This window comes from Vibrio sp. 1F255, assembly GCF_041439145.1.
Classification (GTDB): Bacteria; Pseudomonadota; Gammaproteobacteria; order Enterobacterales; family Vibrionaceae; genus Vibrio; species Vibrio crassostreae_C.
In genome coordinates this window covers 1-57,671 of the sequence record NZ_JBGONQ010000032.1, presented here as the reverse complement: position 1 = coordinate 57,671, position 57,671 = coordinate 1, and the positions used below count along the sequence as shown (strand labels likewise).

Annotated in this window: 45 protein-coding genes (1 of these 45 running past the window's edge); 22 read left to right on the top strand and 23 right to left on the bottom strand. The window is 44.5% G+C overall.

What is annotated here, in order from left to right; genetic code table 11:
- Positions 1-800, top strand: partial view of an LssY C-terminal domain-containing protein gene (locus ACED41_RS17085; RefSeq protein ID WP_371725322.1) — the 3' portion only. Its footprint begins 508 nt before the window's first position; only the last 800 of its 1,308 coding nucleotides appear in the window; its start codon lies off the left edge, out of view; it ends in the stop codon at positions 798-800.
- A 77-nt stretch (positions 801-877) separates the two neighbouring features.
- Here ACED41_RS17085 and ACED41_RS17080 read toward each other — a convergent pair whose 3' ends face one another.
- The 4 genes from ACED41_RS17080 to ACED41_RS17065 form a co-directional block, all read right to left on the bottom strand.
- Complete coding sequence (locus ACED41_RS17080) at positions 878-2,224, bottom strand: ATP-binding protein (RefSeq protein ID WP_017060376.1); 1,347 nt, start codon at positions 2,222-2,224, stop codon at positions 878-880.
- Between the two features lie 104 nt (positions 2,225-2,328).
- Complete coding sequence (locus ACED41_RS17075) at positions 2,329-2,988, bottom strand: response regulator transcription factor (protein ID WP_017060377.1); 660 nt, start codon at positions 2,986-2,988, stop codon at positions 2,329-2,331.
- A 61-nt stretch (positions 2,989-3,049) separates the two neighbouring features.
- Positions 3,050-3,448, bottom strand: a complete 399-nt coding sequence (locus ACED41_RS17070; protein ID WP_017066076.1) for a PepSY domain-containing protein — start codon at positions 3,446-3,448, stop codon at positions 3,050-3,052.
- 180 nt (positions 3,449-3,628) lie between these two features.
- Positions 3,629-5,371, bottom strand: a complete 1,743-nt coding sequence (locus tag ACED41_RS17065; RefSeq protein ID WP_371725321.1) for a DEAD/DEAH box helicase — start codon at positions 5,369-5,371, stop codon at positions 3,629-3,631.
- A 97-nt stretch (positions 5,372-5,468) separates the two neighbouring features.
- On the opposite strand from ACED41_RS17065, the gene rsuA reads away from it, so the two are divergent.
- The 3 genes from rsuA (at position 5,469) to ACED41_RS17050 (ending at position 8,241) form a co-directional block, all read left to right on the top strand.
- Positions 5,469-6,164 carry a 16S rRNA pseudouridine(516) synthase RsuA gene (gene rsuA / locus ACED41_RS17060; RefSeq protein ID WP_017060380.1) on the top strand — a complete coding sequence of 232 codons (696 nt, stop codon included), beginning with the start codon at positions 5,469-5,471 and terminating at the stop codon, positions 6,162-6,164.
- A 200-nt stretch (positions 6,165-6,364) separates the two neighbouring features.
- Entirely contained in the window at positions 6,365-7,582 is a 1,218-nt protein-coding gene (locus ACED41_RS17055; protein ID WP_017060381.1) for a Bcr/CflA family multidrug efflux MFS transporter, read from the top strand.
- Positions 7,582-8,241 (top strand): DUF2913 family protein, encoded by a 660-nt coding sequence (locus ACED41_RS17050; protein WP_017060382.1) that lies wholly within the window; start codon positions 7,582-7,584, stop codon positions 8,239-8,241. Before ACED41_RS17055 ends, ACED41_RS17050 begins: the two co-directional genes overlap by 1 nt.
- A gap of 125 nt (positions 8,242-8,366) precedes the next feature.
- Here the strand turns inward: ACED41_RS17050 and ACED41_RS17045 are convergent, their stop codons facing one another.
- The gene (locus ACED41_RS17045; protein WP_017065397.1) at positions 8,367-9,797 is read right to left on the bottom strand and encodes a DUF2867 domain-containing protein; all 1,431 of its coding nucleotides are present in this window, start codon (positions 9,795-9,797) and stop codon (positions 8,367-8,369) included.
- A 98-nt stretch (positions 9,798-9,895) separates the two neighbouring features.
- Between ACED41_RS17045 and ACED41_RS17040 the strand changes: the two genes are divergently transcribed.
- From ACED41_RS17040 to nhaA, 5 genes are all read left to right on the top strand, one after another.
- Positions 9,896-11,269, top strand: a complete 1,374-nt coding sequence (locus ACED41_RS17040) for an MATE family efflux transporter (protein ID WP_017060384.1) — start codon at positions 9,896-9,898, stop codon at positions 11,267-11,269.
- Positions 11,270-11,391: 122 nt separating this feature from the next.
- The gene (locus ACED41_RS17035) at positions 11,392-12,063 is read left to right on the top strand and encodes an ABC transporter ATP-binding protein (protein WP_076653026.1); all 672 of its coding nucleotides are present in this window, start codon (positions 11,392-11,394) and stop codon (positions 12,061-12,063) included.
- A complete protein-coding gene (locus tag ACED41_RS17030; RefSeq protein ID WP_136982098.1) occupies positions 12,044-14,497 on the top strand; it encodes an ABC transporter permease in 2,454 nt (817 codons plus the stop codon). Before ACED41_RS17035 ends, ACED41_RS17030 begins: the two co-directional genes overlap by 20 nt.
- Complete coding sequence (locus tag ACED41_RS17025; RefSeq protein ID WP_017068753.1) at positions 14,487-15,635, top strand: lipocalin-like domain-containing protein; 1,149 nt, start codon at positions 14,487-14,489, stop codon at positions 15,633-15,635. Before ACED41_RS17030 ends, ACED41_RS17025 begins: the two co-directional genes overlap by 11 nt.
- 275 nt (positions 15,636-15,910) lie before the next feature.
- Entirely contained in the window at positions 15,911-17,077 is a 1,167-nt protein-coding gene (gene nhaA / locus ACED41_RS17020; protein ID WP_010441484.1) for a Na+/H+ antiporter NhaA, read from the top strand.
- Between the two features lie 275 nt (positions 17,078-17,352).
- On the opposite strand, the gene ACED41_RS17015 is transcribed toward nhaA, so the two are convergent.
- Entirely contained in the window at positions 17,353-17,964 is a 612-nt protein-coding gene (locus tag ACED41_RS17015; RefSeq protein WP_102428233.1) for an OmpA family protein, read from the bottom strand.
- Positions 17,964-19,271, bottom strand: a complete 1,308-nt coding sequence (locus tag ACED41_RS17010) for a TolC family outer membrane protein (protein ID WP_102333196.1) — start codon at positions 19,269-19,271, stop codon at positions 17,964-17,966. Before ACED41_RS17010 ends, ACED41_RS17015 begins: the two co-directional genes overlap by 1 nt.
- A gap of 761 nt (positions 19,272-20,032) precedes the next feature.
- On the opposite strand from ACED41_RS17010, the gene ACED41_RS17005 reads away from it, so the two are divergent.
- The 3 genes from ACED41_RS17005 (at position 20,033) to fabV (ending at position 24,413) form a co-directional block, all read left to right on the top strand.
- Complete coding sequence (locus ACED41_RS17005) at positions 20,033-20,662, top strand: TetR/AcrR family transcriptional regulator (protein ID WP_017065403.1); 630 nt, start codon at positions 20,033-20,035, stop codon at positions 20,660-20,662.
- Positions 20,663-20,717: 55 nt separating this feature from the next.
- A complete protein-coding gene (locus tag ACED41_RS17000) occupies positions 20,718-23,000 on the top strand; it encodes an acyl-CoA dehydrogenase (RefSeq protein ID WP_017071963.1) in 2,283 nt (760 codons plus the stop codon).
- Positions 23,001-23,210: 210 nt separating this feature from the next.
- Positions 23,211-24,413, top strand: a complete 1,203-nt coding sequence (gene fabV, locus ACED41_RS16995) for an enoyl-ACP reductase FabV (RefSeq protein ID WP_017060392.1) — start codon at positions 23,211-23,213, stop codon at positions 24,411-24,413.
- A 306-nt stretch (positions 24,414-24,719) separates the two neighbouring features.
- Here the strand turns inward: fabV and ACED41_RS16990 are convergent, their stop codons facing one another.
- The gene (locus tag ACED41_RS16990; RefSeq protein WP_017060395.1) at positions 24,720-26,402 is read right to left on the bottom strand and encodes an aspartate:alanine antiporter; all 1,683 of its coding nucleotides are present in this window, start codon (positions 26,400-26,402) and stop codon (positions 24,720-24,722) included.
- 249 nt (positions 26,403-26,651) lie between these two features.
- The gene (locus ACED41_RS16985) at positions 26,652-26,915 is read right to left on the bottom strand and encodes a GrxA family glutaredoxin (RefSeq protein WP_009847069.1); all 264 of its coding nucleotides are present in this window, start codon (positions 26,913-26,915) and stop codon (positions 26,652-26,654) included.
- 406 nt (positions 26,916-27,321) lie between these two features.
- On the opposite strand from ACED41_RS16985, the gene ACED41_RS16980 reads away from it, so the two are divergent.
- Positions 27,322-28,614 (top strand): iron-containing alcohol dehydrogenase, encoded by a 1,293-nt coding sequence (locus ACED41_RS16980; protein ID WP_371725320.1) that lies wholly within the window; start codon positions 27,322-27,324, stop codon positions 28,612-28,614.
- A 124-nt stretch (positions 28,615-28,738) separates the two neighbouring features.
- On the opposite strand, the gene ACED41_RS16975 is transcribed toward ACED41_RS16980, so the two are convergent.
- The 5 genes from ACED41_RS16975 to ACED41_RS16955 all read right to left on the bottom strand — a co-directional run bounded on the left by ACED41_RS16975 (position 28,739) and on the right by ACED41_RS16955 (position 34,297).
- Positions 28,739-29,593, bottom strand: coding sequence for a MurR/RpiR family transcriptional regulator (locus ACED41_RS16975; protein WP_004734686.1), 855 nt, complete (start codon positions 29,591-29,593; stop codon positions 28,739-28,741).
- A gap of 359 nt (positions 29,594-29,952) precedes the next feature.
- On the bottom strand, positions 29,953-31,596 hold the full coding sequence (gene panP, locus ACED41_RS16970) for a pyridoxal-dependent aspartate 1-decarboxylase PanP (protein WP_017060397.1): 1,644 nt from the start codon (positions 31,594-31,596) through the stop codon (positions 29,953-29,955).
- A 118-nt stretch (positions 31,597-31,714) separates the two neighbouring features.
- Positions 31,715-32,242, bottom strand: coding sequence for a hypothetical protein (locus ACED41_RS16965; protein ID WP_017066066.1), 528 nt, complete (start codon positions 32,240-32,242; stop codon positions 31,715-31,717).
- Positions 32,243-32,416: 174 nt separating this feature from the next.
- The gene (locus ACED41_RS16960) at positions 32,417-33,322 is read right to left on the bottom strand and encodes a lysine exporter LysO family protein (protein WP_017071961.1); all 906 of its coding nucleotides are present in this window, start codon (positions 33,320-33,322) and stop codon (positions 32,417-32,419) included.
- A 54-nt stretch (positions 33,323-33,376) separates the two neighbouring features.
- A complete protein-coding gene (locus ACED41_RS16955) occupies positions 33,377-34,297 on the bottom strand; it encodes an HDOD domain-containing protein (RefSeq protein WP_017066065.1) in 921 nt (306 codons plus the stop codon).
- A gap of 357 nt (positions 34,298-34,654) precedes the next feature.
- On the opposite strand from ACED41_RS16955, the gene ACED41_RS16950 reads away from it, so the two are divergent.
- A complete protein-coding gene (locus tag ACED41_RS16950) occupies positions 34,655-35,236 on the top strand; it encodes a TfoX/Sxy family DNA transformation protein (RefSeq protein WP_017060401.1) in 582 nt (193 codons plus the stop codon).
- Positions 35,237-35,397: 161 nt separating this feature from the next.
- Here ACED41_RS16950 and ACED41_RS16945 read toward each other — a convergent pair whose 3' ends face one another.
- The 3 genes from ACED41_RS16945 to ACED41_RS16935 form a co-directional block, all read right to left on the bottom strand.
- Positions 35,398-35,940, bottom strand: a complete 543-nt coding sequence (locus ACED41_RS16945) for a hypothetical protein (protein WP_017065409.1) — start codon at positions 35,938-35,940, stop codon at positions 35,398-35,400.
- Positions 35,941-36,226: 286 nt separating this feature from the next.
- Positions 36,227-36,724, bottom strand: coding sequence for a response regulator (locus ACED41_RS16940; RefSeq protein WP_017065410.1), 498 nt, complete (start codon positions 36,722-36,724; stop codon positions 36,227-36,229).
- On the bottom strand, positions 36,717-38,660 hold the full coding sequence (locus ACED41_RS16935) for an ATP-binding protein (RefSeq protein ID WP_371725319.1): 1,944 nt from the start codon (positions 38,658-38,660) through the stop codon (positions 36,717-36,719). Before ACED41_RS16935 ends, ACED41_RS16940 begins: the two co-directional genes overlap by 8 nt.
- A gap of 183 nt (positions 38,661-38,843) precedes the next feature.
- Here ACED41_RS16935 and ACED41_RS16930 point away from each other — a divergent pair, with 183 nt between their 5' ends.
- The 4 genes from ACED41_RS16930 to ACED41_RS16915 all read left to right on the top strand — a co-directional run bounded on the left by ACED41_RS16930 (position 38,844) and on the right by ACED41_RS16915 (position 44,773).
- Positions 38,844-40,106 carry a DUF945 family protein gene (locus ACED41_RS16930; RefSeq protein ID WP_371725318.1) on the top strand — a complete coding sequence of 421 codons (1,263 nt, stop codon included), beginning with the start codon at positions 38,844-38,846 and terminating at the stop codon, positions 40,104-40,106.
- A 162-nt stretch (positions 40,107-40,268) separates the two neighbouring features.
- Complete coding sequence (serC, locus tag ACED41_RS16925) at positions 40,269-41,363, top strand: 3-phosphoserine/phosphohydroxythreonine transaminase (RefSeq protein WP_017065411.1); 1,095 nt, start codon at positions 40,269-40,271, stop codon at positions 41,361-41,363.
- Between the two features lie 351 nt (positions 41,364-41,714).
- Positions 41,715-42,863, top strand: a complete 1,149-nt coding sequence (locus tag ACED41_RS16920) for an extracellular solute-binding protein (RefSeq protein WP_371725317.1) — start codon at positions 41,715-41,717, stop codon at positions 42,861-42,863.
- Positions 42,864-42,883: 20 nt separating this feature from the next.
- Complete coding sequence (locus tag ACED41_RS16915; RefSeq protein ID WP_371725326.1) at positions 42,884-44,773, top strand: diguanylate cyclase; 1,890 nt, start codon at positions 42,884-42,886, stop codon at positions 44,771-44,773.
- 210 nt (positions 44,774-44,983) lie between these two features.
- Here ACED41_RS16915 and ACED41_RS16910 read toward each other — a convergent pair whose 3' ends face one another.
- Positions 44,984-45,700, bottom strand: a complete 717-nt coding sequence (locus ACED41_RS16910; RefSeq protein WP_017060409.1) for a 3'-5' exonuclease — start codon at positions 45,698-45,700, stop codon at positions 44,984-44,986.
- 5 nt (positions 45,701-45,705) lie between these two features.
- A complete protein-coding gene (locus tag ACED41_RS16905; protein WP_371725316.1) occupies positions 45,706-47,595 on the bottom strand; it encodes a DUF294 nucleotidyltransferase-like domain-containing protein in 1,890 nt (629 codons plus the stop codon).
- 150 nt (positions 47,596-47,745) lie between these two features.
- On the opposite strand from ACED41_RS16905, the gene ACED41_RS16900 reads away from it, so the two are divergent.
- On the top strand, positions 47,746-48,387 hold the full coding sequence (locus ACED41_RS16900) for an outer membrane beta-barrel protein (protein ID WP_017065415.1): 642 nt from the start codon (positions 47,746-47,748) through the stop codon (positions 48,385-48,387).
- 123 nt (positions 48,388-48,510) lie between these two features.
- Here ACED41_RS16900 and ACED41_RS16895 read toward each other — a convergent pair whose 3' ends face one another.
- From ACED41_RS16895 to ACED41_RS16885, 3 genes are all read right to left on the bottom strand, one after another.
- The gene (locus ACED41_RS16895; RefSeq protein ID WP_017065416.1) at positions 48,511-49,701 is read right to left on the bottom strand and encodes an amino acid aminotransferase; all 1,191 of its coding nucleotides are present in this window, start codon (positions 49,699-49,701) and stop codon (positions 48,511-48,513) included.
- Between the two features lie 202 nt (positions 49,702-49,903).
- Positions 49,904-51,445, bottom strand: a complete 1,542-nt coding sequence (locus ACED41_RS16890) for an HD-GYP domain-containing protein (RefSeq protein WP_371725315.1) — start codon at positions 51,443-51,445, stop codon at positions 49,904-49,906.
- A 249-nt stretch (positions 51,446-51,694) separates the two neighbouring features.
- Complete coding sequence (locus tag ACED41_RS16885; protein WP_017060414.1) at positions 51,695-51,994, bottom strand: hypothetical protein; 300 nt, start codon at positions 51,992-51,994, stop codon at positions 51,695-51,697.
- 218 nt (positions 51,995-52,212) lie between these two features.
- On the opposite strand from ACED41_RS16885, the gene ACED41_RS16880 reads away from it, so the two are divergent.
- Entirely contained in the window at positions 52,213-53,616 is a 1,404-nt protein-coding gene (locus tag ACED41_RS16880) for a PLP-dependent aminotransferase family protein (protein WP_371725314.1), read from the top strand.
- Positions 53,617-53,743: 127 nt separating this feature from the next.
- Positions 53,744-53,950 carry a hypothetical protein gene (locus ACED41_RS16875; RefSeq protein WP_004734707.1) on the top strand — a complete coding sequence of 69 codons (207 nt, stop codon included), beginning with the start codon at positions 53,744-53,746 and terminating at the stop codon, positions 53,948-53,950.
- A gap of 133 nt (positions 53,951-54,083) precedes the next feature.
- Here the strand turns inward: ACED41_RS16875 and asnS are convergent, their stop codons facing one another.
- Positions 54,084-55,484 carry an asparagine--tRNA ligase gene (gene asnS, locus ACED41_RS16870; protein WP_017060416.1) on the bottom strand — a complete coding sequence of 467 codons (1,401 nt, stop codon included), beginning with the start codon at positions 55,482-55,484 and terminating at the stop codon, positions 54,084-54,086.
- 558 nt (positions 55,485-56,042) lie between these two features.
- Between asnS and ACED41_RS16865 the strand changes: the two genes are divergently transcribed.
- On the top strand, positions 56,043-57,533 hold the full coding sequence (locus ACED41_RS16865) for a SulP family inorganic anion transporter (protein WP_371725313.1): 1,491 nt from the start codon (positions 56,043-56,045) through the stop codon (positions 57,531-57,533).
- The last annotated feature ends 138 nt before the right edge of the window (positions 57,534-57,671 follow it).

The window sequence follows — 57,671 nt, the reverse complement described above, 5'->3', positions numbered from 1 at the left end:
GCTTGATCGTTGGTGTGTTCGCGGTATTAGTCTTCACCATTATCGGTTACCGAATGAAGTGGCGATGCTTAGTACTTAAGTCTAGTGCGCTGTTGTTGGCGTGGGTATTGTTTGCGAACTACGCTCACTTTTTCTGGAAAGCGGATGACTTTCAGAATCAACCAGATACGGCTCAAATAAACAAAGTCGACTGGAACTCGGTTACCTATAAAGCGTTCCCCGGTAAATCTTCGTTCTACTCGGCGCAAGCGATCAACGTAATTTATGTTGGAGCAACCCCAAGAGACTTAATGAAGCAATTAGGCTGGATAGAGAATCAAACCTTCTCTCGAAATGAGATTGAATGGGTTGGTTATCTCGCATTGCTTAGAGAAAAAACGCCGCCAGTGTCTGATTTATATTGGCGAGACAAGCCGCAAGATATGGCTTTTCAATTGCCGGGTAACCTGATGAAGCGCAGCCATATTCGTTGGTGGCGTGCAGGTGTTGATATTAAAACTAACCAGCCTCAGTGGTTAGGCGCAATTAGCTATGATGATGGCCTTAAAGTCACGCCTTACTCAGGCATTGTGACCGTGCTTCATAACATTGACCCTAATGTTGATGAAGAGCGAGATCGGCTTGCTAATCAGATACGAACGTTACTACCAGACATCGAGTTAGACAAGTACCCATTAGCAACGGTGGAAGTGATCAATGACGATCATGAATATTACACTGATGGCCGGGTATTAACGATTGGAGCAACGACCCTTAGTGATAATTCACAAACTTTGGATGTTGCTGTGAACGATATATAGAGTTGTATATAAGGTCGATAGAATTAAGCCCTAGCATTACGTTAGGGCTTATTGTGTTTAACTTTTACTTAGCTTGTTCAGCCTTTACTTACTTTAAGCACCAGAGAAGCTTTTAAGCCGCCCATTGAGCTCTTGCTGAGCGTTAGGCTGCCTCGGTAACTGTGTGCCATTTCATTTACGATATTAAGCCCTAAGCCTGTTCCTGGTGTGGTTTCATCAAGTCGGACGCCACGTTTGGTCACTTGCTCAAGCTTCTCTTCAGGAATGCCTTGGCCATCATCTTCAATCACCAACTCTATGTTGCCATCGTCGAGTTCATTTGCATGGACGCGAATAATGCTGCCAGCCCACTTGTAACTGTTCTCGAGTAGGTTGCCGACCATTTCATCAAGGTCGGTTTTTTCTACCGCCACTTCAATCTCAGAGTCTAGCTCGTTAATTATGGTGACTTCGTTGGCTGCGTAGACTTTATCAAACGCCATTGAGATAGCTTCAACACGCTCACAAGGTGAAGACTTCACCGAAAGAATGTTCATTGCACCTGCCATACGAGCGCGGCCAAGGTGATAATCAATTTGGCTTTGAATCTGATGAATGGGCTGTTGCAGCAGTGCCTTGTCATCCTCTGGAAGTCGCTCTATCTCATTTTTTAGAACTGAAAGCGGTGTTTTCAACGCATGAGATAAGTTACCCGCGTGGTTACGAGCTCGTTCTAATAACTCTTGATAGTGAAAGAGCAGGGCATTGAGGTCAGAGACTAATGGAGAAACCTCTTTCGGGTAGTTATCGCTTAACCCTTGTTGCTCGCCGTTTCTTAGCATTACCAGTTCGCGTTGCATCTTGCTGAGCGGTAATAACGACCAACTGACTTGAATACCGATCAACATCAGCACGCCAACAAACAGCAACATTAGGATCAACCAGACTTGACCAGTAAGCTCGGTCAGTGTGGATTCTAATGGATCTTCATCAATACCAATGGTGATCGTGACAGGGTCGCTCAGTTCAGGCAGGTAGATATCTTGCTCGATGTAAATCAGTTTTTCTTTCTCTGGCCCTTTGACTGATGTGTGAATCGGTGAACGCTTGATGGTGAGGTCTTTATCCCATAGCGAGCGAGATCGAATGATCTGCTCTTGGGTAGCGGCGCGCCAATAAATACCACTGTAGGGCTGGTTGAACCTAGGATCAGACAGACGCTCTGCCATGATCAGGTTACCACTGTCATTGGTTTCGATATTGGCGGTTAACTCATCCATGGTTAAGCCAAGCTGCTGCTTCATGTCATCGACGAGGTAGTCGTTAACAAGTTTCGGAATCCCGACACCAGCCGCTAATATCATCGCACCTAGCCAAAAAGCCGCAGCAAGGAGCAAGCGGCTTTTTAAACTGATGTTTTTAAGTGTTCGTTTCTTTAGATTCATGCATTTCCAACCTGCCTTTGCTCATCGTAACTTATCGTATTGCGATGATCAGAACAGGCTGTCCACTTAATTAATGGTTGCTCTTGGCGTGATTGACGACTGAGCTATTCAGCATTCAGTTGGTAGCCAAGGCCACGAACGGTTTTGATGATCTTTGGTGCGATTTTCTTACGAATACGACCGATGAACACTTCAACCGTGTTTGAGTCTCGGTCGAAGTCTTGCTTGTAGATATGCTCAACCAACTCAGTGCGCGAGATAACCTTGTTTTGGTTATGCATGAAGTACGCGACAACTTTATATTCCAGCGCCGTGAGGCTAACTGCTTGACCTTGCCACAACACTTTAGAACTGCGTGTGTCTAGGCTTAGATCACCGATTTGAAGTATCGGAGCAGCACTGCCTGATGCTCGGCGCAGTTGAGCTCGGATACGGGCAATCAGCTCGACCATCTCAAATGGCTTAGTTAGGTAGTCATCAGCACCGGCGTTCAAGCCCTCAACACGTTGAGTTAGCGTGTCACGAGCACTTAAGATAATCACTGGCGTGTTGATGTTTTCGTCTCGAATGCCTTTTAATACCGTTAGGCCGTCAAGCTTAGGTAAACCTAAATCGAGGACAATCGCGTCCCATTCTTCTGACGTTGCACGGTAGAGTGCGTCGATACCATCTTGAGAGAGCTCTGGAACCCAGTCGGCCCCCTCAAGTGTTTCAATAATTTGTTGGCCCAAACGAGGCTCATCTTCAACGACTAAAATTTTCATAATTGTTCTTCTAATTTCTTCTAATGACTGTTCGTCGTGCTTAGCTCTTCGTCGTACGTAACTAGTCGCCGTGTTTAATTGCGTCTTTAAAGTTGCGGCCTTTGATCATAAGCATTTCTAACGTCTCAGCGTTGTATTCGACTTTGATGATGTTGTTTTGGTAATTGATTTTTAGTTCATACACCCAAATGTCGTCATCTTCTTCTAGTTCTACTTTAATGATTCTGCCATGAAGATCGTTTTCAACCGCCGCATACATTTCTGAGAAAGGGCGAATGTAGCCTTCTCGTACGGCTTCATAGACTTCGTCTTGATCTTCTTCAAATTCGATGCTGGTTCCTGCTTTATGAACGTCCTGCACTAATTCATGACCATTATGATGTGAGTCAGCCCATGCGCCAGCAGAAACAAATAAGCCTAAGCTTATAGAAAACAAAGAAATCATAGCTTTACTAAACATAGCGAATCCTAGAGAAGGTTGATAGCGTTCAGTATAAAAAAGTAATTCTGAACAGAAAGTGAACCTGATTAATAATGAGAATTTGATACCGAAAAACTTAACGCTTAAATGGCGCAGGCTTTAATACATAAGATTAATTGCCGAGTGTTAAGAACGTAAGACTTACTTTTATTCTTAACCTTAACGCTGCTGTAGTTCGTCTTCGAATATCTTGTCTCTCATTTTCCAAAAGCGTCCGACTTTACGGGCAATCACGAATTGAGGTGGGCGGAATCTATGTTGGTGAGCAACCACTTTCGTCGGTGAGGCTTCTTCGAAAGGGCGATGTCTGTCTGCAAGGTGAGGGCGAACAAACTGGTCTTTGAAGTTCTGCTTCTGCTTTTTGCTGGTTAATGACCAAAACTCATGCACTTGCGCTTGGTTTTCTCCGCGATAGGTGACCTTAAGTTGTGATTTACCTTTCTCGTCTTTAAGCACGTTGAGGTCCATTTCCAAGCATTCAAATACCAAGGCATCTTTTAGGTTCAGTGCTTCTTTTAGCTTTTTGTCTGGGTCGACTAAGGTTGCATCGCACTCATGACAAATGCGCGCAGCAATGTCATTATCAGCACCACATTCACCGCAATATTTCGCTCGGAAGCGATAATTACAGTGCTCGCGCTCGCCCGTGTCTTCATCGGTAAAGTAGCCTTGGCATTTGCGCCCAAAGTGCTCAAGCAAGAAGCCATTGCTGTCTAGCTTGCCCCAAAAGTTATTATTGAAGCCGCACGCAGGGCAAGGGATGGTGATGATTTCACTGTCTGAATCGGGTTTAGGGTCGCCAACCTCAGGTTGGTAGAGGTCGTAACTGTTGCCCGCATAGTCGAGCACCAAACACTCTTTTTTACCCGGAGATAGGCGTAAGCCACGGCCAACGATTTGTTGATACAAACTGATGGATTCTGTCGGGCGCAAAATCGCGATTAAATCGACGTGTGGCGCATCAAAACCTGTGGTTAATACCGATACGTTAACCAAGAACTTGATTTTACGTTCTTTGAAGTCGCTGATAATTTGGTCACGTTCGAGAGTTGGTGTATCACCAATCACAATTGAAGCTTCACCTTCTGGCAATAAGCCGAGGATCTCTTGCGCGTGTCGAACGGTCGCAGCGAATACCATGATGCCTAGTTTATCTTGGGCTAGGTGAATAATCTGATCGACAATCTGTGGGGTCGCTCGTTTCGATTGCTCGATCACCATGTCGAGTTCTGCTTCTTTGTAGCGACCAGTGCTCGCGGGCTTTAATTGCGAAAAGTCATAGCTCAACACGGGTGCATCAATCATGCTTGCAGGAGTTAAGAAACCTTCATCGAGCAGGTAACGAATCGGCAGCTCAAAGATACAGTCGCGGAAGAAACGTGGCTCATCTGAACGCACTTGACCGCGAGTGTGGTATTGATAAATCCAACCCATCCCAAGACGATATGGGGTCGCTGTTAATCCAAGCACCTTGATGCCCGAATTATTCTCGCGTAAGTGAGTGATGACTTTCTGATAACTACTGGTCTTTTCATCGGGAACACGGTGGCATTCGTCGATAACCAACAGCGAAAATTGGTTAGAGAATGAATCGAGATTTCGCACCACAGATTGCACCGAAGCAAACACGACTTGTTGGTCGGTCTCTTTGCGTCCTAAACCCGCAGAGAAAATCGAGCCTTTCAGCCCGTAACCTTCATACTTTTCATGGTTCTGTTCAACCAACTCTTTTACGTGAGCAAGCACCAACACTCGACCTTTCGCAAGCCTTGCTAACTCTGCAATCACAAGGCTTTTTCCTGCACCTGTCGGAAGCACGAGCACTGCCGGAGTTTGGTGTTTTCTGAAGTAATGAATCACTGATTTTACAGAATCAGCTTGGTACGGGCGGAGTGTATACATATCGCGTCTTGTAAGAAGGAAAACAAATAGTGTGAAATAGCTCAACTAATTGAGCAAAGGTGACTATAATACCCGACTTAGATTAGTTGAGGTATTCATGCGTTTAGATAAATTTCTGTGCGATGCATTAGGCGTCACTCGAAGAGAAGCAACACACTTATTAAAATCCAAGGCAGTGACAGTAAATGATGTCATTCAAAAAAGCGGTTCACTCAAGGTAACTGAAGAGTGCGTTGTCGAATGGCAAGGCAATGAACTGAATGTTCACGGCCCACGTTACATCATGCTTTATAAGCCTGAAGGCTTTGTTTGTTCGCATGAAGATGGCGCAAATCGTATCGCGTTTGAATTACTTGATGAAATCAAAATGGACAAGCTGCACTTTGCTGGTCGTCTAGATATTGATACAACAGGTCTTGTGTTGATTACAGACGATGGTAAGTGGTCTCACCGTATCACTTCGCCAAAGCACAAGTGCGAGAAGACGTACCGTGTGTGGTTGGTTGAACCTGTTGAAGACGATTACGTTGAAAAATTCAAAGAGGGCATCCAGCTTAAGAGCGAAGATGGCCTAACACTTCCTGCACACCTAGAAGTTCGTGCAGAGCGTGAAGTATTGCTAACGATTCACGAAGGCAAATACCACCAAGTTAAACGTATGTTTGCTGCTCTTGGTAACAAGGTAGAAGCACTACACCGTGAACGTATTGGCGAAATTGAGATGGACGAATCTTTAGAGTTAGGTGAATACCGTTACCTAACGCAAGAAGAAGTCGATTCAATCTGGAAGTAGTCCTTAGCTAGAAGTTGCTCTTAACAAGAAATTGTTCTTAACAAGAGACCACTTTTGCTGGAAATAGCCCTTTCGTTGTAAAGCCGACCATGGATAGCGTCGGCTGATGATGTTGACTGGTACTAGGAAAGTCTCAGCCAATCTTTGACTCGCGTACTCACGCTAGTCCCTAGCTCTATCAGTTGAACATTCGGAGAACCATGCAAACATCGACCTCACAGAGCCAAAGCTCCCAACTAGAAACACCTCAATTAGGCTTAGTGCTGTTTTTGATTCTAGGTGCGATTGGTGCACTTACTCCGCTAGCCATTGATATGTATCTGCCAGCGATGCCGACCATTGCTAAAGATCTTGGTGTGACGGCGGGTGAGGTACAAATCACGCTAACAGCCTATACCGCAGGTTTCGCGCTGGGGCAGTTGCTGCATGGCCCGTTGGCGGATAGCTATGGTCGCAAGCCTGTACTGCTTATTGGTGTGTTCTTGTTTGCTATCGCTTCTATGGTGAGTGCGACAACTCATGGCATTGAAGCGCTGACTTACATCCGTACCGCTCAAGGTTTTGCTGGTGCTGCGGCGGCCGTTATCATCCAAGCGGTGGTAAGAGATATGTTCGATCGTGAAGATTTCGCAAGAACCATGTCTTTCGTTACTTTGGTGATGACAGTTGCGCCATTGGTTGCTCCGATGATTGGCGGTTACTTAGCGTTGTGGTTCGGTTGGCGTTCAATTTTCTGGGTTCTGGCTATTTTTGCGGTGATCGTGATTCTGGCGGTATCGATGAAGATCCCAGAAACGCTTCCTGCAGAAAACCGACAACCATTGCGCTTTAAAACAACGATTCGTAACTATGCTCGACTGTGTAAGAACCCAACGGCGATGGGCCTGATTTTCTCTGGTGCATTCTCATTTTCAGGGATGTTTGCGTTCTTAACGGCAGGTTCATTCGTTTACATCGATATCTATGGCGTTCGCCCTGATCTGTTTGGCTACCTGTTCGGCTTGAATATTGTTGCTATGATCTTGATGACGAGCATCAACGGTCGAATCGTTAAGAAAGTGGGCTCTCACGCTATGCTCAGAGTCGGTTTAACCATTCAACTGTTTGCGGGCTTAGGTCTGTTAGTCGGTTGGATGTTAGATATCGGTTTGTGGGGTATTGTGCCATTCGTGATGCTGTTTATCGGCACACTGTCTACCATTGGTAGTAACTCAATGGCACTGCTTTTAAGCGGATACCCGAATATGGCCGGCACAGCTTCTTCGCTTGCAGGCACATTAAGATTTGGTACTGGTTCTGTAGTGGGGGCAATTGTTGCTATGCTACCAAGTGACACTGCAGGGCCAATGGCTATGATGATGGCAGCATGTGCAATACTGTCAGCATTACTATATTGGACATTAGGAAAGAAGGCATAATGTCAAAATACTATATTGAAATTCAGAAGTTAGTGAACGATGCGCTGGGCGAGCTGTATGCTCTGCATAAGTCTGGTAAAGCGATCGACGCACCTATCGCGAACAACCTTTATCTTGTTCGTTGGGTAACAAAAGCGATTAAATCTCAAGCTTATGATCGCGTGATTGTGCCTGACTTAGTTCGCTGGCAGAAACAGGGTCGCTCAAAAGGCAACAACTCTGATTTAACTTTTACCTTTAAACGTATTTCTGCGTTTTACGGACGTTTTTTCCCTGAAGGCGAAGAGCCTAAAACGCTAAAAGACAGTGATGTTGAAGCGTTCATGGACAAAATGTACGAGATGGGTTGGAGCGTATCGAGTGAAGACGAGCTAACGACTGGCGGCAAGATTCAATTCTTCACCGATGGCGAGCACTCTTTTGCTTTATGCGGTAAACAGTGTGACGACTCTTTCGACGGGGAGTTGATGGTTAAGCCAATGAACTGGTTTGTTCGTGGCAACCATGCTGAGTTCATCCAAGCGGCGATGGAAGCGGGCTTCATGCTTCACAAAGTAACGGACTATAAGTCTGCGGTGAAGTATCACGGTGAATACATCGTTTACCCTGCTAACCAAGGCAACCAACTGGCTGAGATCCCAATTAGCGTTATCGGCTAATAGCGGATTCGAGATGAGAGATACGAAGAGCGGAATTATCCGCTCTTTTTTGTCTCTCATAGCGCGTGTCGCTAATTTGCTGTTAAGTCTTTTCGCATCCCGTTACCCGAATCTCGCATCTGCTTTTAATCCTGTTCTTTAGCCTGCTTCTCAATTGCCTTCACCATGCCTTTAAAAATAAACAGGTGGGCTGGCATCATAGCAAACCAATACAGTAACCCTAGAAAGCCTTTAGGGTGCCACCACGCTGAAATGTTCAGCTCGCGAGAGTCACCGTGGTCAGAGACGGTAATCTCGAGTCGCCCTAAACCGGGGCCTTTCATACCGAAAAGCAGGGATAAAAACTGATTCTCTTCACAGCGAATGACCTTCCATGAATCGATTTTGTCACCGACTTTTAGGTTGGGCCCTTCTGGCATTTGTCGAACCGGTACACCGCCACCGAAAAGAACATCCAACCATTCGCGTGTGCGCCATAAAGTGTTAGCAAAGAAGTAACCTTGCTTCGGGCTTCCGATTTGCTGAGCAACATGCCAAAGCGATTCCAATGAAGCGCTTGAGGTGATACTTGCGCCTGTTTTCTTCGGGTAATAGCCATACCCAGCTTGCCAGCGTTTGAATGCGGTTTTATCAAAGCCCCATACATTGCTTTTGACAAAGTTTCCTTCAGCGTGAATGGCTTGTTCAACCATATTTTCGAACGAGATAAGCTTCTGAGGGTACTTTTCTCTAATGATGGTCGAACTGGCGATGAAGTCGTGCTTTAAGCCTGCAAGTAGTGCTCTACCTATGTTAGACGGTACAGAAGTCACCACGCCTAACCAATATGAAGCAATCTTTGGTGTCAGTAGCGATGTCGCCCATAGTTTGAGTGGACGATCGGCGGTTTTAGCAATATGAGCAAATTGGTTTCGGTAAGAGACAATATCCGGCCCGCCAACCTCAAAGGTTTGGCTTTCGCTAGGCGTGTCTTGTGCGAGTTTTAGTAAATAGTGGTTCAGGTTCTGCAAAGCAATCGGGTTGGCTTTAGAGTCAACCCATTTTGGCGCAATCATAATCGGCAAGTTGTACACGAAATCTCGCATGATCTCGAATGCCGCAGATCCTGGGCCAATGATCACGCCAGCTTGAAGTTCGGTAACGGGTACAGGCCCTTTACGAAGCAATTCGCCGGTTTTCTTTCTCGCTTGAAGGTGCTCTGAATCACCAGTCTGAGGCTGTAAAGAACTCAGGTAGATGACGTGTTGATTCTTTGGCCCAAGAGCAGAAACAAAGTTACGGGCTAAGTTCAGCTCATAATCGATAAAGTCGTGGCCTTCTGCCATGCCATGGACGAGAAAGAAGATAAGATCAAAGTCGGGGACTAAGGCTTGTGTCGCAGCTTGATCGGCCAGATCAAGATACTCAAGCGATAAGCTTTCGTGAGGCTCGGTCCGTGCCTTTAAATAGTCGATATGCCTTGCTGCTGCCGTGACTTGATAGCCTTGCTCAAGCAGGAGAGGGAGGAGTTGCGAACCAACATATCCAGAAGCCCCTAAAACCAGTACTTTCTTCATTGTTACTCCATTTATATCTGTGGTTAAAAACCGAACATTGATATAATAGCGCGATATTTATCTTTATTCATCAATACGTTCCGTTTAGGTATCTCTCTATGTTGCTCTCTTCAATTATTCATCACACACGAGGTGATTTTGTTCGCAGGCTTATTGCGATTGCACTGCCCATCACCTTGCAGAGCATTATGTTTTCAAGCCGAGGCTTGGTGGATGTATTGATGTTGGGCCAACTTGGCGAAGCAGACATCGCAGCTGTGGGGGTGGCGAGCCGAGCGATGTTCGTGACGACCATTATGCTGGTGGGTGTTACCACGGGCGGTGCTCTTCTTACTGCTCAATATTGGGGCGCGGGTAACAGACAAGGTGTGAGAGAAAGCACTGCGCTGACGTGGCTGGTGTCGACACTGTTTGCTTTACTGACTATCGCGTTTTTCGTTTCATTTCCTGCACAAATCATGGGCGTGACGACCGACTCTCAAGAGGTCATCAACTTAGGCGTTGAATACATCGTAATTACGTCATTTAGCATGCTAGCGGTATCGTGTGTCAGCAGTATGGCTGTGGGTTTGAGAGCGATGCACAAACCCGGGCTAAGTACATTTTTCAGCGGTATCGGCATCCTGTCTAACGTGTTCTTAAACTGGGTGCTGATCTTCGGTAACTTAGGCTTTCCTGCGCTTGGAATCAAAGGTGCGGCGATTGCGACGGTACTGAGTGGCGCGATTGAAGTCGCGACTTTGTTTGGTTATCTCTATTTCTCTAAGCATTTATTAGCATTTAAGTTTTGCGATATTAAAGCGGCAGCTTCGATTGATAAGGTGGTTCGCTTCTTGAAGCTGTCTCTGCCGACCACGTTTAACTTCTTAGCATGGGCGGGTGGTTTGTTTGCTTACCACGCGATCATGGGGCAATCGGGCGTTCAAGGTCTGGCTGCGCTATCGGTCATGACGCCGGTTGAATCTATCTCATTGAGTTTATTGATTGGCCTTTCGAATGCGGCAGCTGTTTTGGTGGGTAATCAACTTGGTGCGAAAAACAATGAAGCGGTTTACTATCAAGCGCTTGGCTTAACAATTTTGTGTTTCTTAACTAGTATTGTTGTAGCCGTTTTTCTCTATTTCGTTCAAACGCCAATACTTAATGCCTTTAGCGCACTGACGGAAGAAACCAGAGCCCTCTCAGAGAAGTTCATTCTGATCCTCTGTGTGGGTATTGTCATTCGCTCGGTGCCATTGACTGTGATCGTTGGGGTGTTGAGAGCGGGTGGTGATGTGAAGTTCTGCCTCTATCAAGATTTGATTGCTCAGTGGGTGATCGGTATCCCATTGGCAGCCATCGCGGCTATCTATTTTAAGTTTCCACCTGAGTGGGTATATCTGCTTTTCCTAACGGAAGAAGTCCTCAAGTGGGGCGGGTCGCTCTATCGCATGAAAACAAGAAAATGGATTAAAAACTTGATAGGAAGTTGAAGTAGGGCGCACCAATCGCATCACTTTATCGTTGGCGTGTGATCTATCATTCAAAATACTTCCTCCTAACAGGGAATTAGTGTAGATTCTCCTTCCAAATTCTAACTAATGCGAGCTGTTTAATGTTAAAGCTGTCAGACCTATGTAAAGGCTATGTCGATGGGGGGGAGTTTCACCCTGTTTTGCAAGGTGCTGAATTAACATTAAACCAAGGTGACCAGCTGGCATTAATGGGAGAAAGCGGTTCAGGTAAAAGTACTTTACTGAATCTTATCGCGGGCTTAGACCTAGCGGACTCAGGTGAAATCGCTTTTCCTCACTTCAATATGCACGACTCAACCGAGCGTGACCGCACCGCTTATCGCAGAAACAACATTGGCCATATTTTTCAGCAATTCAACTTATTGCCAACGTTAAATATTGCCGATAACATCCGTTTTTGCCGCCAGTTAAAAGGCTTACCTGAAGACAAAGGTCTCTGGAGACAGATTCTCTCTGCTTTAGATCTTATGCCTTTACTTGGCCGTTACCCTGAAGAAGCGTCTGGTGGCCAACAACAACGTGTGGCCATTGCGCGTGCGCTTTATATGGAACCAAAAATATTGCTGGCCGATGAGCCGACCGGTAGTTTAGATGAGCGTAATGCAGAAGCGGTAATGCGTTTGCTGACCTCTTTGGCTCGTCAATTAGAATGTACGTTGCTGTTGGTAACACACAGTGAAAAAGTAGCTCTGCATATGGATGGTAGGATCCGTCTGCAAGGAGGGCAACTGCATGTTATGGCCCGTAGTTAAGGCACTACTCGGTCACTATCGACGTTACCCACTGCAGATTATTTTGGTATGGCTTGGTTTAACCCTCGGCGTATCACTTTTGGTTGGTGTTACTGCTATCAACCAACACGCCAAGCAAAGCTATGCGCATGGCGAAAAACTCTTTTCGAATCCTCTTCCTTACCGTATTCGACCAAAACACAACGCCAATAAAATCCCGCAAGGCTTTTATATCCAACTTCGCCGTGAAGGTTTTCAACAGTGTTCTCCTCTTGATCACCATCGTATCACTGATGAAAATGGCGCAAACTTCATGGTTGTCGGTATAGATCCTGTTTCTATGCTTCAGCTACAACCTGGTATAGCGTTAAAAGATCTCACCGCTTTGAACCTCATGAAGCCACCATATCCAATCCTTGTCAGTGATGATCTTGCTGAACACATGGAATGGCACAACGGTGATTACATCCCTTTGATGGATGGTTCTGAACTTGGTCCTGTGGTTGTTGATCAAAATAATATGATTAATGGTACAAGGTTGATTGCGGATATCTCCTTGCTCCGAATGCTTAAACGCAGTGCTGGGCTTTCAGTGATTGCTTGTTCAGACATGCCCACTGAGAAGTTTGAACGTCTTAAAAATATGTTACCTAATGGTTTGACGATCTCTCGTAGCTCTAAGGCAGAGCTTGAGTCGCTGACCAGTGCGTTCCACTTAAACCTAAAAGCGATGGGTATGCTGTCGTTTGTGGTTGGTTTATTTATTTTCTATCAAGCGATGTCGTTGTCATTTATTCAGCGCCAACCGTTAGTCGGAATCTTAAGACAAACAGGTGTGTCTGGTTGGCAACTGACTAAAGCGCTCTGTTTAGAGTTACTGCTATTGGTTTTACTGAGCTGGATCTGCGGCAATGTATTTGGCGTGATGCTAGCAAACCAATTGTTACCTGCCGTATCTTCAAGCTTGGGCGATTTATACGACGCTAACGTCGGCTTAACGATCGACTGGAATTGGCGTTGGAGTGGTTACAGCTTACTGATGGCATTGATTGGTGCTTTCTTAGCGTGTGCGTGGCCACTGGTTCGTTTACTTAAGTCTCAACCGATTCGTCTGTCTTCTCGTTTGTCTTTGATGCGTTTTGCGGGTACCGAGTTCACTTGGCAAGCGTTGATTGGCTGTGGCTTCTTGGTTGCTGCTGTTGCTGTGTATCAAGCCCCTCAGACTCAAGAAACGGGTTTTGCGATTATCGCGCTAATGCTGATCAGTGTGGCGCTATTTACCCCGTTTTTGATGTGGAAGTTATTTAACAGCCTCTCTTATTCGTTGCGCTGGGTTCGTGCTCGCTGGTTCTTTGCTGATGCAGCTTCCAGTATGAGCTACCGTGGCGTGGCGACGATGGCGTTTATGTTAGCCTTAACAGCCAATATTGGTGTAGAAACCATGGTCGGTAGCTTTAGAGATACCACTGATAAATGGCTAACACAGCGTTTGGCAGCCGATCTTTATATCTACCCAACCAACAATGCCGCTGCTCGTATGAGTAATTGGTTATCTGACCAACCTGAAGTGGATTCGGTTTGGTGGCGTTGGGAGAAAGATGTGGCGTCTCCAGTCGGTAGTATTCAGGTGGTCAGTACAGGCCCTTCTGAAGGCGAACTAGAAGCGCTGACGATCAAATTAGGTATTCCGAATTACTGGTATCACTTACATCACTCTAAAGGTGTGTTGATCAGTGAATCGATGTCTCTCAAGCTGGGGATTCGCCCTGGCGACTACATCGACCTCTATGACAGTCTCGGCTCTGGTTGGCAGGTTGTCGGTGTCTATTACGATTACGGTAACCCTTACCATCAAGTCATGATGTCGCATCGAAATTGGCTGTATGGGTTTGCAGGGCGGGGAAATGTCGGCCTTGGCGTAATACTCAAAGACGATGTGAATTCACTAGGGCTTCGCAACCGATTAGAAAGTGTATTCAGGCTTGGTTCTGAGCGTGTTTTCGATAATAACAATATTCACAGTCAAGCGATGCGGGTGTTTGATAGAACGTTCGCGATTGCAGATACACTAGGCAATATCACCTTGGTTATCGCCGTCTTCGGTATCTTCTTCGCGACGGTTGCGGGTGAAGTATCTCGCCAAAGGCATATTTCCTTGCAGCGCTGTTTGGGTGTCTCGGCGAAAGAACTGATCCTGACAGGTAGTTTGCAGCTGTTTGTGTTCGGGCTTATTTCCTCCTTAATTGCGATTCCGCTCGGATTAGCGCTAGCGAGCCTAATTGTAGATATCGTGATCAAGCAGTCTTTTGGGTGGTCACTCGAGTTACAAGTGATTCCTTGGGACTATTTGCAGACATTTGCATGGGCCATGGCAGCATTGATGCTAGCTGGTGCTTTACCAGTGATGAGAATGATTCGGAACACTCCGATGAAGTCACTGAGGGATGCGCTTTAGTATGTTTTTACGGAATACCTCAACTAAGTTAAGACAACGAATCCTGTCTTCTCTGCTATTAATCAGTTTCTTCGGCATCTTTTTAAGTGTTTGGGGTTATTACTCCTATTTCATCGATCCTGGTGAAAAGGGCGTGAATGAAGTTAACTCAATATTGGTTAATGAACACTTCAATGTGTTCGAACCTGTTTTGCCAGACCGCAATGTGTCGCTACCACAAGATTTTAAGTTCCACCCAGAGTTTCAGCACGAGTGGTGGCATTACTTTGCGTCTTTGAAAGGTGATGACGGTAAAGACTATTCGGTTCAGTGGAGCTTTTTCCGTATAGCAACGGACGAACGTGAAACTCCGGGGTGGCAAAGCCCTCAAGTCTATATCTCAAATGTGGTGGTCTCTTCTAAGTCCAAAGTATGGAAAGAACAGCGCATGGCTCGTGGCGGCATTGGCCAAGCGGGAATGACTAATCGTCCATTCAGGCTTTGGATTGATAACTGGAACTGGCGTGCACTCGGCAACACCCCATTCCCAGGACGCCTTCAAGTGCAAACAGACACGTTTGGACTTGAACTCGACACCATTGCAAAAGGGCCCTATGTGCTCAACGGCGATAACGGTTATCAGAAAAAGCACGACTTATTACCTGTCGCGTCTTATAACTTCAGCGCTCCATTTTTATCGTTGAGTGGTGTGTTGAACCTAGACGGCGTTACCAAGGAAGTGGAAGGAACTGCGTGGGTACATAAAGAGTGGGGCAGTGGCTTACTTGGAGTGGGCCAACAAGGTTGGGATTGGTTTGTATTTAACCTCGATGACGGCACAGCGCTGAGCATTAACCGCTATCGTCATAACCAACAGTTGCCTTACATATTCGGGACATTAGCAACGCGCTCAGGCAAAGTTTACCAATTAACGGAATCCGACATTTCCATTCAACCATTGCAAAATACAACGTTGATGAATGGAAGACGGATGCCTTTGCAGTGGATCATTAACGTCCCTAAGCATGATATTAACCTCACAACGCGTATTATACGCAGGGATATGTGGCTTCCATTTGTCATACCATATTGGGAAGGGCCGATTAAGGCGAGCGGGAGTCATGAAGCGACAGGCTTTATGCAGTTAACTGGCTACTAAAAAACACCTAAGGCTATAATTTGATAGCCTTTTTTTATGCCTGCGCCTTTTAGCGTCCCCCAATGAATTGTGCATACAGGTTCGATGATCTCATCTATACTTAATTCATGGTGCATAACAACATTATGGAATATACGACGTATTGTTTAGTATTTGTAGGAAAAACCGAAGTTAAACATCCGAAGAAGTGATTATCTATCAATTAAACTTGGATATAAACTCGTGGTTATTCTTTGTTATTCGTTTATTTAAATAATAAATATAAGGGCGAAATCATGACCGACGTCATCCGTGACTTCTTTAAAATGGAATCTGCTGGCGGCATCATACTAGTCATCGCTGCGGCGATCGCAATGTTTGTAGCAAACTCACCACTGAACGAAATGTACCAAGGTGTACTTCACAGTTACGTTCTTGGTATGTCTGTGTCTCACTGGATTAACGATGGCTTAATGGCTGTCTTCTTCCTTCTAATCGGCTTAGAAGTTAAGCGCGAACTTTTAGAAGGCGCATTAAAGTCTAAAGAGACAGCAATCTTCCCAGCTATCGCAGCTGTGGGTGGTATGCTAGCTCCTGCACTTATTTACGTGCTATTTAACTCAAGTAACCCAGAAGCGCTTCAAGGTTGGGCTATCCCAGCGGCAACTGATATTGCATTCGCATTAGGTATCATGGCGCTTCTTGGTAACCGTGTACCGGTTAGCTTGAAGGTGTTCCTATTGGCTTTAGCAATTATCGATGACCTTGGCGTTGTTGTTATCATTGCACTGTTCTACTCAGGCGACCTATCAACGCTTGCGTTAACGGTTGGTTTCATCGCAACTGGTGTGCTGTTCATGCTAAACAACAAGCATGTAACTAAGCTGAGTGTGTATCTCATTGTTGGTGCAATTCTGTGGTTTGCAGTATTGAAGTCTGGTGTTCATGCAACGCTGGCTGGTGTAGTGATTGGTTTTGCTATCCCACTGAAAGGCAATAAAGGTGAACATTCTCCGCTGAAGCATCTAGAACATGCTCTGCACCCATACGTCGCTTTTGCAATCTTGCCAGTCTTTGCTTTTGCAAACGCAGGTATTTCATTGGAAGGTATCTCAATCTCAAGCCTAACAGGTATGCTACCGCTTGGTATCGCTATGGGTCTATTGATTGGTAAGCCTCTTGGTATCTTTGCATTCAGCTGGGGTGCGGTGAAATTGGGTGTTGCTAAGCTCCCTGAAGGTGTGAACTTTATGAACATCTTCGCAGTATCTGTCCTGTGTGGTATTGGTTTTACAATGTCTATCTTTATTTCATCACTAGCATTTGGCCCAACGAATGTAGAGTTTGACACACTAGCTCGACTAGGCATCCTGATGGGATCTACAACAGCTGCAATTCTAGGTTACTTCCTGCTAAGCGTTTCTTTACCGAAAACAGCAAAGCAACAAGAAGTAAAACTATAATCAGCGGTAGGCTCGTTTAACGGCGAGCCTATTCACTGATTAACAAGCTAACTTCTGAGTAGCAAGACGAGTCACAGAATCATCCTCCCCGATTCATGTGACAGCAAAGAACAAAAAAGCCGTGATAGGGTTTCCTATCTCGGCTTTATTGATCCTAACAGCTAGTATTTTTAGTTTGGTTAGTTATTGATGATCTAAAACTCCTAGATTCAACTCATTATTTTGATCGGCATGAATTGCGGATCGTTTTGGATGACCAGAGTGACAGTGTCATGTTATTTTTCTAGCGTGGTAAATATGGTCCACTCCTCGACGATCTGTTCGCTTAGTCCGACAACTGTGGCTGTTACTCGGCGGTTCAGTGCATGAGACGTAGCATCGTTGCCATCGCTCTCTAAGCGGTTTTCACCGTAACCAACAACTCTTACTCGGCTCGGGTCGATACCATTCGACAACAGTTCATCTTCAACGTGGTGAGCGCGTTTCTTTGATAGCTCTAAGTTGTATTCACTCGCGCCGACTTTACTGGCGTAACCTTGAATCTCTATCGATGCACTTTGGTAGGTTTCTAAGAACTCAGCCATAGTGGTGATTTGATCTGAGAAGATAGGGTTAACTTCATAGGAGTCATTGGCGAAAAGGATGTTCAGCCGTCTGACTTCTTGCGAGCTAACCGTCTCTCCACAGCCTTCGTTGTCTACCAGAGACGACTCTGGTGTGCCAGGACAGGTGTCTCGTGCATTGACCACACCATCGTTATCATCGTCTTGCAGGTCAGAAATTTGCTCCGCTTCTGGCGTTTCTATGTAGGGCTCTTCATTTTGGCTAGAGCATGCACATAGCGTTATCGTTAATGCGGAAAGTAATAAATAAGGTCTCTTCATCATTAATACTCCACTGCCGTTGTCCACTCGTCTGGAATATCGACCAGTAGAGCGTTCAATAGAGAGCCTGTCGCGTTCATTACACGGTATTTAGCGTACTGTTCAGAGTAATGCGCATCTAAGTAATCTTTACGGGCTTCAAACAATTCGTTTTCAGTGTTAAGCAGGTCAAGGAGTGTACGTTTGCCGATTCGATATTGTTTCTCATAAGCGATAACGGTTTCTGACGCCGAATCCACGTGATCAGACAAGAAGTTCTTTTGTTGCAACGTCAGATCCAATGCACTCCAAGATAGGCGAAGGCCTTCTTCCACTTGTCGATAAGCACGATCTCTTAGATCCTTCGCTTTATTAAGTTGGTAAGCTGCAGCTTCTGAATTAGCACTATCGGTACCACCGTTGTAGAGGTTGTATCGCATTCTTAACATTGCCAACGTCTCTTGGCTCGAACCTTCATCGCCTCCCGCATCATCGCGCCATGATTGAGATGCCTCGATAGAGAAAGTAGGGTAGTTAACCCCTTTTGATTGTTTGTACTGGAAGTGCGCCGAATCGACATCTGCAGTTGCGACTTTGATTACCGGGTGTTGGTCCAGAGCATCAACAAGCGCGTCTGATAATGACAGAGGAATCATAGAAATATCGGCTCTTGGGTAGACTAAGCCAAGCGGTTCTTGACCCACTATTCTTCTAAATTGGGTGTGGGTATCAATTAGGTTGTTCTGTGCGGCTAATAAGTTGCCGTGAGCTTTTGCAATCCTTGCTTCTACCTGAGATACATCTGCGGTTGAGCCTATGCCTGAGACTGCACGCTTTTTGATGTCTTTATAGATTTTCTTGTGGATAGCGAGGTTACTTTCCGAAAGGGCTAAAACTTCAGTTGCTTTGACTGCGTCTAAGTAGATCTGTGTGACCTCTAGCGCTTTGTCTTCGGCATCCGCGAGTAATTGTAAGCGAACCGATTCCGCTTCTGCGGCAGTACGGTCAATATCATTGAGAGTCGACGAACCATCCCACAACAACTGAGTGAGGGATATGGTGGCTTCCTTTCGTGTGAGATCGGTATCAGGACCGTTGTTTGGCGCAGGGTTTATGCCTTCATAGCCAATACCAGCATCAAGATCGATACTCGGCCTATAAGCACCACCTGCGGCATCGTTTCGTTTTTGTACACTCACAAACTCATTAAAAATACTTTTTATCTCAGGATTGGTAGCCAAGGTAATGGCAACAGCCTGTTCTAAAGTCTGAGCAGAGAGTGGGGTTGCAATAGCTAAGCAACAGATGATGGGTAATTTAAACAGTCTCAAAGTAGGTCTCCTTCTACTTTTAAAAGCTCCCGCCTCCTCCCAACTAGCGTTTAACTACTTAATTGAGAAGGGTATTAAACGAAGCTTAGGACATCTGCTAGAAATTGCTAAGTTTGTTGGCTTTATTTCGAATGTAAGTCTCTATCGCTATTGATTAATTTACCAGTTGTGACAGGTGGCAAGCTTCGAGTAGATGTGTTGAAAATAAATGCAAGGCTAGAATTCGGCTTGGGCAGAGATTGGTAAACGTTGGTTAGGAGGTTGTTTGAAATACGTATCTCAGTGATAGCAATGTGCCAAGCGTGGTAGTTCGATTTTTAGTAAAAAATGACAATATAAAAAGAATCGATCGCGCTGTTTAGTTTGTAGCTGTAGCTGTAGCTGTGAAGAAGGGTAAGTAAGGTTTCACCCTAAACAACACACAAAAAAAAGCCCAAACCAACGTGGTTTGGGCGGATACAAGTATAGGAGTTAATAAGGAAAATGCAGTAATTAAGAAAGCAGTGAGAAGAACAAGTTTGACGGCCTGTTAAACTTCTAAATACGCTGTTTTCTACCTAATTTAGGACTCTCCATTTCCATTTCAGTTCCAAGAAAATTCATTATTTTTTTCTTTTTTTATAAACACACAGCGATTCAATCGTTTAGTGCTGAGTTTTATTAACTGGTACGACCAATTTGTGAAAATGTGATGTTGCTTGCTTGTTAAATAAATGTACTAAGCGTATATTTCAAACAGTTGTTTAATACGAGTGATTGAAATGGCACCAAGAAGTACAACCAAAGACAAAATCTTAGATGTGGCTGAAGGCTTATTTGCTGAGCACGGTTTTAATGACACCTCTTTACGTACGATTACGAGTAAAGCGAATGTCAACCTAGCTTCAGTGAACTATCACTTTGGCGATAAGAAGACTCTGGTTCGTGCGGTACTCAATCGTTACTTAGAAGCATTTATGCCAGCACTGCAAGATGCATTAGTGAACTTAAACTTGAACGAAACGTATTCTATGAGTGACGTGTTTGAGTCGTTGAGACAGCCACTAAGAGCACTTAATGATGTTAGGCCAAATGGTACAAGCCGATTCATGTTACTTATCGGCAGAGGCTATACGGATGTGCAAGGACACTTGCGTTGGTTCATTACTACTCGCTACAGCGAAGTACTTTCTTTGTTTACGACATCTGTAATGAAGGCGAATCCGAACCTCACTCAAGAACAGTTGTTTTGGCGATTACACTTCACCCTAGGGACTTGTGTATTCACCATGGCATCAAGTCAGGCTCTGGTAGAAATTGCAGAGAATGACTATGACAGAAAGATAGATGCTAAGGCAGTGGTCGATATTCTTATTCCATATTTAGCCGCAGGCATGTCAGCAGAAGAATAAAACAATAAAAAGCGAAACATTCACAACCAATATAGTGAACAAAAGGATCTGAACTATGAGCTCTCTAAGACAAAAATGGGTAAGTGACCCAGCTTTTAAACTCTTTAAAAAAGTACTACCACCACTATCTAGCACCGAGAAAGAAGCGATGGAAGCGGGTAGCGTGTGGTGGGACGGAGAGCTGTTTTCTGGTAAACCAGATTTCACTAAGCTGCACCAATACCCAAAACCTCAGCTGACAGCAGAAGAGCAATCGTTCATGGATAATGAGCTTGAAACCTTGCTCGCTATGCTTGATGACCACCAAATTGTAAAAGAAGATCGAGACCTTCCTGAAGAGGTGTGGAACTTCTTACGCAAAGAGCGTTTCTTTTCGCTAATTATTGCGAAAGAGTATGGCGGTCGTGAATTCTCAGCACACGCTAACTCAACTATCGTAACTAAGATTGCGACTCGCAGTATCAGTACTGCGGTTTCAGTAATGGTTCCAAACTCTCTTGGTCCTGGTGAGCTGCTGTCTCACTACGGCACTCAAGACCAAAAAGACTACTGGCTACCTCGTCTTGCTGACGGTACAGATATCCCATGTTTCGCACTAACAGGCCCAGAAGCGGGTTCTGATGCGGGTGGTATCCCTGATGTCGGTACTGTGTGCATGGGCATGCACGAAGGTAAAGAGACGCTAGGTATCAAGCTTAACTGGAACAAACGCTACATTACACTAGCACCAGTGGCGACGGTACTTGGTCTGGCTTTCAAACTGCACGATCCAGAAAAGCTACTGGGTGACAAAGAAGACATTGGCATCACTTGTGCGCTAATCCCGGCTGACCACGAAGGTGTTGTGATTGGTGAGCGTCATGACCCACTTGGTCTTGCGTTTATGAATGGTCCAACACGCGGTCACGATGTATTTATTCCTATGGAATGGTTAATCGGTGGTGCCGATTACGCAGGTAAAGGCTGGCGTATGCTGGTGGAATGTCTGTCTGCAGGTCGTGGTATCTCATTACCCGCACTTGGCACGGCGATGGGCCACCTAACGGCGAAAACGACCGGCGCATACGCTTATGTTCGTAAGCAGTTCGGTATGTCGATTGGTAAGTTTGAAGGAGTTGCAGAGAGTTTAGGTCGTATTGGTGGCTTAACGTATCTACTAGAAGCGACTCGAACACTAACAACTACTTCACTCGATATGAAAGAGAAGCCGGGTATCGTTACGGCTATCGCGAAATATCACATGACAGAAATGGCGCGTACTATCCTGAATGATTCAATGGATATCCACTCTGGTCGTGCAATTCAAGATGGTCCAATGAACTACTTAGCTGCGCCTTACCTAGGTATTCCAGTTGCTATCACAGTAGAAGGTGCGAACATCTTAACTCGCAACCTGATGATCTTCGGTCAAGGTGCGACACGTTGTCACCCATACGTGCTAAGCGAAATGGAAGCGGCAGCAAACCCAGATGAGAAGCAAGGTGCGAAGGATTTCGATAACTTGTTGTTCAAGCATATCTCTCACGCAACTAAGAACACGTTTGGTGCGTTCGGTGCGGCATTGACAGGCTCTAAGTTCATTAAAGCGGATATGAGCGGTCCAACGAAGCCTTACTACCAAGACTTAACTCGCTTGAGCCGTGCGCTTGCAGTGAGTGCGGATTTCGCAATGCTTACACTAGGTGGCGAACTGAAACGTAAAGAGCTTATCTCTGCACGTCTAGGTGATGGTCTAAGTTACCTATACATGGCGTCTGCAGCGCTTAAGAAGTATGAAGATGAAGGTCGTCAACAAGCTGACCTAGACTACGTACACTACGCGGTTCAACACTGTTTCCATAACGCGGCTAAATCGCTACAAGAAGCGTACAGAAACTTCCCAAACAAGATGGTAGGTAAAGTACTTAAAGGTCTAGTTTTCCCTGTCGGTAACCACTTTGAAAAACCAAGTGATAATCTAACGGTACAACTGGCAGAAAGCTTGATGACTCCGGGTGCACACCGTGAACGTCTAACTCACCTTTGCTACATAGGCAAAGAAGAAGAGGATAGTGTTGGCCTAATGGAGAATGCGTTCAATGCGATGTACAGCATCAAGCCTCTCGAACGTAAGATCTTCAAAGCAGTGAAAGAGGGCAAAGTGGCTCGTAAAGGTCTATTGCAAGATAAACTTGCTCAAGCACTGGCGGCAGATGTTCTTACTCAAGACGAAGTTGACCAAATCATTGCAGCAGACAAACTTCGCTACGCAGCGATTCAAGTTGACCACTTCAGTCATGATTACAGTGAAACTTTGACGCGAAAAGAGTTAAAACCTAAGCTAAATAGCGTTGCTTAGATAAAGAAATGACAAAAGGCACCTTATTAGGTGCCTTTTTTTGTTTTTGTCGTAGAAGTTGCAATAGAGGCGTTAACAAATGGTGACTTAGTCAGCAAATATTCACTGAGTGCTCCAACCACTTGCATTTTCGCCACATTTTTACAGAAATTAGATGCCATTTGCGTACGAAACTTTTATCCTTAACCTGATTTTTTAAGGAAGTTGAATATGATCATCAAACCTCGAATTCGCGGATTCATCTGTACTACAACACATCCAGTCGGTTGTGAAGCTAATGTAAAAGAACAAATTGCTTACACAAAAGCTCAAGGCCCAATCGCAAACGCACCTAAACGTGTACTAGTTGTTGGCTCTTCAAGTGGCTACGGCTTGTCTTCACGTATTGCGGCTGCATTTGGTGGCGGCGCTTCAACTATCGGTGTTTTCTTCGAGAAAGCCGGTACTGAGAAAAAGCCGGGCACAGCTGGTTTCTACAACTCAGCAGCGTTCGACAAGCTAGCTAAAGAAGAAGGCCTGTATTCAAAAAGCCTGAACGGCGATGCTTTCTCTAACGAAGCGAAACAGAAAACAATTGACCTGATCAAAGAAGATCTAGGCCAAATCGATATGGTTGTATACTCACTGGCGTCTCCAGTGCGTAAAATGCCAGAGACTGGCGAAGTAATTCGTTCATCTCTAAAGCCTATCGGTGAAACGTACACGTCAACTGCGGTTGATACGAACAAAGACACAATCATCGAAGCAAGCGTAGAGCCTGCAACTGAAGAAGAGATCAAAGACACTGTTACTGTAATGGGCGGTGAAGATTGGGAACTTTGGATCAATGCTCTTTCTGAAGCTGGTGTTCTAGCGGACGGTTGTAAGACGGTTGCTTACAGCTACATCGGTACTGAACTAACGTGGCCAATCTACTGGGATGGCGCACTAGGTAAAGCTAAGATGGATCTAGACCGTGCAGCGACAGCGCTGAACGAGAAGCTAGGCCAAACTGGCGGTACTGCAAACGTTGCTGTTCTTAAGTCTGTAGTGACTCAAGCAAGTTCTGCAATCCCTGTAATGCCTCTTTACATCGCTATGGTGTTCAAGAAGATGCGTGAAGAAGGTATTCACGAAGGTTGTATGGAACAGATCTTCCGTATGTTCAGCCAACGTCTATACAAAGAAGACGGCAGCGCGCCAGAAGTGGATGAAGTGAACCGTCTACGTCTAGATGACCTTGAGCTTCGCGAAGACATTCAAGATCACTGTCGTAACCTATGGCCTCAAATCACAACTGAGAACCTAAAAGAACTGACTGACTACGTAGAGTACAAAGAAGAGTTCTTGAAGCTATTTGGTTTCGGTGTTGAAGGTGTTGATTACGAAGCTGACGTTAACCCAGCTGTTGAATTTGATGTAGCTGACATCTAATTCAAGTTATCGAATCTAAACGAAATAGGCGCTCATTGAGCGCCTATTTTTTTGTCTGCTATTTGGTTCAAGAGATTAAGAGCAGATATGGGATTCGAGTGGCGGGATGCGAAGAAATTTAAGAGCGGATACGGCTACCGCGATTCGAAGGGGGACAAGAGTAGAAATAAGGGATGAAGAGAGTTAAGAGCAGGAGTGGGGAAGAAGGCTTGAACCGCTTAAAACAGGTTATAAAAAATGCACTAACCCAAAGTGAATTAGTGCATTCGAAATATCTAAGCTTGGCTGCTTTTAATGCAGCAGATGCTAGCTAATTATGATGATGAAAGTACCTGCTAAGGTCATCAATATATTGGCTATCGCATAAGTACCCGCATAACCCAGAGCCGGAATCGTTGAGCGAGCGTGGTCATTTACGATGTCCATCGCTGGAGCGCAAGTTCGCGCGCCAATGATTGCACCGAACAACAAAGCTCGGTTCATCTTCAATACGTAAGCGCCAACCAAGTAAGCGAAGAATACTGGCAGCACACTCACTACTAGGGCAATACCTATTACCTGTGGGCCAACTTGGGTTAAGTGCTCAAATATCTTACCACCGGCGCTCAAGCCGATACCGACCATAAAGAACATCAAACCGAGGTCTTTGACCATGTTCAGAGCACCTTGAGGCACATAACCGAAAGTAGGGTGGTTCGCTCGTAGGAAACCAAGCATGATGCCCGATAGAAGCAGGCCAACCGCGTTACCTAGCCCAAACGATACCTGACCGAATGTCATGGTGATCAAACCAAACAAAATACCCAAAATGAAGAAGCTACAGAAGGCCATCAAATCCGCCATTTGGCTGTGGATTGAGATGAAACCAATTTTCTCAGCTAGGCCGTGCACTCGACTCTTTTCACCACTCACCTGTAGGACGTCACCTTTAGAAAGCACGATGTTTAAGTCCATCGGCATTTCAATCTGAGCACGTACTACGCGGTTAAGGAAACAGCCGTATTCAGACAGGTTTAAGTCTGATAGGCGCTTACCTGCGATACTGTCACTCTTAACGACGATCTCTTCTTCCACGATACGCAGATCGAGAAGGTTACGGTCGAAAACTTCTTTACCGTTACGGAAGCTTGGGTCTAGACGAGCGTGGCTATCTGGGAAACCAACCAATGCGATCTCATCGCCTTCTTGCAGAATTGCATCACCATCTGGATGGGCAAGAATACCATTACGTCGAATACGCTCGATGTAACAGCCTGTTTGGCGATAGATGCCCAGTTCACGCAGATTCTTACCGTCAGTCCAAGAGATGAGCTCTGGTCCCACTCGATAAGCACGAATAATGGGCAAGTAAACCTTACGCTGACCTGAAGCGCCTAACCCACGTTCTTGGGCGATTTGCTCTGCCGAGTCGTGTAGGTTCACTTTTTGAAGTTTTGGAATCAAGCGAGCAAACATAATCATACTGATTAAGCCAACCAAGTAAGCCATCGCGTAACCGACTGAAAGGTTTTCGATAATCAGGCTCAAGTCCATGTTTCTTGGTAATTCTGCAAGCCCAGAATTCAGAGCATCTTGAGCACCTACCAATATCGGCGTTGCTGTTAAGGCACCTGCCATCATGCCTGCAGATAAACCAAAGCCTAGGCCAAGGTAATGACTACTGAAATAGGTTAGGGCAATTGCGGTAGAAAGTACCACAAGGCTCAGAATGAGGTAGTGCTTACCGTCTCTGAAGAAGATACCGAAGAAGTTTGGTCCAGCTTCAATGCCAACACAGTAGATGAACAGCATGAAACCAATGGTGAGCGCATCTGCGTTAAAAGAAAAGCCAAGATGTCCCATGATAAGGGAAGTAATCAAAACACCGATTGAATTACCAAGTTGGAGGCTACCGAAACGAATTTTACCAATGGCTAATCCAATCGATAAAACAACAAAGATGAGGAGAATGGGGTTTTGTTCTAACAGAAAAACAACGTCGATATTCACGGTGGTCGCTCAATAATTGGCGTGGAACACAGGGTAAGTTTGAGAGGTGAATTGTATCTAAATATAAATAAATTATAAGCAATATTTTGTTAATTTACTTGATTTTGACCTTATTCTTATTCCGTATGAAAACTGGTCATAAAAAAGCCCGCTACAGTGAGCGGGCTTTCTATAAATCGTACAGTCTAACGCCTAAATGGGTCAGCTGTTTAAGGCTTTAGCCCTGATTCTCGTTTGAGAAATCCTAGCTTAGTCGAAAAGACCTAGGTTTTCTTTTGCGTATGCTTCAAATTCTGTGCAGCCGCCGATGTGGTCTTGGTCGATGAAGATTTGTGGAACTGTATCGACAGGTTTACCAACAGTCTTCTCTAGATCAGCTTTGCTGATACCTTCAGCGTGGATGTCAACGTAACGGTAGTTGAAGTCATCGCGTTTAGCTTTAAGAGTTTCAGCATGCTCTTTTGCACGAACACAGAATGGGCAAGCAGGGCGACCAAAAATAACTACAAACATTTAATTTCTCCTAAATACGGGATGAGGCTCGTTAACTCGATTATGTTAACTATTCTTTAGTGAATGCCACTCAAAATTTCATAAAACCAACTATGCCTCAATGCCATGGGGAAATAAAGATGGAATTACCTCTTAATACAATAGGTTTTGTCTATCAGAGCAAATAATGGTCACAAAAAGGATCCATGCTGATTTCTGATGGGTATTCAGATTGATTACCCTTAATTTAAGAGTGTGAATTACCCCTAAGAATACGACATTAATCCATCTTTAATGCGACAAGTTGCACCTCGTCAAAAAAAGCGCATACAGAACGAGGCATCTTAATACTGATGCACTATATAAAGGCTAAATTCCAATAACCAAGAGTTCGCAGTTTTGTTCGGTCATAGGCGCAGGAGGCTCCATGTTTCAATTTATGACATCTACAAAGATCATCTTTGGTGATGGGGCACTTCCCGCTTCATTGTCTCTCTTTAATCAATACGGCTACAGCGTGTTATTGGTTACTGGTAATACATTAGAACGCACCTCACTGGTTACTGACTATCTAGATGCGCAGAGTATGCGTTACCAGCACATTGCCGTTTCGGGTGAACCCAATATCAAAATGGTTGAAGAGGCTGCCACGTCTGCTCGGCGATTTAAACCTGATATGGTGGTGGCAATGGGTGGCGGCAGTGCCATTGATATGGGCAAAGCGTTGGCTGCGGTTTTACCTAATCAAGGCAATTTATATGACTATGTTGAAGTGGTCGGGCGTAATGTTCCTCTTAAAACCAAACCACTTCCGTTTATCGCAATTCCAACCACAGCGAGTACCGGTGCCGAGGTCACTAAAAACGCGGTGCTGAAATCAGGCCAAGACCAAGTAAAAATCAGCCTGAGAAGCCCAGACATGCTGGCCGACGTTGCGATTGTCGACCCAACCCTAACTCATGGAACCAATCTATATCTATCTGGGCGAGGTGCGATGGATGCCTTTACTCATCTAATGGAAGCCTACGTGTGTGGTGAACCGAATCCGTTAACCGATATGATTTGTGAAGAAGGGCTGCGTAAGTTGAGTGGTTCTGTGGTTAAAGCGTGTGTTTATGATGAGCCTCAAGCGCGTTCTGATCTTGCTTTCGCTTCTATGCTCGGTGGTATGGCGATAACTAATGCCAAGCTTGGCGCAGCCCATGGTTTAGCCTCCGCACTAGGAGGTAAGATTTCTGCGCCTCATAGTGTGATTACCGCGCGTTTAGCGCCGTTTGTGATGTTGGAGAACATAGCCGTTGCAAAAGAGCAGCAAAGAAGCGACATCCTAGCGCGTTATCAGCGAATCGCTCAGATAGTAACAGGTAACGTAGAAGCAATAGAAGAGGAGGCAATTTCTTGGTTATCGGAAGTGCTTGATACGCTTAAGTTACCCAACTTGTTGGAATTTGGTGTCTGTGAAGCCCAGTTTGATGAGGTGTCTGCCGACGCGCTCAAATCAGTGGCGATTAAAGGAAACCCTTTGCCGCTTAACCAAGAGAGGCTCGTGCATATTTTGAAGCAAGTATGCGAGAAGTGCAGTTGTAGAGAAGGGCATCATGAGGGAGCTTCAATGAATCAAATTGGGCAAGAGCCAGCTGTCGAGTCGAGCTTTACCATTATCAATTCTTATGCGTCCGAAAACAGCGTGGTTGAGAAGGGCAATAGTTGGACTATCTAACGGTCTTAAACTTGTTCGTTGTATAAGTCATTTTATACAGACAAATAAAAACGGAGCTCTAGGCTCCGTTTTTTTAATTCAACTTGTTCTCTGGTCATCTGTTTTCAGTTCATGACTAAGCAGATTAGAACTGAGAGTACTTCTCGTAACGTGAATCACGAAGTGACTCTTTGACGCGCTTTAGGTTCTCTCTGAAACCAGAACCACGACGTAGCGTAAAGCCTGTCGCTAGCACATCGATAACCGTCATCTGAACAACGCGACTTGCCATTGGCATGTAAACGTCAGTGTCTTCTGGAACATCCAGAGAAATAGACAACGAGCTCGCTTTATCCAGTGGAGAATCTTTTGCTGTAATAGCAATAACTGTCGCACCGTTTTCACGCGCTAAGTTTGCAATCTCAACTTGGCTTTTAGTGCGGCCAGTATGAGAGATAAGAACAATAACGTCGTTATCACTGCAGTTAATGCAGCTCATTCGTTGCATCACGATGTCTTCGAAACATGTGATTGGGATATTAAAACGAATAAACTTGTTTTGAGCATCTTTGGCGACAGCAGAAGAGGCACCCAGTCCGAAGAACGAAATGCGTTTTGCTTGAGTCAGCAAGTCAACAGCACGGTTTACTTGCATCGCGTCTAGACTGTTTTTAGCAACGTCTAGACAAGCCATAGTTGATTCGAAAATCTTATGCGTATAAGCATCTGGACCATCATCTTCTTCAACATTACGGTTCACGTAGGGTGTACCGTTTGCCAAGCTTTGAGCTAGGTGAAGTTTGAAGTCAGGGAAGCCCTTTGTGTCTAATCGACGACAGAAGCGGTTAACTGTAGGCTCACTCACGTCAGCCATTTTAGCTAAGGTAGCAATGCTAGAATGAATTGCAGTTTGAGGGGAAGCCATAATTACTTCGGCTACCTTGCGCTCAGACTTGCTGAAATTTTCCAGGTTTTTTTGTATTTTTTCTAATGTATTCATAGTGTTCACAAGGGTATAGAGAACAACTTGCTAGTTAATATCTTTTACCAGGGGGTATGGCTGAAGCAAATATCAGTAAACACAAAGCCAAATGTATATTTGGTATCGTAAATACTGCTGCGTCAAATAGATATCAAGCTAACTAGCACCATAGAGTCAGTATAAACCCAACATACTATTTACTAATACAAAAACAGGGCATGAATGCTTAAGAATATGACAAACCTCAACAAAATTTTAGAAAACTACAGAATTGGAAGAGAGTTTGAGCAAAAAGAATGCAAAATGAGTATGAACTGACAGCTTAGTTACATCAAAAAGAAAGAAATTTTCAATTTGATGCAACTAAAATTGAATGACTATGCGTTGATTTGCGTAACCAGTTTGTTGATTTTGCCCATCAAGTTTGGTGCTAGTTTAGAGATCTCACGCTGTTCTTCAAGCACTGACGAAAGAATGTCATTGCCTGTTAGTGGGTTTGCTAATACCACGCGGAAAACGATGATTGGCTGATGTACCCATGCTTCAGGGTTTAAGCGTGTACGTGACACGAAAGACTTACCTGTTTCACGCTGCTTCTTCTGAATAAACTTAGTCAGCTCATTGAGCAACTCATTCAGTTCGACACGATGTTCAGGCTCAGCTTTAAGCAGTGCCGCTTTGACTGACTCAGGGACATAGCGATAAGTCAGTAGGCAAAGCTCAGGTTCTGAAACCAGCTCGAAGTCGCTCTGATCTTTAATTAGGTCGGCAAAGTAGCGCGCTTTGTTGATGCTTTGGTCGATCAGCAGTTCATAACCTGGGCGGCTAATGATGTGCATTGCGGCGTAAACCAGCATTGCCATACCTGAACGAGAACCTTCTAACGTATGGCTGCCTAAATCTTTTGAGCCTTTACGAAGAATGTATTGAGCATGATGTTCAATCGCAGTCATCGCATCTGGCTTCTTAAACAGAACCATACCCGCACCCATAGGGATATAAAGCTGTTTATGCGCATCAATCGTGACTGAATCCGCCAGTTCAATACCATCAAGTAGGTGACGATGATTGTTAGACATCAGAGTCGCACCGCCCCAAGCTGCATCAACGTGGAAATGACAATCGGATTCGGCACACACCTCAGCAATGTCTCTTAGCGGGTCGATATTACCGGTTTCGGTTGTACCAGCCACACCAATGACGGCGAAAGGTTTGATCTTGTTCTGCTTGAGCTGCTCGATCTTGAGTCTTAAATCATCAGTACAAATACGGTTGTCGTTATCTGTTTTAACAGACACTAGACCTTCTTGACCAATACCAAGGACATCCGCGGCTTTTTTCAGAGAGTAGTGGCCACGTTCAGAGACTAAGATGGCAAGGCCTTCGTAGTCGTAGTGCTTCATGGCTTTAAACAGGCCTTCTTTTTCTACACCTTTGAACGAACCTTGCGCTTTTAGTGCGTTGTTACGTGCAACCCAGAGCGCTGTAATGTTCGCGATGGTACCGCCAGAACAAAACGCACCTAAAGAGTGGTTTGCGCTGTGCATCCAACGAGAATAAAACTGGTCACTATCTTGATAAATCAGGCGATGTAACATGCCCAGAACTTGACGTTCTAGGGGAGTGAAAGCTTTTGAGGTCTCGATTTTTACTAGATTCTGATTCAACGCAATCATGATTTTTGAAAGCGGCATCAGGAAGTACGGCAACGCAGAGGTCATATGGCCAATAAAACTTGGCGAAGACGTGTGAACCGAATGAGACACAAGAGAATCGAGGAGATGCTCAGTATGTTCAGAAACAAACTCAGGCTGCTCTGGGATATGAGCATTTGAAAAATCTTTCTCAATTTCACGTAGCGGCTTTTCTTCAGCCACAATATGTTCACGTAAGAATTGATTCAGGTTTCGTGAAAGTTTGTCTTCAATTTGAGTGAGTGTTGAATCTGGGCCTTCAGGTACCGTGAAGATACGTAGAAGACTGTCGAAGCTAACATCTGCTGTTTTTTGTTCCGTAACCATAGCAAGCGAGTTATTTTTCTAATATTGACGCGAGCGGGACAATCTAAACGAAAACGGGAACAATGTCCCGTCTTAATTATGAAATCCAACTTCTCAAAAAAGCATATTAAATGCGGGGTTATTTACACTTAATCGCTTCAAGTTTACTGATCGACTGGTTGTAACGCTGCAGCGCTGAGTCGATTTGCTTAGGGTGACTAAGCAGCTCTGCAAAGGCAGAACGTAGTTCGTAGTTTTGAGCGTGAGGCGTTGATTGGCGGTCATCGAATGTTGTTTTCGCGATTTTACCAAGCTCATCATCACGTGTTGATAGCGTTTTAATGTCGTGTTGCTCAAGTTGCAACCAACCTTCTACAGGTTGCTCTGTTGCCACTTTGCTTGAGTCGTTTACTAAGTAGTAGTGAACCGCAGCACGGTTAAGCTCAAAGTGGTGCTTACGACCTTCTAGGAACCACTCACTCACTTCTGTTAGCTCTGGATATTGCTCAGAGGTTAATGCAGCAAGGTCGGCATACCAATTCAAAGAAGCGTCGATGTACGCATCATATTTTTTTGCTTGGCACTGGTTTGTCTCAGACATTGAATCTGCTGCAAAAGAGAAAGTAGAAGTTGAAGCTAGCAGTAATGCGACGCAAAGGCGTTTCATAGTGGTTCCTTTTGTAAGTTTATTCTTTTTATAACTTTGTCGTTACAGGTTACCGTGATCGTTATTTGTTGAGCAATGACACTTAGTGTCTTTTTATTTCGGTAACTGTATCGGTGTCTTGGGCATTGGTATTCGAGTTGCATTCTAATCTAAAACAAACGCTATTCCTGCGATCTAGTTAGCAAGAGATACAAAGAACAACATCAATATCGGAACAAGCAAGCTGAGGATAAAGCCACTGACGATAGCGATAGGCACACATCTAACGCCGCCTGTTGTTTGAATGACCGGTAAGGTGAAGTCCATCGCAGTCGCACCAGCATAACCAATGGAAGTGCATGGGTAGCTGCGAATTAGCACTGGAATCAGTACCAAGGCAACTAACTCTCTTAACAGCTCAAGCATGAAAGAAGCGCCACCATAGACAGGACCAAAGGCGTCACCCATTAAGATACCAGCCAGAGAGTACCAACCAAATCCAGAAGACATTGCCAAGGCTTTGAACAGAGGGATATCTAGGATGTAAGCCGCGATTACACCACCTAACATTGAGGTGATGATAATGGTGATTGCGATAACCATACCGTGCTTGTTGAGTAAGATCTGACGAAGTGTGAGTCCGCTATTACGCAGCTGAATGCCGATAAAGAATAGAAGAACAAACAGAATCCATTCGCTTGCGGTATCAACCCAATCAAGGCCAATAGGCAGCACTAAGCCAGCGATTAGCCCTGAACCTACCACTAAGATGAGTTTTGCAGATTCCATCGCCATAGAAGAGAGGGGAAGCTTCTTCTTGCTACTGTCGGTTTTGAGTGGCAATAACTTATCAATAGCGGGCAGTGCCATTAGGTTACATACGCTTAAGCAGACAAAGAAAGTGACGGTATATAGAAGGATTGTCTGCAGGTTACTGCCTAGGTTATCGAGGGCGGCTAAGCTTAGTCCCATTAACGCCAGAATCACGTAGATCAACCGCGATGTTGAGCGGTTGATAAATTCTAATGTCTGAGCGTTCGAAATTGCAAAAAGATACCCCACGACGAGTGGCGCAAATATAAAGATCATCCCTGTAAACATGCTTTCCCCATTGCATTTACTTCATATTACACTTACTTGTAATTTAACAGTGACTTAGAAGCCGCTAGTATTGATCACGTCGCTTAGCTTTGCATTAAAATCATGCTTGCTCAAGTTGCTTAATTTATAAAGCACCTCTGCACCTGTCACGTTAAGTTCAACTTCGTGATCATCGATGTTCTCATCCTTGTTTCTGAACATCAGCAGGTGGTTAGCGATTCGAGCGATATCTAAGTAAGAGACTTCACGCTGTTCGTGGTTATTGATGGTATTGCTGCACACATCAATAAAGTCGCTGTCGAAGCCCCAACGGTTAAGCACCAATTTACTGGTAGCAGAACATTGGCCTTGGAAGATTTGTAGAGCGATGTCGTGATCTAGGTAATTGCCATTTTCGAGGTAGAGGTGGTATTCGCTAACCAAACAGAACAAACCAATATCAGCCAGTAATCCAACAAGCAGCGATTTTTCATGCTCAAGGTAACGGTATTCAGTAGGGGAGAGCTCTTTGAAGCTGTTGGTAACAAGCACCATAGTAGCGCCCAGCTCTTTTGATACAGAAGCGCTCTGAACCAATACCTTATTACATTCTTTACTGAGGTTGACTGAGTGTTTGAGTTGCTCAATAGCCTGAGCCGTCACGATGTCACGTACTCTTAATATGCCAAGGCGCGACACTGCCGTCATAATATCAACACAAGTAATATTACGTCGGTTAAAGACGACAGAGTTAGCCACACGAATGACAATAGCAGCGAGGCCTGGGTCTTCGAGTAAGCACTCGGCAACGTCAGCAATCCCAGTTGATTCAAGGGTACAAAGCGATTGAATCTTCAGTACAACGTTAGGGATAGGAGGAAGTGTTATTTTTCCCGCTGAGATAGAATGTCCAACAAGTTGGGCAAACTCTGATTCTAGACCCTTTAAGAGAAGAGTCTTATTTTGAGGTAGCCAGAAAAACGATAAATGATTCATATAAAAAGTAAAAACAGGTCTGTCCTGCCATTTTACAAGCCACGATGCTGCGAGGCAATACTCACCCGTCTACATAACCTTTAATAATTTGAACCGGTGTATCACTAGGTGTCCAAATTCAAGCATGGTTTGATAGTTTACTGTGAAGTCAATCATGAAAAACCGGAATACTCAATTGATTGATGTGAACTAAGTCCAGACTTATTTTTCTTTTCGAAGTATGATTTATTTAAAGGTGAAAAACGAAACCATAATATTCACCTATAGAATAACAAAATAGATTTAAAATTTTCGCATAACAAGCTGCTTGTCTGGTGATCAACCTAATCGGGGTAATTTGATTAAGGATCAACGGATATGACCGAGACAGCATTTATTAATTACGTGAATCAATTTGGTGAGCATCAAAAACGTTCTATGTTCGGAGGTATTGGCCTCTTTCAAAATGACGCTATGTTCGCTTTATTGAGTGAAGGTTGTTTATTCATTAGAGGTGGAAAATCATTAGATAAAAAACTGACCGATCTTGATTGTGAAAAGTATCGTCATGTAAAGAAGCAGACAACAGCAACCGTAAACTATTACGACATTACGGATCTGTTTACCTGTGAACATCCTGAATTGGATAGTATTATTCGTACTTCAATCGATAATTCAATTCAGCAGCGTAGCTTCAAGAAGTCATCAGCTAGCCGTAGATTAAGAGATCTACCAAACATGCAGCTTACGTTAGAGCGCATGGTTAAAAAGGCGGGTGTGGATGATGTTTCAATGTTTATGCAGTTGGGCGCACCTGAAGTGTTTAATAAGGTTCGCGAAGCGTACGGAAACGATGTTGACCTAAAACTACTTTGGAAATTTGCGGGTGCAATTGATGGTATTCACTGGAAACTATTACAAGAGCCACGCAAGCAGCAATTACTAAAGAGCTGCCACTAAAGAAGTTTACCTTATATGCTTAAGATTACTGTTAATAAATAAAAACCGAGGAATGTCCTCGGTTTTTTTGTTTCTGTCTTAGCCGGATTTCTTAAAAGACTAAGTATCAAAAGGCTAAGTGCTCATAGATAGCTTATTTGCTAGGGCTTGAGCTTTAAGTATTAGTACTTGAAGCGAGCAGTGAACATAAGTTGGTCACCGTAGAAGTCGTTAATACGAGCTTCAGCACCTAAAGAGAAAAGCTCTGTAGAGTGGAAACGCGCGTAAACAGAACCTGTCCAATCATCGTTGTCATCGATAGAAACGTAACCACCTTTACCACCAACTTCTAGTTGTGGACCAAGCCATTGGCGAACACCAATGTTGATTTCCATACCGATATCAGTAGAGCTTGAGTTCTCAGGTTGAACGATACGAGCTAGCATTTCACCTGTTAGGTCTGCCCAGTTGTTTAATGGAGCGTGGAAACCAAGACCTACAGCTGAGTCGTAATCGCTTTCAAATTCTGAATCGATACGTGCTATAGCGTGAGCGTTCGGGTGAATGGACTTACTGAACGCACCACCAAATGTTACTGGGCTAGCACCGATACGTGCTTCAAAGTAATCATAGTTAAAGTTGCTCATTACCTGTGGTTGTTCATCAACAGCTAGTGCTTGACCAGAAGCCAATAGCATAGCGGTAGTAAGTAGAATTTTGCGCATAACGACCGTAAACCTATATTAGTGTTAATTCCTTTGGTTTGAGACAAATCGGCAAACCATAAACATTGAGACAGTTTAATCTAACTCACGGAAAAGTAATCCTTTAAAATGTAAAACCTTACTCATTTAGTTAAAAAACAAGCAAATTAAGGATCAGTATGTAACGGAGATCTCATGTTTAGGGCGAATGAGAAAAATAGACGAGCGAATTATCCAAAATTTGTATACATTCGGAAGGTTTTTATATCGGATGACGCTATTCTCAGTATCCATTAACCAATCAGTGCTATTCACCAAAACTGGTGCGTTTATCCGCCATTGAAGTCAGTATGCGCTCGGTATCTAAGATGGAAGTCCAGTTTAGCAATTGCTTGTCGTTGGCAATGACATAGTCAGTCAATTGTTGAGTAATCGTGTCTCTCAGTTGGTCGCCTTGCCAAGGTTTTGAAATATAGAAATCAAGTGCTGCGTTGTTAATGGCTGTGACGGTATCTTCTAGCCCAGCTTGCCCGGTGAGCAACAGCTTACGCGTTGGTTTAGTAGCGTCGTGTTGGTTGAGTTCGATCAGAAAATCAATGCCGGTTTCTTCTGGCATGATGTGGTCGCATAAGATTAACGCGAGCTTAATACCATCTTGTCCCATTTCTTTGATTACTTGCTTGGCTTCATCGACCGACTCTGCACCTTCAACCAGAAAGTTCTCTTCAAATATCGCCAAGTCCTGAAGGACACTATTGAGAACTTCAGGTTCATCATCGACACATAAAATTAGGTACTTATTCATGAGGTGCTCCTTCTTGTTTGAATGGAAGCCACACTTGCATGTTTGTATGGCTGCCTACCTCTGACTCCACCAAAATAAACCCTTGATGAGCCGAAACGATTTGTTGAGAAATGGATAACCCAATCCCTAAACCAAAGTTGCCTTCTTTTTTAGTCGTGAAATTTGGGTTGAAAATGGTGTTGATGTCTTCTTTGGCAATGCCGTGGCCAGTATCGGAGATTTGCACCACAAGAAACGCGTCGTCGCCTTTTGTCTGTTGAGAAGTGGTGATGGTCACTTTTCCTCGTTCAGATAGGGCATCGAGCGCATTGGAGATAAGGTTGGTCCACACTTGTTGCAGCGAGAGCGACTGGCACAATAAAGGCGGTAAGTCGGTATCGTAATGCTTTTCGAGTTGGTGGTGTTTAAGCCTGTTTTCAAAGATCACTAAGGTATCTTCAAGCCCTTCGTGAATGTCTGCGTAGTGGCGAACCTCTTCATCTTCTCGGGCATAGCTTTTTAGGCTTTTAACCATATCGGCAATACGCTTGCTGCATACTTGAATTGAGCGGATAGAGTTTCCAACATAGTGGTAATGCTCTAAGTCATTGAGCAGCTCTTTGCCTGCGACAGGTGAGTCTTTCAAGGTGTCTAGAACCGCCGAGTCTTGGCTTAGGTTTAGTCTCACAGCTTTTTTTGCTAAAGCACGGTCATTAATCGTCGACGTAAGATGCTTTACGAGCTGTCTTTCTTGGGCTGTTGATAGTGGCTTAGCTAACTTTGAATGTGCCAGTACGTCAATCCCTTTATTGGACTCTGGAACGGATAGGTTTGCCAATATTTGGTCGAGATGGTCTGACAGAGTTTCGATGCTTCTTAATATGGCAGCAATCGGGTTATTCAGCTCATGTGCGACTCCCGCGACTAGCTGCCCGAGCATCGCCATTTTCTCTTTCTCGATCAGTTGTTGATGTGCAGACTCTAATGATTCTAGTGTCTGCTGCAGTTTGATCTTATTGGTGATGCTGCGTTGCAAACGTCGATTAAAATGACGGAGCAATAGATTGGTAAATAAAGGCAGCAGGGTATTGTTTGAATGCATCACCTGAGCAAAGCTATCTTTATCCAGTTTGATAACGCGAGTCTGCGTTAGGGTGATCGCCGTAGAAAACGAAGGCTCGCCTGTTACAAATGACATCCCGCCAACAATGTTCCCTTTGGAGTGACGTACCACTTCCCGCTGTTGCCCAAGTTCATCTTTCTTATAAAGAGCTGCTTCACCCTCAATGATCAGCCATAAAAAGCGATTGTCTTCGCCTTCCACAGTGAGTAGATGCTCGGGGGAATAGTCACGAATGGCCTTAGTTTTGTCATCTTTTGAAAACACATCTTGTAAGGCACTGACGACACGTTCTGCAAGGGCATTATCAGAAAGCTGGTGGTAGTCGTGAATGAAACCCGATTGGAAAGAGTGAATCTTTTGCTCAATGTGCGCTCTGAGTAAGCGTTGTTGATCCAATGCATCGCTGTAAGAGAGCAGGTTTTCTGAGTCGTATTGGATAACAAAAGAGGTCAGCTCTTTTTGCGCTGATTTGAACAGAACCTGATCTTGAACCGGTTTGGTTAAACAGTGGTTGAGCCTACCTTCATTCACAGCGGTTAAAATGGATTGAATGTCTGACGAAGCGCTGACTAATATCGTTCTTGCGGTATTACTATGGGGCAGCTGTTGAAGTTCAATCAGGAATTGCACGCCATTAAATTCAGAATGATGATGAGTGATCACCAAGGCAACGGTTTGGTTGTGATCATGAATATCTTCTAATGCGTGATGTGCATCTTCTATGTTCTCGGCAGTATAAATATCGAATACAGAAGCCAACGGAGCCAGCTCCGAACGTATTCTTTCAATGCTAACCGGATTATTGTCCAAACAGATAACAGCGTATTGATTCACAGCTCAACCTTAATAGTAGCGACGTCTTTAGCCTAGCAAGAACCGCCGAATAAGGATGAGAGCTAGCCGTTAATTTATTGAGGCAATCGAAGTATCGAGCAATAGACTGATTTAACTCAATGTTTCTTGTTTGCTACTGATGGGTTAGACTAAAAAAAATAGACACGTGTAGAAAGAGAACTCATGGAACAGTTAAGAAAAATTGGTGCTATTGGCGGAGCAATCTCACTGGCACTTTGTTGGCCGCTAGCGGTTGGGCAAATTGGACAAAATGCGATTACCGATGGCGTTGCAAAGCTTAACAATTCAAGCATTCAAGCTGAGATCGTGGAATACGATAGAGGTTACCTTTCTTCTACTGTAACCACTCGCGTAACTGTGACGGATGAGAGCTTGAAAGAGCAGCTTGCGCTCGATGGCTTACCAAGTGAGTTTGTCATTAATAGTGCGGTGAGCCATGGCTTAGTGAGCTTAAACGCGCTGTCGACGTTTGAGAATACTGACATTCTGCCTCTTACTCTGACTACCAGCACTGAACTAAACGGCAACACGGATTTCAACTTCGAGTTAAGCCAGTTCAATCACCAAGGTTCTGATGAGAATGGGACTTCGGTCTCGATCACTAAATCGAATCTTTCTGGCCATGCGACTGTTTTAGGCCAAGTTGATTACGAGCTTTCAATCCCATCGGTTCAAATTGATTTTGAAACGGGTGAAGAGGTCACACTCTCTAACCTAAAAGGCATTGGCTCAGGCCAGCAAGCGAAAGGTTACTGGTTAGGCACGCAGAATTTTACTATTGATAGCTTCTTGATTTCAGATTCTGCAATGCAGCCATTCATGACCATCGAAAACTCTAAGTACGATTTTGAATCGCATCTAGATGAAGCGACTAAGCGCTTGAGCAGCAGTCTTAAGTTGGATGTCGCCAATATTGAGACCAACGAAGGCCAGTTGAACAATCTAAACGTCGATTTTGAAATGTCGAAACTGGACAGCCAGTCGTTTGAGAAAATCTTTGAAATTTACCAGGCGAATCCTGTTCTGACACAAGAAGATGTGGCTGAGATCATTCCGTTCATCGACGTACTGTTTGCTAAAGGCTTCGACCTTTCAATGAACAATATGTCGTTAGAATTAGGCAAGGGTCAGTTTGAATCTAAATGGTTGGTGAGCGTACCGGAAGGGACCGAAAACATCAGCAGTAACCCTTCAATGATTGTTCCTGCATTAACAGGTAATGTTCAATCTAGCTTCTCAAATGAGCTTGTTGAAGAATACCCTTTTATCCGTGAAGGTATCGACGAATTGATCGTGATGGAAATGATCAAGCAAACAGAAAGTGGTTATGAAATCACGGCTGACCTAGAGAATGGAAATCTAGTGTTTGAAAATGGACAAGAAATTCCATTAATTGCACTGCTTATGCCGGCTTTTGTTCAATAAAAAGAGTCGGGCTTAATACTGATAGGGCGATCTAACGGGTTAAGTTAAACATTTTGTACGGTACGAAACAAAAGAGGTCTTAAGACCTCTTTTGTTGTTTTTATGTTGGGTAAAACATGGTATTACTTGCATAGTTATTATTTAGCAGGAGCAATTATCCCCATGGAACTTACATTAGATAACGTATTCAACTTTAGTGCTGGCCCAGCGGCACTGCCTAAACCGGTAATGAAACAAGCGCAAGCAGACTTCATTGATTGGAATGGTTTAGGCACTTCCGTGATGGAAATCAGCCATCGCAGCAAAGAATTTATTCAAGTTGCCGATGAGTCTGAGCAAGACCTACGTGATCTTCTGAACATCCCAGACAACTACAAAGTTCTTTTCTGTCAGGGGGGCGCTCGTGCTCAATTCGCTGCTGTTCCTCTAAACCTTTTAGGTGATGCGACGAAAGCGACTTACATTGATGCGGGTTACTGGGCAGAAAGTGCAGTGACTGAAGCGAGCAAATATTGCGAAATCGATGTATTCAACGCGAAGACGTCAATTGATGGTAAAGCAGCGGTTGTTCCAGCTAAAGATTGGAAAATTGACCCGGAAGCTGCGTATGTACATTTCTGTCCGAATGAAACCATCGATGGTATTGAAATCAGCGAGCTTCCTCAAACGGATAAGCCAATCGTAGCGGATATGTCATCTAACATTCTGTCTCGTAAGATTGATGTGTCTCAGTACGGTGTTATCTACGCGGGCGCGCAAAAGAATATCGGCCCTGCGGGTATCTGCATTGCAATCGTACGTGATGATCTACTCGAACTCGCAAACGACGTGTTGCCGAGTATTCTGAACTACAAAGTACTTGCTGAAAAAGACTCAATGTTCAACACACCACCAACGTACGCTTGGTACCTATCAGGCCTTGTGTTCAAGTGGCTGAAAGCTCAAGGTGGCGTTGAAGCGATGGAGTTGGTGAACAAAGAGAAAGCAGCGCTGCTTTACGATGCAATCGATAGCTCAGCTTTCTACAAAAACGATGTTCACACTGCAAACCGTTCTAGAATGAATGTGCCGTTCCAACTGGCGAAACCTGAGTTAGATGGCAAGTTCCTAGAATTGGCTGATGCTGCAGGTCTGAAATCACTGAAAGGCCATAGAGCAGTAGGTGGAATGAGAGCTTCACTTTACAACGCAATGTCTCTGGAAGGCGTTCAAGCGCTGGTTAGCTTCATGAAAGATTTCGAAGAGAAATACGCTTAATCGATGATAGGGCTTTGACTGATAAATTGCTTATTTGATTTTTATTGTGTCGAATGCACCGAACGAGATAGATGCCGCTTTTGCGGCATTTTTTTTGTCGTTAATAATAAAGGGTATGGTATGTTGATTTATTGTAAGAACAGTCATCCAGAGATATGACGGATGTATCAGAATGAGCAGACCTTTCTCTTAAAGCGAGAGTATCAACTGTTATTTAGGCACTTTTTACTATATAACGTGTCGCCCAAAGCTAGGTCTCTAATCATGAGCAGTGAGCGATAAGCCGCATCGCCCGGTTTATTGATGGGCGATTAAAATCCAACGTCTAATTTTTACCACAAGGAACCAAGTGTGAGGTTATTGAGTCTATTTGCGATGCTATTTCCGGCCGTTGCTTGTTCGTCCACACTTGAAATATGGGCTGGTATTAATTATGAAACGGCCGATTATGTAAAAGAACATATCGAAGCGATGACTGATCATCGTGTAGAAATTCGTTCGTTTGACGTCAACAGTATTCGTTCTGAACTGCTTGTTGCTGATCCTAGAGACAATACCTTTCCCGACGCCATCTGGGTTCCTTCTGACTTCTTAGGTCTAACTGAATATATCGATTTAGCGACGCTTCCTGATGCTTGGGTCGATACCCAACGCTATGAGAAAAAAGCGCTTGATGCAGTGGTCATCAACGGTGAGCTTAAGGCGTTACCGGTTGGTATTGGAAACCAAGTCGTTCTGTATTCGAGCAAGCCTCAAGCGCAAGTCGTGACATGGGAGAGCCTAATTGAACGCTCTGCTCAGTCCGATCAAGTGAGCGTGCTTTTTCCCAATCCAAACATGTACTTCTATCTAGCTTTCTATCAGCTTTTTTCTGAAGACTTATTATCGTCGAAGAATGTTAATGGTGAAGGGTTAGTTGCTATCTTTGATTTCATCGACATGTTGCAGCAGAACAAAGTCATCGAATCATCGTGCAGCGATATTTGCGCGAGGCAGAGGTTCATCAATGGGGAAGTCGAGTTTTTGATTGACGGTGATTGGGCGTTCAGCGAACTCGATGCCGCCTTTGGTCGAGATTTGTACATCAATTCGTTGCCGACCTATCGTGGTGAAAGTATGTCTTCATTTAGTGGCGCAAAGGTTTTTGCTGTCACGGAAAAAGGCATGCAAAACCCAGATAAGAAATTGGCTTTGAAAGAAGTCGTTCAATACCTGCAATCAAACAGTTTCACCTATTTAGCTCACTCGAGTGCCATGGTTTCGCCGTTTTATGAGGTTAATCAACGCCGTGTTGAGGAAGGTAACCAGACACTTTCAAATATGTACGATGAGTTTCAAGCATCGCAAATGATGTCGAGTGACTACAAGATGGCGATCGTTTGGGAGGCATCGGCTCGGGCGTATCAGCGTTACAAGTCAGGGATGCCAAAGAGTGAACTGCATAAGTTTTACAATGATTTTGTTCAATATTACTCGGCGAATATGAGGGTAAGAGATTGAAGCTATCATTAAAATACACCATGGGCTTGGTGTTGCTGGCTTGCTCAATGCTTCCTGTTTACCTAGCGGGACAGTTGATTCTCAATAAACAAAACCAAAGTTCTTTAGAGCAAAAAGAAACCAAGCTGGACAACTCTACGACCGGTATTCGTCAAACCGTACAAGAGCAAATTAAGCTGACGGCGAGCCTAACTCAATGGTATTCGCATGACCGATCATTGATTAAAGCGGGTGGTAATATCTTTTTCTCGAGTGTTGTTTGGGACAAGATGGATAGCTTCAATGCGCTAGCGGAGAGTGTGTCCGCGACTTATATTCTGGACCAAAACTGGAAGCCCATTTATGACAGCAAAGGCAGCTTGTACCATTTTGAGCAGAGCCAGTTATTAGAAAGCTTGAAGCGTCCTCAATCGGTTTATGGGCAAGGGAAATTGTTCCACACCGAGTTTACCGAAACTGAAGTGGCGGATAATGCCGCTGCAGGTATCGCTTTTGTCGCGCCGATTTTACCTTATCGTTTGATAGAAGGTTCTACATACACGCCGCAGGGTTATCTTGTGGTTCTTATGGGGTATGACAGACTTAAGACTAAAGTGACGCCTTTCCTTTATCAAAATGAGTCGGTTGAGTTTAACTATATTGATTCAACGGATGCTCAATCTTCTGAACAAAGTGCGAACATTATCTCTATCGACAGCACATTCTTTACCGACAAATTGGTACTGAACGTCAAACATCATATTTCCGACAGTGAGCGTTTATTAGAGATGCAACAAGCTCAGGTGGTCTTTGTCAGAATATTGGTGGCGACGCTTGCCATCTCGATTGTGTTTGCTCTGTTCCTAAGCCGCTGGTTCTCAGGGCAGTTAAACTTGTTGGCTGAATCTGTTACGTCGTATTCGCATAACCAGTCACCGACTCATAGTGTGGATGAACATCGTTTTACAGAGTTCGTCACGCTGAGTCGTTTATTGGAAACCATGTGGGGTCGTATACAATGCCAAGTCCGTGAACTGACCGAAAGCAACGATAAACTCGAAAGGTTTAATGTTCTGCTAGAGGACTTAGTTGAAGAGAAAACCAGCAAGTTAACGTATTCGCTCGCGCGTGAAGAATCCCAGAAGCATCGTCTTTTGAAGATCGTTCAGTTTGCATCATCAAGACACGCGGCTGAATATCGGTTGATTCCTCAAATGGTCGATCAAGAGTTAAAGACATTACTTGTTCAACATTCGATTCAGTTTCATTTTAACCGGACTGGCGAGGCTGACCTGATACTCTGTGACTCACAGGGGACGGCGATCGGGTATTTTTGTTCAAGTTCATTTGATGTCCTCAGTGAAGAAGATCTTCTGATTTTTGACATGTACCAAAAACAGTTAGCTGGTTGGCTAGAGCTCGAAAATATTACACGGATTAACATGCCGACTGGCTGTTTGAATCGTAAAGCTTTTAATGAAGATCTCGAATTCAGTAAACGCAGCATTAACGACAATCAAAATCAGATTTCTTTGATCATTATTGATATCAATGGCTTGAAAACGACCAATGATGTTCATGGGCATGAGATCGGGGATGAGCTGATACAGCGCTGCGTAGACGTAATCAGCCACGAATTGACACCTGCCAGTAATCTATACCGTTTGGGTGGAGATGAATTTGCGGTGCTTACCTTAACGTCTGGTGAGTCGAGTTCGCTCAATGTCGCAAAGATGACTGAGCAGTTGTACATTGCTCAGGAGCAACAGGCAATCGAGACTAAAGCGGGTATCTCTATTCCTGTCAGATTCTCGATTGGTGCAGCCTCTAGTAATTCAACAGACGTTGAGCAATTGTTCTCAGTCGCTGATGAGAATATGTATCAGCAAAAGCGTCTTTATTACCAAACGTTGTCTGTGGTTGGGAAGTAATAATGCCAATCGCGCTGACAAATAGCGATCACGATTTTCGACGTCCATTAGAGCGGAACTGCTGCGGTGTGACGTTATAATATGTTTAAACGCTTATGGGAAATGCGCTTAGTCGGGCCAACCGTTGCTTAAACACAGACGATAAAAATGAAAAAGCCCACCAATGGAAGTTGATGGGCTTTGTGTTTGTATTTAGCTTACGTAACTCAGCTAGAGCCAGAAACTCTTCAGAGGCATCTCAGAGTCAAAGTGATGAGCAATTTGCGCTTGGAGTAGCTCAGCGGTCGCAATAGCGTCAGTTAATGCATGATGCGGCGTGTAGTCGGGCAGATGGTATCGACGACGACTCTGACCCAGTCTCACTGAAGCTGGCTTCTTACCTTTCAGCTTGTTCCACAAGCCGCCAGCCAGTTTATTTTGGATCTGAGATTCAATCTCCAGCGTGTCGAGGACTGGGAACTCAATGCCTTCACCGAGTCGCACTTTCAATGCATTGTCCAAAAAGTCACGTTCGATACGACGATAGTGAACCACAGGGATATGTCCCGCCATTGATTCTAAGATCTCGCCCAACACTTCGCTAAGGTCTGGCGCATCAATGATGTCATTGTGAGTGATGCCATGAATCACGACAGACTCTTCTTCAAGTTTCTGTTTTGGTCTTAGAGTCCAGTGTTTGGCTTGTCGCAAGTAGATGCGATTGAGCGTAAATGGCACTAAACCAATGGTAATGATGCCGTCTTTGTTTGGGTTTAACCCCGTTGTCTCAAAGTCGACAGCCAAAAACATCACTTCTGAAAGTGGCGTATCAGGCGCAGGAAGAGGCTGGCTATAAAAGTGCTTTAAGCGCTCGTCTCTCGCTCGTTCAAGCTTCTGAGCAAACTTAAATGGCCAATCGACCGCAGGTGATCTGAATAGTTTGTTCATAGGCCCTACTTAAACTTGTTGCTGGCTTGATAACGGAACTTAAGGAAGTTTTGCGCATTACTTAATATTTGGAATGCATCCTTTAGGTTACGTCGTTCGAAGTCAGACAGGTTCTCTGGCTCGATGTTGTTATCAGGCTCGATGTTGTTGTCGACATCGTGTGCTTGGTGGCGAATACGAACCAGAGAGATAAACTCCATCGCATCTTTCAAATCTTGAGCTCGGCCTTTTGGCAGAATACCGGCGTCAATAATGTCATCTAAGCGTTCGAACGAGTTCTTAGAGCGAGACGCTACCGCGAGCGAGTGAACACGAATCAAATCGGCGAGTGGCGCAGTACCACGACGCTTAAGGTTGATAGAGTTGTTGTGACGGCCATCTTTCTCCATCACGAAATCTTTGAAGAAGCCGAGCGGAGGTGTACGGTTGAGTGCGTTACGTGCAAGACACGCCAAGAAGCGATTGTTCTTACGTGCGCGTCGAACAATAAAGCTGTTCAATTGCTCGGCCCATTTCAGACGACCATAAACGCCATCTAAGTCGAAGAAGATTGAAGCATTTAACAGTGCTTTCGGGTTTGGATCATCAATCCAATCGGCAAAGCACTCTTCCCATTGTCGACGAGTCATACGCCACGTTGGGTTAGTCGCCATGATATCGCCAGTACAATACACATAGCCACACTGATCTAAGCCATCACAAATAAAGGTCGACAGCTCCTTAAAGTATTTACCGTGCTTTTTCTCGTCGTAGGTATCATCAAGAATGATTGCGTTATCTTGGTCGGTAACCAGCAGCTGCTCATCACGCCCCATAGAGCCCAGTGCGAGGAAACAGTAAGGAATAGGCGACTTGCCCAATTTCTCTTCGCCCAGTTCGATAATTCGCTGCTTAAAGCTACGACCAATTACCGACATTGCAGTACCCACCATGTGGGCGTTGGCATCTTCGTTAACTAAGCGCACAAAGCTGTCTTTTACTTGCTCGGAAAGCACCTTCAGATCTTCGATACTTTGTTGCTGGAAGATACTACTTACCAATAACAGCGAGTTTTGAGACTCATAACGAACAATATCGGTCGCTTCGATAATACCAATCGGCTTCTTATCTTTAAGCACTGGTAAATGATGCACGTTATAGCGAAGCATGGTCATCATAGCTTCGTATACGTAAGCATTGTGATCGAGAGAGATAACCTCAGGTGTCATTACGCTAGAGACTTCATCCGATGGGTCAAGCCCTTCAGCTAAAACGCGAGTACATAAATCTCGGTCGGTGATGATGCCAATCACGGGTGTTGAGTCATCTTCATCATCTTCAACGATTTCTGGGTCGATGATCAACAAAGAGGAAACATTATCCTGTGCCATCATGGTCGCAGCTTGCTGAATCGTGCGCGTTTTTTCGATCATTGGTGCTTCGCTGGTCAGCAGCGTTTTAACCTTGGATGTCGTTAAGTCGTTAGCGTCGTTGCTGTCTGAGTTGGCTTGGCGCAGTCGCGCGTTATCTTCTACTTCTACGAAATCGGCAAAGGAGTCGTAGTTGTCGTAGAGCTCTTGGAAGATAGGCTCAGGAATACAGTAAAGCAGGGTATCTTCGGTGGCTTTAACTGGGAAACGCACCTTGTTGTTGGTCAGTAGGCCCATTTGACCGAACAAGTGGCCTTCATCCAGGCGGTTATAGAGTTCGCCTTTACGGCGGTAGACTTCGACTTCGCCACTTCGAACGATGTATAAGTCATGAATTTGATCACCAAAGTGAATGATAGGGGTATCTTGGCGGTAATAAGAAATTTCCACGCTACTGGTCACTTTCGCCAACATCTCCTCAGGGAGTTCTGTGAAAGGGGGGTATTGTGCCAGAAAGTTTTGAATCTCTAATAACTCAGCATCCATAATGATCATCCATTGGTTTGTATGATTTCATGGTACAACATTTGATAATATTTTGCCGTCACAAATCAATCTGTGAGCTAAAACCTTTTTAAAGTCTTATGGATAGACTAACCTTTCAATTAATGGAGTGACAGTTTAAGGATGATAGGAATGTCGAAGTGGAAGCTTAGTTTTGTATCTGCGGTTTTTATGTTTTCTCCAAGTTTGTGGGCGGACACTAACGCGGTGGATATTTTGGATTACGACCATATTTATGCCACCGCGCATTCGGGCAGTTTAAATGAAGATGCAGGCAGTAATAACAATGCCTCGTCGTATGGATTAGGCGTCAGTTACGCGATGACGGATGATTGGTTGTTGCTGGGAGACTATAGCGCACGCTTCATTCACCCTGATGACACCACAACTCGAATTGATACACTGATGCCAGGTGTTGGTTACCGTTACAGCATTAAGACAGATTTAGATATAGTGGCTTACTACCTGCTTGGTATCACTAAAGGTAAGGTTGAAAATAATGACACCAACCGAACTGAATCTTCAGACACTGAGTTCATCCAAGGGGTAAAAGCTGAGCTTAACTATGGCTTTGCGAAACGTTGGATTGCCAACGGCAGCGTGCAAGTGAATCGAAGTGACCTGTTTGATGAAGAGATCTATCACTTAGGTTTACGCTATCTAGTGACTAACAAGTTTGCGATTGGTGGGTCATACCAACATCGAGATGGTGAAGGTAAAATTCGTAGCGAGCGTACTAATGAGCTAGGTGTGGAATTTTTCCTAGAGTATTAACTTACAAAGTATCTAAACCTGAAAGTGGAGACACAAAAAAGCCAGCTTAATTGCTGGCTTTTACACATCTATTGGTCTGTAAGTGCAAGCTTGTGGTCTGCAAATACAGGTTTCGCTTTTCGATTAAAGAACCGCAGCGATACCTTTACATAGAGGACCCATGTTTGACTTAGTCATACCAGCAACGCTGATACGACCAGAGCCAACAATGTAGATAGCGAATTCGTCTTTTAGGCGAGTTACTTGCTCTTTGCTTAGACCTGAGAACGAGAACATGCCGTTTTGACGTTCGATGAATGTGAAGTCTGCATCAACACCTTCTGATTTCAGTGTCGTTACGAATAGTTCACGCATCTCTTGGATACGGTCACGCATTTCTGCCACTTCTGCTTCCCATTCAGCACGTAGATCAGCATCACCAAGGATGTGAGTAACGACAGCACTGCCGTGGGCTGGTGGGTTAGAGTAGATAGAGCGGATAATGCTCTTAACTTGAGAGAATGCTGTCGTTGCTACGTCTGCTGATTCAGCAACCAGAGTGAATGCACCAACACGCTCGTTGTACAAGCCGAAGTTCTTAGAGAACGAGCTAGCAACAAGGATCTCTTTGTTGTATTGAGCAAAAATACGTAGGCCAGCAGCATCTTCTTCAACGCCTTTTGCAAAACCTTGGTAAGCAAAATCGAATAGAGGCAGCAGTTTCTTCTCAGCAACCAATTTAGCCAGTACTTCCCACTCTTCAGTTGTTGGGTCGATACCTGTTGGGTTGTGACAGCAGCCGTGAAGAAGAACGATATCGCCTTCAGAAGCTTTCTCTAGGTCAGCAACCATACCAGCGAAGTCTTTGTCTTTAGTTTCAGCGTTGTAGTAGCTGTATTGAGCAGTTTCGATACCCGCAGCTGCGAAAACGCCGTTGTGGTTAGCCCAAGTTGGGTTACTGATCCAGATTTTCACTTCGCCCAGTTGGCGCTTGATGAATTCACCCGCTACGCGAAGTGCACCTGTACCACCTGGAGCTTGTGCTGTTTTAGCGCGTTGAGATGCAACGATCTCTGCGTCTGAACCGAAAAGAAGTTTCTGAACCGCTAGACCGTATTCAGCTGTACCTTCAATCGTTAGGTAAGATTTGGTTTTTTCGTTTTCAAGAAGTGCAGCTTCTGCTTTCTTTACTGTTTTAAGTACTGGTGTTTGACCATCTTCATTTTTGTAGATGCCAACGCCAAGGTTGATTTTCTCTGCACGAGAGTCTTTTTTAAACTCTTCAGTAAGGCCGAGGATAGGATCGGCGGGAGCAGCTAACACTTTTTCAAACATAATCTTCATCCATGTCAATTGAGAGGGGATAGTATCTATGGGTAGTTATACCTGTATGGAATTTTTAAGACAATACGAAGTGAACAGAAAGACCAAAAAAAATCCATTTCAATCAGATTTATTGACTAAAGAGGATATTTGATAACAAAACACCCTACGGATTAACCTATAGGGTGCAAGAAGTTAGTGGATTTTGAATAGATTACGCTGGTTGAGCAATAAAGCTTTCGCGCTCGAGTTCACTCGCTACATTTTTGCCATCTTTGTAGGTCGCAGCAATTGAAACAAACGCTTGTTCGACGACCAGAAAAGCTTGGACAACTTGCGGATCAAAATGCGTCCCATTGCCCTCTAAGATGATCTGTTTAGCTTGTTCATGAGTAAAGGCTGGCTTGTAGACTCGCTTCGAGATGAGCGCATCATAAACATCAGCTAATGCCATTAAACGGCCAGATAACGGGATATCTTCACCAGACAACTGATTAGGATAACCACTGCCATTCCATTTCTCGTGGTGAGTCAGAGATATCTCCTTTGCGACTCTTAAGAAAGAGCTACTTCCCAACTGCTTTTCTGCAATAGATAACGCTTCAGCCCCAATCGCGGGGTGACCTTTCATTATCTCAAACTCTTCGTCCGTCAATTTGCCCGGCTTCAATAACACACTATCAGGAACACCTACTTTGCCCACGTCGTGCAAAGGCGCAGATTTGTAGAGCAACTCGATGTAGTTTGGTGTTAACAAGCTTGAGTGGGTTTCTGATTTGCTGAGCTCTTGTGCGAGCACCTTGACGTACTCTTGAGTTCTTAGGATATGTGCGCCCGTTTCATTGTCTCGAGATTCAGCCAATGCCGATAAGCTCACAATAGCCACGTCACGTGTGGTTTTGACTTCGTTTTGCGCGGTTTCAAGGCTATCAAGCATGGTATTGGTCATAGATGCCATTGATCCAAGCTCGTTGTAGCCGAAAATAGGTAAGCGAACGCCTTGCTCGCCATTGGTGACTTTGTTTAATGCGTGCTCTTGGCTTAGGAGAATACGCTTAATTAGCTTACTCCAAAGCGTCATGATGGTTATCGCGTAGCCACCCAGTACCACAGCCAAATAAATAAACTCTTTGATCACGCTGATCTTGCCGGTGCCATCCAATAAGCGGTCAGGGTTGTGTTCTAGCCAGAAGATGTCTTTAACGGCAATCATCGTCAACATAGTCGTCAGTGTTACCAGAAGCACGATAACCAAGCCTATCATCTGCTTGACCAGTGAACTTCTTTCACCAACCAGTTGGAAGTCGAATTGTCCAGTCGTCTCCATTTTATCCATTTGGCTGAGCTTGGCATTCAATTGAAGAATGGTTCCGGTAAAGAAGCCGAATAGACTCATGCCAAACAGCACCTTCAAATTACTATCTATGGTGAATTCATAGCTTAAGTTGTAGTAGAGCGCGAAAGGCACACTTGCAGCAAAAAATAGCAGGGTATCGAGTTGCGCGAATCGGCCTTGCTTGACCAAGGTATGTTGCGCCAATGGGTAACGACGTGCGAGCCATAATAAGATAAACACAATACTGACTTGTGTGAAAATCTCTAACGTCGTTAAGCTATCGAGCATAGGGCACACCCGACTGCCATAGGTGCCAAACAGCACGCCAGCAATGACGTATAACTTAGTCGTTAGCGATTGATTGTAATTTGAAGTATCCATCGGTAAGCCTTTGTTCTCATTCTTATTAGATTTACGCATTCATTGATTCACGACTTTAGAATTGCGAATGATTAGCATAAGTGACGTGAATAAGACCGGAAATTCTATCGATAGCTTTCGTGGATTGATACAAGAAACTGGTTTGTGTTAGAGATTTGTTAGCTAGGTGGGGGTTATTGCAGCATTTTTATGAAGATACTTGAATAGCCTCGGTCGAGGTTCGAGGCTATTCAGTCTGTGTACTGGTTAGAATCGCGAGTGATTGAGTTTGCTATCTACTTTACCCCGTTACTTTTTGAGATTGATTTCAGCTTCGATTGAGCCGGTTTCAATCTCAGGGTGAGACGCTAGTTTGTCTGCAGCCCATTGGTTGATGTGTTTCAGAATAGCAGACACCGCGTGTTTTTCCGTTGGTGCTTGGTCTTGTTCGACATCGATCTTTTGCTTTGGATGTGAGCCTGTCGCATCTTCAGCAATATGGAGCCAATCTGGGTGCCAGTAATATGGCTGACCGCTCGGTGTTGTCCAACTGTGAACACCGTTTGACTCTCCTTTATAACTTAATTGGTCTGCTTCTATTTTTTTCATTGTTATCTCGCATGTTTTTGGGTTACATCAAATTATTGAGGTAGAAAGCCAACTTAGCTCCTACCTTGGGTACAAACTTAGCAAAGCTTACAAAGTTATCTGTGAACCAATTCACACTATTGTGGAAATTAGGTGCGATCATATGGATAGCAGCAATAGTTGTTGGCGTAAGTGATAAAATCACCGGCTCACAGAATTTCTCTAGGTAGTACAATTAGATGGCGCGTTATGAAGAGCTTGCAAAGGATATTCGAACTCAGATAGCCAACAATACGTGGCGATCCGGAGAGAAGATCCCTTCGGTACGCATGAGTTGTCGAAATTACAACGTCAGCAACAGTACTGTCTTACAAGCCTACCAGTTGCTAGAAAGCGAAGGGAGGATCATCGCTAAACCTCAGTCGGGCTACTTTGTAGCGCCAAGGTTGGACGGCGTTGATTACGCACAGCCACTCGTTAGTGAAAAGAAAGCCATTAATGACCGCTTATTTGATTTCTTGAAGTCGAGTTCAGCCGAAGGTGTGATTCCTTTCGGCTCTGCATTCCCAGATCCCGACCTTTTCCCGTTACCTACCTTGACTCGAAACCTTGCCAGCGCGGGTAGGAAGATGACTGGCGCGAGTGTGATAAATAATTTACCACCGGGCAGTGAGTCCTTGAGAAGGCAAATCGCACAGCGTTATCTGCAGCAAGGGATCACGGTTAATCATCAAGACATCGTGATTACGTCGGGTGCTATGGAAGCGCTCAACTTGAGCCTGCAAACGGTCACCAAGTCGGGTGATAACGTCGTGATTGAGTCTCCCGCCTTCTATGGTGCTCTGCAGGCTGTCGAGAGGCTCGGGCTTAACCCTATCGAAGTGGACGTTTGCCCAATCAATGGGTTGAATATAGAGCAGTTTGAAAACGCGCTACAAAACCAAGATGTTAAAGCGTGTTGGCTGATGACGACTTTTCAAAACCCAACGGGAACCAGTTTGTCGGAACAGGCAAAGCGCCGTGTGGTAGAGATTGCAGAACAGCATGGAACCTACATTATTGAAGATGACGTGTATGGCGATCTTTATTACGAAGGGCATAAGCCGAAGCCACTAAAGGCCTTCGATAAGACCGATTCCGTCTTGCTTTGTGGGTCGTATTCAAAAAGTTTGTGTCCTGGTTATCGAGTAGGGTGGGTTGTGAACACGCGTTTTAACGACGCGATTCAAAAGTTACAGCTTCTTTCTACGTTATCGAGTAGCGCTCCTGTTCAACTTGGTGTCGCTCATTTCTTAACGCATGAAAGCTACGACAATCACCTTCGTAAACTGCGTAAAAACCTTGTCGTCAGGAAAGAGCGATTTATCGATGTCATTAAGCAGTACTTTCCGCATTCAATAGAGATTGAAGAGCCGGCTGGTGGTTACTTGATATGGATTCGCTTTTCTGAAAAATTCGACAGCCAACAGTTTCATCAACTGGCTATCGAACAAGGTATTAGCGTTGCATCTGGCGATCTGTTTAGTGAGCATGGCAGAGTGGATAACGCGATACGATTGAACTTCTCTTATGAACTGACAGAAGAGAAAGAACAGGCGCTCATCTGGCTTGGCAAACTGGCACATCAACTTACGCACTCGTAAAACCTTAAGTCCCTCATAAAAAAGACAATCATTCCAACTGTACGGGTTGTTTGTGGGGTAACTGTACGCCTAATTGACCAAAGAGTTGTGATTCAATAACGGTAGACCAAATATTGGAGATACCGTTATGTTGAAAATGACTATGGGAAATGAAGTTAAGCTGATTATTGTCGCTATTGTGTGTGCGCTTCTGCTTATTCTCGGCCACGTACTGCTGGCAAAAGCATTCGCTGATATGGCGTGGGCGGAATACACCACTGCCGCGATCCCATTCGTTATGATGGCAATTTGCGGTCTTGCAATAAAATACGCTATCGACCAAGATGTGGATTAGCTGTTGAAATAATGAGTCTCAGATAGTGGCGCGCAGAAGCATCTGGACTCGTTTTATTCCGAACATAAAAAAACCTCCGCAAGTGCGGAGGTTTTTGTTTGTTCTTAACTTTTAATATCGAATAGGTTTCGAATTAGAAGTTTGCAGAGCGTGGTGTACGTGGGAATGGAATCACGTCACGAACGTTACCCATACCTGTTACGTAAGATACTAGACGCTCGAAACCAAGACCGAAACCAGCGTGTGGCACTGTACCGTATTTACGTAGGTCGCGGTACCAGCTCATGTGCTCAGGGTCGATACCCATAGCAATCATACGCTCGTCTAGAATGTCTAGACGCTCTTCACGTTGTGCACCACCGATGATTTCACCGATGCCTGGTGCAAGTACGTCCATTGCTGCAACTGTTTTGCCGTCGTCGTTTAAGCGCATGTAGAAAGCTTTGATGTCTTTCGGGTAGTTCTTAACAATAACAGGTGCTTTGAAGTGCTCTTCAGCTAGGTAACGCTCATGCTCAGAAGACATGTCGATGCCCCACTCAACGTCAAACTCAAATTTCTTACCAGAGTCTAGTAGGATTTGGATTGCGTCAGTGTAGTCAACTTGTGCGAAATCAGCGTCTACGAATTGCTCTAGACGAGTAATTGCTTGCTTGTCGATGCGAGAAGCGAAGAACTCAAGGTCATCGCGGCGCTCTTCAAGAACAGCAGCGAAAACGTACTTAAGCATGTCTTCAGCCAGTTTCGCTACATCGTTAAGGTCTGCAAACGCAACTTCAGGCTCAACCATCCAGAACTCAGCTAGGTGGCGGCTTGTGTTTGAGTTTTCAGCACGGAACGTAGGACCGAACGTGTAAACCTTGCTTAGTGCACAAGCATAAGCTTCAGCATTAAGTTGGCCAGATACTGTTAGGAACGTCTCTTTACCGAAAAAATCTTCGTTGAAGTCTACGTCGCCTTTTTCAGTGCGTGGTAGGTTTTCCATGTCTAGCGTAGAAACACGGAACATTTCACCAGCGCCTTCTGCATCAGATGCAGTGATAAGCGGAGCAGAAGTCCAGAAGAAACCTTGCTCGTGGTAGAAACGGTGAATCGCTTGAGATAGACAGTTACGTACACGTGCTACTGCGCCAATCACGTTTGTACGTGGACGTAGGTGAGCAACTTCACGAAGGTATTCGATAGAGTGACGTGTCTTAGCCATTGGGTAAGTGTCAGCGTCTTCAACCCAGCCTACAACTTTAACGTCAGTTGCTGCTAGTTCGAAGTCTTGACCTTTCGCAGGAGACTCAACAATCTTACCCGTTACTTCAACAGAGCAGCCAGTTGTTAGCTTTAATACTTCGTTTTCGTAATTATTAAGATTATTAGGAACCACGGCCTGAATCGGGTCGAAACAAGAGCCGTCATAAATGGCAAGGAAAGAGATTCCAGCTTTGGAATCACGACGTGAACGGATCCAGCCGCGAACAGTTACTTCACTGTCTACCGCTAGCTTGCCGCCAAGTACGTCTGTTACAGGCGCGTAAGTCATGTTGATTTCATTCTCCATTGAGGGACAAATTCAACTCAAAGTCTCTGGCATTGCTGCAAATAAATATACATTTGCACAATAATTAGCCGAAACATTAAGTTGTATAAACTTTTTAAATCGATTGAACATATTACCTGTCATACCGACAGCTTCAACCTTTATTCTTGCTTGGAGAAAGAAATATTGTGTCTACTGACGATAAATAGGTTTGAGGGTGTGTTTTTTGTTCGATCTTAGCGTCAGCCTTACCTTTCACCCTATGTGAGCTGCTGAACGAGCATGGCGTAATCGAAACCTTTGTTTTCAATAATGGGAGTGTGATTGTGTTGAGACTCACTCTATATTGGCGCGGATTCAGTCATTTTGGACTTGATCACCTTCTTAATTTCCCACTAAAGTACAAGAGGAGTTTAATATCTACGTGTTAATTACGCCGCCTTAACCCCTGCATTCTCTCTACTACCCGCACTTTTCGAGCGCTCGCTCATTCAAGAAAAACAGTCGATCAAATTATGTCTCAACAAGGCAGGACTGGCTGTACAAGTAAAAGAGAATTACATGCTTAATTATTTAAAAAAACACTGGTTATCAAACGTTAAAGGAGATTCATTATCTGGGATTGTGGTTGCACTCGCATTAATCCCTGAAGCCATCGCATTTTCAATTATCGCAGGCGTCGACCCTAAAGTAGGGCTTTATGCTTCTTTCTGTATCTGTGTTGTAACCGCTTTGGTTGGCAGTCGTCCGGGGATGATCTCTGGGGCAACGGGCGCAATGGCGCTGTTGATGGTCACCTTAGTGAGAGAACACGGGCTAGAGTATCTACTCGCAGCTTCATTTCTTGCTGGCGTCATTCAAATCGCGGCTGGATACCTCAAGCTTGGTAATCTGATGAATTTCGTTTCCAAATCGGTGATTACTGGGTTTGTTAACGCGCTCGCTATTCTTATCTTTATGGCTCAGCTCCCTGAGTTGATCAACGTCCCTTCGAGCGTTTACGTGTTAGTCGCTTTGGGTTTGGCGATCATTTATCTGCTTCCTTATTTTCCCAAGTTTGGTCGTGCAATACCTTCTCCATTAGTCGCGATTGTTGCCCTGACTATTATCAGTTTGTTATTTGGTTTAGATGTCAGAACGATTGGAGATATGGGCAAGCTTCCGGATTCACTACCTGTGTTCTTGATTCCTAATATTCCATTCACGTTTGATACGCTCACAACCATCCTTCCATATTCTATTGCTCTATCTCTTGTTGGCTTGTTGGAATCCTTGATGACAGCGACCATAGTCGATGACCTGACTGATACTGAAAGCAATAAAAACAATGAGTGTAAAGGGCAGGGCGTTGCGAACATCGTGGCTTCCCTTTTTGGTGGAATGGCGGGCTGCGCAATGATCGGTCAGTCGATCATTAACATCAAATCAGGTGGCTTAACCCGATTGTCCAGCATGATCGCTGGGGTGGTTTTGTTGCTAATGGTGGTGTTTGTTTCTGATTGGTTGAAGCTGATACCGATGGCCGCTTTAGTGTCTGTGATGATCATGGTTTCTATCGGCACATTCTCATGGCGTTCCATTGTTGAGCTTAAAGATCACACACTGCCAACCAATGTAACCATGCTAGCAACCGTGGCGGTGGTGGTGTTTACTCATAATTTAGCAATAGGTGTTGCGGTTGGCGTGGTGCTGTCGGCTCTGTTTTATGCACATGCCAGCAAATCCATGGTGTTTATATCCGATGAAGTCGTGACAAACGAAATGCACACCATTCACCGAGTAAAAGGCCATGTCTTCTTTGCTTCGTCAGATGCGTTTGTCGACTTATTTGATTATGACAACGCGACCTCTTTAGTGACCATCGATATATCGGATGCGTCATTCTTAGATAATACCTCGGTCGAGGCGCTTGATAAGGTTGTGTTCAAGTTCCGTAAAAAAGGGGCTTACGTTGAAGTGTCAGGAATGGATAGCGTGAGTGCGAACCTGATAGTCAAACACGCGATGTATCACAAGCATAAAGACTTAACCGCGGTTTCCATTACGCACTAATCTTGGTTTACGGTTCTTTTAAAGCCTGAAAGCCTGAAAGCCTGAATTAGACGTTGCTATGAAGATAAAGCGCTCATTGTTGAGTAATGCCGTTCACTTAAGAGTGAACGGCATTTTTGTTCTTAGCATACCGTTGTG

Excerpts from the sequence above, each read along its gene's own strand:
- ACED41_RS16865 (WP_371725313.1), top strand. The coding sequence starts at position 56,043 with ATGCTTAATTATTTAAAAAAACACTGGTTATCAAACGTTAAAGGAGAT.
- ACED41_RS16875 (WP_004734707.1), top strand. The coding sequence starts at position 53,744 with ATGTTGAAAATGACTATGGGAAATGAAGTTAAGCTGATTATTGTCGCT.
- ACED41_RS16930 (WP_371725318.1), top strand. The coding sequence starts at position 38,844 with ATGGAACAGTTAAGAAAAATTGGTGCTATTGGCGGAGCAATCTCACTG.
- ACED41_RS17025 (WP_017068753.1), top strand. The coding sequence starts at position 14,487 with ATGCGCTTTAGTATGTTTTTACGGAATACCTCAACTAAGTTAAGACAA.
- ACED41_RS16885 (WP_017060414.1), bottom strand. The coding sequence starts at position 51,994 with ATGAAAAAAATAGAAGCAGACCAATTAAGTTATAAAGGAGAGTCAAAC.
- ACED41_RS17075 (WP_017060377.1), bottom strand. The coding sequence starts at position 2,988 with ATGAAAATTTTAGTCGTTGAAGATGAGCCTCGTTTGGGCCAACAAATT.
- ACED41_RS17000 (WP_017071963.1), top strand. The coding sequence starts at position 20,718 with ATGAGCTCTCTAAGACAAAAATGGGTAAGTGACCCAGCTTTTAAACTC.
- panP (WP_017060397.1), bottom strand. The coding sequence starts at position 31,596 with ATGGTTACGGAACAAAAAACAGCAGATGTTAGCTTCGACAGTCTTCTA.
- ACED41_RS16905 (WP_371725316.1), bottom strand. The coding sequence starts at position 47,595 with ATGGATGCTGAGTTATTAGAGATTCAAAACTTTCTGGCACAATACCCC.
- ACED41_RS17050 (WP_017060382.1), top strand. The coding sequence starts at position 7,582 with ATGTCAAAATACTATATTGAAATTCAGAAGTTAGTGAACGATGCGCTG.
- ACED41_RS16940 (WP_017065410.1), bottom strand. The coding sequence starts at position 36,724 with ATGAATAAGTACCTAATTTTATGTGTCGATGATGAACCTGAAGTTCTC.
- ACED41_RS17055 (WP_017060381.1), top strand. The coding sequence starts at position 6,365 with ATGCAAACATCGACCTCACAGAGCCAAAGCTCCCAACTAGAAACACCT.
- ACED41_RS16985 (WP_009847069.1), bottom strand. The coding sequence starts at position 26,915 with ATGTTTGTAGTTATTTTTGGTCGCCCTGCTTGCCCATTCTGTGTTCGT.
- ACED41_RS16880 (WP_371725314.1), top strand. The coding sequence starts at position 52,213 with ATGGCGCGTTATGAAGAGCTTGCAAAGGATATTCGAACTCAGATAGCC.
- ACED41_RS17005 (WP_017065403.1), top strand. The coding sequence starts at position 20,033 with ATGGCACCAAGAAGTACAACCAAAGACAAAATCTTAGATGTGGCTGAA.
- ACED41_RS17070 (WP_017066076.1), bottom strand. The coding sequence starts at position 3,448 with ATGTTTAGTAAAGCTATGATTTCTTTGTTTTCTATAAGCTTAGGCTTA.
- ACED41_RS16900 (WP_017065415.1), top strand. The coding sequence starts at position 47,746 with ATGTCGAAGTGGAAGCTTAGTTTTGTATCTGCGGTTTTTATGTTTTCT.
- ACED41_RS17045 (WP_017065397.1), bottom strand. The coding sequence starts at position 9,797 with ATGAAGAAAGTACTGGTTTTAGGGGCTTCTGGATATGTTGGTTCGCAA.
- ACED41_RS16895 (WP_017065416.1), bottom strand. The coding sequence starts at position 49,701 with ATGTTTGAAAAAGTGTTAGCTGCTCCCGCCGATCCTATCCTCGGCCTT.
- ACED41_RS16915 (WP_371725326.1), top strand. The coding sequence starts at position 42,884 with ATGGGCTTGGTGTTGCTGGCTTGCTCAATGCTTCCTGTTTACCTAGCG.
- ACED41_RS17030 (WP_136982098.1), top strand. The coding sequence starts at position 12,044 with ATGTTATGGCCCGTAGTTAAGGCACTACTCGGTCACTATCGACGTTAC.
- ACED41_RS17035 (WP_076653026.1), top strand. The coding sequence starts at position 11,392 with ATGTTAAAGCTGTCAGACCTATGTAAAGGCTATGTCGATGGGGGGGAG.
- ACED41_RS17040 (WP_017060384.1), top strand. The coding sequence starts at position 9,896 with ATGTTGCTCTCTTCAATTATTCATCACACACGAGGTGATTTTGTTCGC.
- ACED41_RS16980 (WP_371725320.1), top strand. The coding sequence starts at position 27,322 with ATGTTTCAATTTATGACATCTACAAAGATCATCTTTGGTGATGGGGCA.
- ACED41_RS16950 (WP_017060401.1), top strand. The coding sequence starts at position 34,655 with ATGACCGAGACAGCATTTATTAATTACGTGAATCAATTTGGTGAGCAT.
- ACED41_RS16960 (WP_017071961.1), bottom strand. The coding sequence starts at position 33,322 with ATGTTTACAGGGATGATCTTTATATTTGCGCCACTCGTCGTGGGGTAT.
- asnS (WP_017060416.1), bottom strand. The coding sequence starts at position 55,484 with ATGACTTACGCGCCTGTAACAGACGTACTTGGCGGCAAGCTAGCGGTA.
- ACED41_RS16965 (WP_017066066.1), bottom strand. The coding sequence starts at position 32,242 with ATGAAACGCCTTTGCGTCGCATTACTGCTAGCTTCAACTTCTACTTTC.
- ACED41_RS16975 (WP_004734686.1), bottom strand. The coding sequence starts at position 29,593 with ATGAATACATTAGAAAAAATACAAAAAAACCTGGAAAATTTCAGCAAG.
- rsuA (WP_017060380.1), top strand. The coding sequence starts at position 5,469 with ATGCGTTTAGATAAATTTCTGTGCGATGCATTAGGCGTCACTCGAAGA.
- nhaA (WP_010441484.1), top strand. The coding sequence starts at position 15,911 with ATGACCGACGTCATCCGTGACTTCTTTAAAATGGAATCTGCTGGCGGC.
- ACED41_RS16955 (WP_017066065.1), bottom strand. The coding sequence starts at position 34,297 with ATGAATCATTTATCGTTTTTCTGGCTACCTCAAAATAAGACTCTTCTC.
- serC (WP_017065411.1), top strand. The coding sequence starts at position 40,269 with ATGGAACTTACATTAGATAACGTATTCAACTTTAGTGCTGGCCCAGCG.
- ACED41_RS16945 (WP_017065409.1), bottom strand. The coding sequence starts at position 35,940 with ATGCGCAAAATTCTACTTACTACCGCTATGCTATTGGCTTCTGGTCAA.
- ACED41_RS17065 (WP_371725321.1), bottom strand. The coding sequence starts at position 5,371 with ATGTATACACTCCGCCCGTACCAAGCTGATTCTGTAAAATCAGTGATT.
- ACED41_RS16910 (WP_017060409.1), bottom strand. The coding sequence starts at position 45,700 with ATGAACAAACTATTCAGATCACCTGCGGTCGATTGGCCATTTAAGTTT.
- ACED41_RS17015 (WP_102428233.1), bottom strand. The coding sequence starts at position 17,964 with ATGATGAAGAGACCTTATTTATTACTTTCCGCATTAACGATAACGCTA.
- ACED41_RS17080 (WP_017060376.1), bottom strand. The coding sequence starts at position 2,224 with ATGAATCTAAAGAAACGAACACTTAAAAACATCAGTTTAAAAAGCCGC.
- fabV (WP_017060392.1), top strand. The coding sequence starts at position 23,211 with ATGATCATCAAACCTCGAATTCGCGGATTCATCTGTACTACAACACAT.
- ACED41_RS16890 (WP_371725315.1), bottom strand. The coding sequence starts at position 51,445 with ATGCGTAAATCTAATAAGAATGAGAACAAAGGCTTACCGATGGATACT.